Origin of the sequence: Sporosarcina koreensis (assembly GCF_042655825.1) — a bacterium.
Classification (GTDB): domain Bacteria; phylum Bacillota; class Bacilli; order Bacillales_A; family Planococcaceae; genus Sporosarcina; species Sporosarcina koreensis.
The window spans coordinates 57,672-115,342 of record NZ_JBHSNP010000029.1; the positions used below are offsets into that span (position 1 = coordinate 57,672).

Annotated in this window: 40 protein-coding genes (2 of these 40 cut by a window edge); 8 read left to right on the plus strand and 32 right to left on the minus strand. The window is 41.2% G+C overall.

Annotated features, from left to right (window positions below; translation table 11 throughout):
• From ACFPTP_RS16205 to ACFPTP_RS16250, 10 genes are all read right to left on the minus strand, one after another.
• Positions 1 to 265: the beginning of a competence protein ComK gene (locus ACFPTP_RS16205; RefSeq protein ID WP_381446947.1), read on the minus strand. It extends 287 nt beyond the left edge of the window; 265 of the gene's 552 nt are visible here — the first part of the coding sequence; its start codon is at positions 263 to 265; its stop codon lies off the left edge, out of view.
• Between the two features lie 443 nt (positions 266 to 708).
• Positions 709 to 1,218 (minus strand): sigma-70 family RNA polymerase sigma factor, encoded by a 510-nt coding sequence (locus ACFPTP_RS16210; protein WP_381446949.1) that lies wholly within the window; start codon positions 1,216 to 1,218, stop codon positions 709 to 711.
• A 318-nt stretch (positions 1,219 to 1,536) separates the two neighbouring features.
• Complete coding sequence (locus ACFPTP_RS16215; RefSeq protein ID WP_381446952.1) at positions 1,537 to 2,172, minus strand: S-layer homology domain-containing protein; 636 nt, start codon at positions 2,170 to 2,172, stop codon at positions 1,537 to 1,539.
• A gap of 789 nt (positions 2,173 to 2,961) precedes the next feature.
• Complete coding sequence (locus tag ACFPTP_RS16220; RefSeq protein ID WP_381446954.1) at positions 2,962 to 4,854, minus strand: N-acetylmuramoyl-L-alanine amidase; 1,893 nt, start codon at positions 4,852 to 4,854, stop codon at positions 2,962 to 2,964.
• A gap of 633 nt (positions 4,855 to 5,487) precedes the next feature.
• Positions 5,488 to 9,840, minus strand: a complete 4,353-nt coding sequence (locus tag ACFPTP_RS16225; protein WP_381446957.1) for a S8 family serine peptidase — start codon at positions 9,838 to 9,840, stop codon at positions 5,488 to 5,490.
• A 135-nt stretch (positions 9,841 to 9,975) separates the two neighbouring features.
• On the minus strand, positions 9,976 to 10,518 hold the full coding sequence (lepB, locus tag ACFPTP_RS16230) for a signal peptidase I (RefSeq protein WP_381446959.1): 543 nt from the start codon (positions 10,516 to 10,518) through the stop codon (positions 9,976 to 9,978).
• On the minus strand, positions 10,515 to 11,132 hold the full coding sequence (locus ACFPTP_RS16235; protein ID WP_381446961.1) for a hypothetical protein: 618 nt from the start codon (positions 11,130 to 11,132) through the stop codon (positions 10,515 to 10,517). Before ACFPTP_RS16235 ends, lepB begins: the two co-directional genes overlap by 4 nt.
• Positions 11,133 to 11,193: 61 nt before the next feature.
• Positions 11,194 to 11,967: a hypothetical protein gene (locus ACFPTP_RS16240; protein ID WP_381446963.1), complete on the minus strand. Its 774-nt coding sequence runs from the start codon at positions 11,965 to 11,967 to the stop codon at positions 11,194 to 11,196.
• Complete coding sequence (locus ACFPTP_RS16245) at positions 11,968 to 12,462, minus strand: hypothetical protein (protein WP_381446965.1); 495 nt, start codon at positions 12,460 to 12,462, stop codon at positions 11,968 to 11,970.
• Positions 12,463 to 12,761: 299 nt separating this feature from the next.
• Entirely contained in the window at positions 12,762 to 13,403 is a 642-nt protein-coding gene (locus tag ACFPTP_RS16250) for a LuxR C-terminal-related transcriptional regulator (RefSeq protein WP_381446966.1), read from the minus strand.
• Between the two features lie 715 nt (positions 13,404 to 14,118).
• Between ACFPTP_RS16250 and ACFPTP_RS16255 the strand changes: the two genes are divergently transcribed.
• The 6 genes from ACFPTP_RS16255 (at position 14,119) to ACFPTP_RS16280 (ending at position 17,264) form a co-directional block, all read left to right on the plus strand.
• Entirely contained in the window at positions 14,119 to 14,919 is an 801-nt protein-coding gene (locus ACFPTP_RS16255; RefSeq protein ID WP_381446967.1) for a hypothetical protein, read from the plus strand.
• A gap of 106 nt (positions 14,920 to 15,025) precedes the next feature.
• Positions 15,026 to 15,361: a helix-turn-helix domain-containing protein gene (locus ACFPTP_RS16260; RefSeq protein ID WP_381446968.1), complete on the plus strand. Its 336-nt coding sequence runs from the start codon at positions 15,026 to 15,028 to the stop codon at positions 15,359 to 15,361.
• A gap of 340 nt (positions 15,362 to 15,701) precedes the next feature.
• A complete protein-coding gene (locus ACFPTP_RS16265) occupies positions 15,702 to 16,229 on the plus strand; it encodes a hypothetical protein (RefSeq protein WP_381446970.1) in 528 nt (175 codons plus the stop codon).
• Positions 16,230 to 16,242: 13 nt separating this feature from the next.
• Positions 16,243 to 16,551, plus strand: coding sequence for a hypothetical protein (locus tag ACFPTP_RS16270; protein WP_381446972.1), 309 nt, complete (start codon positions 16,243 to 16,245; stop codon positions 16,549 to 16,551).
• A 3-nt stretch (positions 16,552 to 16,554) separates the two neighbouring features.
• Positions 16,555 to 16,989 carry a protein-export chaperone SecB gene (locus ACFPTP_RS16275; RefSeq protein ID WP_381446975.1) on the plus strand — a complete coding sequence of 145 codons (435 nt, stop codon included), beginning with the start codon at positions 16,555 to 16,557 and terminating at the stop codon, positions 16,987 to 16,989.
• A 134-nt stretch (positions 16,990 to 17,123) separates the two neighbouring features.
• Positions 17,124 to 17,264 carry a hypothetical protein gene (locus tag ACFPTP_RS16280; RefSeq protein WP_381446977.1) on the plus strand — a complete coding sequence of 47 codons (141 nt, stop codon included), beginning with the start codon at positions 17,124 to 17,126 and terminating at the stop codon, positions 17,262 to 17,264.
• A 398-nt stretch (positions 17,265 to 17,662) separates the two neighbouring features.
• Here the strand turns inward: ACFPTP_RS16280 and ACFPTP_RS16285 are convergent, their stop codons facing one another.
• From ACFPTP_RS16285 to ACFPTP_RS16355, 15 genes are all read right to left on the minus strand, one after another.
• Positions 17,663 to 18,850 carry a DegT/DnrJ/EryC1/StrS family aminotransferase gene (locus tag ACFPTP_RS16285; RefSeq protein ID WP_381446979.1) on the minus strand — a complete coding sequence of 396 codons (1,188 nt, stop codon included), beginning with the start codon at positions 18,848 to 18,850 and terminating at the stop codon, positions 17,663 to 17,665.
• Positions 18,851 to 18,869: 19 nt separating this feature from the next.
• Entirely contained in the window at positions 18,870 to 20,297 is a 1,428-nt protein-coding gene (locus tag ACFPTP_RS16290) for an APC family permease (RefSeq protein WP_381446981.1), read from the minus strand.
• A gap of 8 nt (positions 20,298 to 20,305) precedes the next feature.
• On the minus strand, positions 20,306 to 21,307 hold the full coding sequence (locus tag ACFPTP_RS16295) for a sugar-transfer associated ATP-grasp domain-containing protein (protein WP_381446983.1): 1,002 nt from the start codon (positions 21,305 to 21,307) through the stop codon (positions 20,306 to 20,308).
• Entirely contained in the window at positions 21,304 to 22,587 is a 1,284-nt protein-coding gene (locus tag ACFPTP_RS16300; protein WP_381446985.1) for a phenylacetate--CoA ligase family protein, read from the minus strand. Before ACFPTP_RS16300 ends, ACFPTP_RS16295 begins: the two co-directional genes overlap by 4 nt.
• A gap of 40 nt (positions 22,588 to 22,627) precedes the next feature.
• Positions 22,628 to 23,278: a NeuD/PglB/VioB family sugar acetyltransferase gene (locus tag ACFPTP_RS16305; protein ID WP_381446987.1), complete on the minus strand. Its 651-nt coding sequence runs from the start codon at positions 23,276 to 23,278 to the stop codon at positions 22,628 to 22,630.
• A gap of 3 nt (positions 23,279 to 23,281) precedes the next feature.
• Positions 23,282 to 23,878: a sugar transferase gene (locus ACFPTP_RS16310; RefSeq protein ID WP_381446989.1), complete on the minus strand. Its 597-nt coding sequence runs from the start codon at positions 23,876 to 23,878 to the stop codon at positions 23,282 to 23,284.
• Positions 23,879 to 23,926: 48 nt separating this feature from the next.
• Positions 23,927 to 24,940 carry a UDP-glucose 4-epimerase GalE gene (gene galE, locus ACFPTP_RS16315; RefSeq protein ID WP_381446991.1) on the minus strand — a complete coding sequence of 338 codons (1,014 nt, stop codon included), beginning with the start codon at positions 24,938 to 24,940 and terminating at the stop codon, positions 23,927 to 23,929.
• Between the two features lie 4 nt (positions 24,941 to 24,944).
• Positions 24,945 to 26,078, minus strand: coding sequence for a glycosyltransferase family 4 protein (locus tag ACFPTP_RS16320; protein WP_381446993.1), 1,134 nt, complete (start codon positions 26,076 to 26,078; stop codon positions 24,945 to 24,947).
• Between the two features lie 15 nt (positions 26,079 to 26,093).
• Positions 26,094 to 27,290, minus strand: a complete 1,197-nt coding sequence (locus tag ACFPTP_RS16325) for a glycosyltransferase (protein ID WP_381446995.1) — start codon at positions 27,288 to 27,290, stop codon at positions 26,094 to 26,096.
• A 5-nt stretch (positions 27,291 to 27,295) separates the two neighbouring features.
• Positions 27,296 to 28,540, minus strand: coding sequence for a lipopolysaccharide biosynthesis protein (locus ACFPTP_RS16330; RefSeq protein WP_381446998.1), 1,245 nt, complete (start codon positions 28,538 to 28,540; stop codon positions 27,296 to 27,298).
• Positions 28,537 to 29,940, minus strand: coding sequence for an O-antigen polymerase (locus ACFPTP_RS16335; RefSeq protein WP_381447000.1), 1,404 nt, complete (start codon positions 29,938 to 29,940; stop codon positions 28,537 to 28,539). Before ACFPTP_RS16335 ends, ACFPTP_RS16330 begins: the two co-directional genes overlap by 4 nt.
• A gap of 283 nt (positions 29,941 to 30,223) precedes the next feature.
• On the minus strand, positions 30,224 to 32,056 hold the full coding sequence (locus tag ACFPTP_RS16340; protein WP_381447002.1) for a polysaccharide biosynthesis protein: 1,833 nt from the start codon (positions 32,054 to 32,056) through the stop codon (positions 30,224 to 30,226).
• A 249-nt stretch (positions 32,057 to 32,305) separates the two neighbouring features.
• On the minus strand, positions 32,306 to 33,073 hold the full coding sequence (locus ACFPTP_RS16345) for a tyrosine-protein phosphatase (RefSeq protein ID WP_381447004.1): 768 nt from the start codon (positions 33,071 to 33,073) through the stop codon (positions 32,306 to 32,308).
• 52 nt (positions 33,074 to 33,125) lie between these two features.
• Positions 33,126 to 33,830 (minus strand): CpsD/CapB family tyrosine-protein kinase, encoded by a 705-nt coding sequence (locus ACFPTP_RS16350; RefSeq protein ID WP_381447006.1) that lies wholly within the window; start codon positions 33,828 to 33,830, stop codon positions 33,126 to 33,128.
• 5 nt (positions 33,831 to 33,835) lie between these two features.
• Complete coding sequence (locus ACFPTP_RS16355; protein ID WP_381447008.1) at positions 33,836 to 34,564, minus strand: YveK family protein; 729 nt, start codon at positions 34,562 to 34,564, stop codon at positions 33,836 to 33,838.
• A 268-nt stretch (positions 34,565 to 34,832) separates the two neighbouring features.
• Between ACFPTP_RS16355 and ACFPTP_RS16360 the strand changes: the two genes are divergently transcribed.
• Positions 34,833 to 35,900, plus strand: a complete 1,068-nt coding sequence (locus tag ACFPTP_RS16360; protein ID WP_381447010.1) for an S-layer homology domain-containing protein — start codon at positions 34,833 to 34,835, stop codon at positions 35,898 to 35,900.
• A gap of 379 nt (positions 35,901 to 36,279) precedes the next feature.
• Here the strand turns inward: ACFPTP_RS16360 and ACFPTP_RS16365 are convergent, their stop codons facing one another.
• The 3 genes from ACFPTP_RS16365 to ACFPTP_RS16375 all read right to left on the minus strand — a co-directional run bounded on the left by ACFPTP_RS16365 (position 36,280) and on the right by ACFPTP_RS16375 (position 45,551).
• Positions 36,280 to 37,230 (minus strand): nuclease-related domain-containing protein, encoded by a 951-nt coding sequence (locus ACFPTP_RS16365; RefSeq protein WP_381447012.1) that lies wholly within the window; start codon positions 37,228 to 37,230, stop codon positions 36,280 to 36,282.
• Positions 37,231 to 37,930: 700 nt separating this feature from the next.
• Entirely contained in the window at positions 37,931 to 38,686 is a 756-nt protein-coding gene (locus ACFPTP_RS16370; protein ID WP_381447014.1) for a hypothetical protein, read from the minus strand.
• A 322-nt stretch (positions 38,687 to 39,008) separates the two neighbouring features.
• Positions 39,009 to 45,551 (minus strand): S-layer homology domain-containing protein, encoded by a 6,543-nt coding sequence (locus tag ACFPTP_RS16375; RefSeq protein WP_381447016.1) that lies wholly within the window; start codon positions 45,549 to 45,551, stop codon positions 39,009 to 39,011.
• 241 nt (positions 45,552 to 45,792) lie between these two features.
• Between ACFPTP_RS16375 and ACFPTP_RS16380 the strand changes: the two genes are divergently transcribed.
• Positions 45,793 to 46,932, plus strand: a complete 1,140-nt coding sequence (locus ACFPTP_RS16380) for a HupE/UreJ family protein (RefSeq protein WP_381447018.1) — start codon at positions 45,793 to 45,795, stop codon at positions 46,930 to 46,932.
• Between the two features lie 128 nt (positions 46,933 to 47,060).
• On the opposite strand, the gene ACFPTP_RS16385 is transcribed toward ACFPTP_RS16380, so the two are convergent.
• From ACFPTP_RS16385 to ACFPTP_RS16400, 4 genes are all read right to left on the minus strand, one after another.
• Positions 47,061 to 51,614: a S8 family serine peptidase gene (locus ACFPTP_RS16385; RefSeq protein ID WP_381447021.1), complete on the minus strand. Its 4,554-nt coding sequence runs from the start codon at positions 51,612 to 51,614 to the stop codon at positions 47,061 to 47,063.
• A gap of 602 nt (positions 51,615 to 52,216) precedes the next feature.
• Positions 52,217 to 54,961, minus strand: coding sequence for a phosphodiester glycosidase family protein (locus ACFPTP_RS16390; RefSeq protein ID WP_381447023.1), 2,745 nt, complete (start codon positions 54,959 to 54,961; stop codon positions 52,217 to 52,219).
• Positions 54,962 to 55,282: 321 nt separating this feature from the next.
• Positions 55,283 to 56,734 (minus strand): O-antigen ligase family protein, encoded by a 1,452-nt coding sequence (locus ACFPTP_RS16395; protein ID WP_381447026.1) that lies wholly within the window; start codon positions 56,732 to 56,734, stop codon positions 55,283 to 55,285.
• A gap of 146 nt (positions 56,735 to 56,880) precedes the next feature.
• Positions 56,881 to 57,671 carry the final stretch of a DUF4855 domain-containing protein gene (locus ACFPTP_RS16400; RefSeq protein ID WP_381447028.1) on the minus strand. It continues 916 nt past the right edge of the window, so 791 of the gene's 1,707 nt are visible here — the last part of the coding sequence; its start codon lies beyond the right edge, outside the window — the gene reads right to left on this strand; the stop codon is at positions 56,881 to 56,883.

A 57,671-nucleotide genomic window follows, 5' to 3' on the forward strand; every position in this document is an offset into this window, starting at 1 on the left:
GAAACAAGTACAATCCATCTGCACCGCCGATGACTAAAGGTGGCATATCAATGTCACCTAGAATATATTTCGAGCCTTCTCTTGCCCCTTTGTAGCTGGAGCCATGATTCTTGAAGACTTTATCAATCAGTTTTACAGGTGCGATATCAACCCGGAAGACCCCATTGGTGGTGTAAACGTCTGTTACAAGCTCTCCCACCTCATTAAACACACTGACATATGCAATTGTATTTCGTTTCATGAACACCGAGTAATCTTTTCTCATCTGTAACTCCCCCTTGTAAATTAAAGTTTACGATTTATCGTAAGAAGGAGTATACTAACTATAGGTTGGTTAACTCCAACACGGTTCCTCAGGTGTCTGTCTTGCCGGACTTGTCGCACCTGGGGATTTCCATTGAATAATCGGATCACACTTCACTCACCTCCTTCAAAACCCTTGAACCATCCCGTAAACAGTCTGGTTGTAAGCGTTCCCATTCCGTGTGTGGAATTCCTCTAGTCTTTTTCACCTTGTTTATGACATAGTGAATATTCACTATTCACACTCTATTTAGTATATAATGAAATAAATTAATAGTCCACAAATTATGGCAATTAACTTGCTTTTTTGTAGATTTCTGGCGGAAATCCTCATCTTCTGTCATAACGGTCATCAAAAAGTGAACTACGTCAACAACCCGTAGTCCACTTCTCTTCCCACTCTCGTTATTGACCTGCTGCGATTATCATCTCCCTCAGCTTCTTCATCATCCTTTCCCTTCTTTTCTTCACGCCTGCAACTGAAATACCCGCCCGTTCTGCGCACTCTGCCAAGCTGCATTGTTCGACAAACGTCCATTGGATAAACGCTTTTTCGTGAAGGTCCAGTCGTTCAATCGCGTCATGGAGTAAATGATACACTCCCTTTTCCTCCGCACCCAAACGATCAATGATGACATCATTGATGGCAGGCATGATGCGTTCTTCGAAGCGAGCCTCCCGCTTCAATTCATCCAGCATCGCACCTCGGATACTGCGGTAGGCAAAAGGCGTAAAATCCCCCTTCTCCGTATCAAACCGTTCCCAAGCCTGCCATAACGCGATTCTCCCAACTTGCCTATACTGTTCATGGTCTCGGTAAATATTCAACGTTCGGATCGAGTGTGAAATCATCGGTTCATATTGCACTAAGACATCTTCAAATCCCTGCATGGTGAACTCTTTCTGATCATGCATGATTCCTTGTATTCCCGGGTGATTTCATCGTACCGATCCATAGAATTGTTCACCGAACGAGAAAATTCATTCTGCCCGACGATTCTTCAACTTTCAAGGCGAAAACCGTCGTTTTCCTCTAAAAATGTGTTAAAACTGCAGAAATGACCTTATTTTTGTTTCTTACTAAAACAACCACCCATTCTCACGACTTTACGTGGAATGGATGGTTGTGTTTTGAACTGATTAACTTGTGTTGCAGCGAGAATTGGTTGCGTTGCGTTCATGTTAGGTTGTCTTACGAGCGGGTGACGGCTTTTTGCAAGCTTATTCACCCTTTTAGTTATTCTTCCCTCTCGTCTGCTCTGCTCGATATAGGAAAATTGCCATTTGACCACGGTCAACGAATTTTCCTGGGGAGAATTCATCCGGACCTGTGCCAGTGGTAATGTTCTTTTCCATTAATCCTGTCAGATAAGGGGCATAGAATGCATTGGCATCTACATCTTTAAATTGCCCGGATTTCCATGGGTGCCTCTCAATGTTATAAGCATGGGCGATCAGTTTAGCCATCTGACCACGTTGAAGTTTGTCATTCATACCAAAACTGCCATCACCATAACCACCCATTAGACCATGATACGCTAGGACGGCAATATACGGATAAAATTCATGATCGGTCGGAACATCACTGAAGTTCGGATTTGGCACTTCTTGGCCAGGATCCAAGTTAATAGCACGTACGACCATTTTAGCAGCTTGTCCTCGTGTTACCGGATCATATGGACGGAACGTTCCATCGCTATACCCATGAATGATATCGGCTTCATTCAGCTCCATTACCGCCTGGTAAGACTTCATGTTGGGATGCATGTCACTGAAAACACCTTGAGCTGATATATTTGAACTGAATAATGCGCTAAACACCAATCCTAATACTGTCACCAAAGACAAAAGCCTCACAGACTTCCTCAATTTTTATTTCCTCCATTCTATTGAACTATTATTTCAATACTATAAATAGACAAGATGGAGTAAATTTAAACCGCTTTTTCGCCAAACTTTGACAAATTTATTGCTAAACTATTAAAAGGTTATCAAGTTTTTGTTACAGGCTTCGTGTTACGTGCTAGTTACCGATACAATTAGCAAATCTTATAATTAAATAGAAACTTAAAGAAGGCCTTGCAAGTTGTCTCTGCAGAGCCTTTTTACAATTTACGATGCAGTGATTTTTCCTCTACACAAGATCAGAAAGAAGCCAACCGGGTATCCGTGGTAATTTCAAAATCACTTTCCCACGGGCTTCCCGGCCGAATGAATTCCTTATGTCTACAGTTGTATAGCCAGTTACGACATGAGCGTTCGTCACAATAAAACTGCCCCAATTCTGCTATGCATATATCCAAGAGAGGTTGAAGAAGAGCTAATAAAAAACCAGATTCCCTTGATATCAGGAATCTGGTTTTTTGATTGAGCAATAGAAATAGTCACTATCCTACTCTAACATCTACATCTTTATAGTTACTGGCTGTCTTATGTTTAATAGGTTGCCTTACATACCAAGCGAGTACAGCTAACCAAATAACCATTCCTAGAGCCAGAGAAATACCATGGTCCAGGTTAAAGCCTTCCGGTGCATAGAAGAAATACGTACTGACCACCGCGCATGAATAAAGCCGCTGGTCCCGGTGCCGGTATATACTATCACTAATCCTATAAAACACAAAAAGACCAATGGTGGTCTTTTTGTGTTCCCTTTATTTATTCATTCACCAATTCCACTTCACTAGCCTTAACAAATCCTACGCGATGATTAAAGAAAATTTGATAATATTCATCTTCACCCAATACGACTTGATTGGTGTCTGGATCATTAAAATATTTTGCATGGTAGTATGATGACTGAAAAGGCCCCGTCGCCACATAGATTTGACCTTCGGGAATATGATACAGAGGGGCCGTGCTTCCTTTTGCCCAATCCTCAATTCCTGTTCCCTCATAAGCCTCATCTTCTGGATAAGCAGCACCATATACAGGAATTTTATCGAATCCTGCCTTCGGTGTCACTAATTTCCCACTACCAGGAACCGTATTCTTACCCTTTGGATTATGAAACCATGCCTTTTGTCCGCCATACCATATAGCCGTCCAATCTCCTTCTAAATCTACCTGATAGAAGCTTTGACCAATTGCTGCTTTGTTACCCCAATCATTGATTTGCAAGGAGCCACCATAACGGAGGTGTGGATCTTTAATAGGTTTTGCATCAAAACTCGGCTCCGTGTATAACTGTATTAAACTTGCGGGTTTCGGATCTAGAGTTTGAGAACCGTACGTAAATGTAGGCTTGTTTTGTTTATAATTTGGATTAATTGTTACAATGTTACTATCTTTATCCCCTTTACTTGGGTTAATCGGTTCACCTAATAAATTAAAAAAGTGTGACCAGTCCCAGTAAGCACCAGGATCCCAGTGCATGGCGGATTGTCTTGCCGGAGTTAATCCTGGAACCTCATCATGTCCTAGAATGTGCTGTCTATCGATCGGAATATCATATTTTTCCGCTAGGTATTTAATAAGTTTTGCTGAAGAACGATACATTTGCTCACTGTACCAATCATACCCTTCCACTGCTACTCCTTCATGTTCAAATCCGATAGAATGGGCATTGAAATACCAGTTACCCGCATGCCAACCAACATCTTCATTCCTTAACATTTGTGTAATGGCTCCTGTTTCAGAATCTAACACATAATGCGCACTTACATAAGATCTATTCCGAAAATGAGCAATTGCCGATTCTGCAGTTCCTTCGATATCGTGGATAATAATATAACGAATATCTAAACCATCGTTCGGTCTCTCCGCAATATCGTAGTTCCCGTAACTACCCGGATCACTTGAAAATTGCTCATAAAGTGCAGGTATAAACGTACATTCTACACCATTCGGACAATCTGCCCCCGTTTTCTTCGCATTTCGTAATGGAATATTTTTGGCAGTGTCTTTATTCGGTACGACATTTTCTGCCTGTAATATTACCTCTTGCTGATTCATTGTTGTTCTTTTCGCTCCATTTTGAATCGTCTTATATACTTCATCTGCGAAGGTCTCTGCTACACCTCTCACATCAGAACTACTATATTTCACTACTGCACCATACCAATCTGCAGGATTCGTTGATACTTCCCCAACTGTTTCTTCTGCATATTTGGCAAGTAACGCAGCACCACCCCGAATATTTTGCGCCGGGTCATTCTTTAATTCATTCGGATCAACATCGATTAATTTCGCCGCTTGGTTTAAAGTATTGACGGACGAATCTTCATCTATCTCCTCTGTTGTTGTATTATTCTTTCCACTTGCATCATGATTTCCTTCTATCTGTACGAGATTCATTACCCCGTGACCACCGACTTCACTTTGTCCTTCATGGTTATCCCATCGTGATTGGTGATAGCTAACCGCCATTAAGACACTTTGCGGCACATTAAATTCTTCTGCTGCTTCCGCAAATGCTTGTTGTAAGAAATCCGTATCTTTCTCTGAAGCATTTGCGGACTCTTCAATCGTCTTCATTGATAAAAGAATTAAACTAATTGAAATCAACGATATTATACTGAGTCTTGCCAGTTTTCCGACATTAACTCCCATACCTTTCCTACCCCCTTTAGTCTTGTTAGATAAGAATTTCGTTCTATCCAATCTATATTCCTGCATATTTCTTGAAAACAATTCTTTATAACCAATTCAGAAGGAAGATATACCTATCCCTATCGGGGGGTCTGCCCCAATGGCCATCAAGCTAATAAAAAATAAAGTGAAATTTTATTAAACATTATTTTTTATTAGCTATTTCTTTTTACGTTTTTCCAATCAAAATAAGCACATAAGGAAACCTTATTTTTAGATTATTATAAGGGAATAATTAATTAATGATTTTATAGATCTTTCTATATAAATCTACAAAACTATTTTGTTTTATATAACGTTTTGGGGAATAAATTTTTATTTTGTGGTGTAAGGTTCTGGAACAATTCGAGTTCTATGAGAACCTGGTTTCGATGAACAATATCCGTAAGAACTGGAACATGCAATAGCATCATCAATTGGACGTAAAAAACGGTAACAAGTTTCAGGGCAATTCAGAATTCAATAAGAACCCAGTACCCGAAGTTAATAGATACCTATATGTTTGATAATGCGGTCATCGAGAGTTTTTTCTCACATTCGAAAAGAAGCCGATCGGTCATTGACCTGATCGGCTTCCTTACTATAATTCATGCATCACTGCACATTAATATACAATTTACCATCCGCAAATGCTCGTGTTTCGTTACCGAAAATGTCTTTCACTTTTACTTCGATTCGAGCACCTTCTGCAGCTACACCGAATGGTACAGTCCAGTAGCCTACGTAGTGGCCTGGGCTTACTTCTCTGATTGGTAACTCATGAGCGTTACTGCTCAATCCTAGGTTTGTGAGTGGCATGTGGATTGAGAATGTGGCAGCTAATCCTGCTTCGCTATCAAACTCGATTTTCACAGTTTGGCCAACCCCTACTTGAAGATCCGATGCTGGAGTTAGGTTAGAGATTTCGAGTTCAGAGAACTTCGCGAAAACAGTTACAGATTTTGTTTCTTGGTTACCTGCAGCGTCTTTCGCAACTACAGTGATGACGTTCTCGCCTTCGTCAAGAAGAATACGAGTTGAGTAAGTTCCATTCGCAGCAACATTTGCCTTGTGTCCGTTGACAGTAACTGTGCTAAGGTTGGCGTCAGAAACTTTACCTGTAACGGTTGCTACTTCGCTCTTCGTTTTCGTACCAGTTTTCGGGCTTGTAATCGACAATACTGGTTTCATAGTGTCCAATACAAACGTAACCGGTGCAGATTCGCCTGTCACTCTACCATTTAGGGAAGAGACGGCTGTGAATACGTTTTCTCCCTCAGTAAGAACAAGCGGGAAGGAGAACGTGCCACCTTCACCGATTGTGACAGATTCAACATTTTTACCATTGTTCTTCAATGTGATTGTCGTAGTTGGAGATGCTTTACCTTCAATTACAACATTTGCATTGTTTGTCACCGTACCTGAAGTCGTGATTTGTGGTCCATCAACTTCATAGTTTACACGTGCACGGATCATATAGTTTCCTTCGGCAGCAGGTGATGGAGACCATGCACCGCCAACATACTGATAGCTTCTCTTCGCATTCGGGCTACTCTCGTCCGTCGCCAATCCTGGTGATGCTGTATTGATTTGCGTTTGGATGTAAACCATGTAGAAATCACCGTCAACAGCGATGTTATGTTCCATCAAGTCAACGATAGTCCAGCTGCCATCCCGTTTAGCATTCGCATCGATTGGACCTGCAAGTTTCTTGCCTGGAGCTCCATTTGCCCCTTTTGCATCCCAAACTTCGACGGCAAATTTCGTTCCGCCTGGTACTGGCCATTCTGAAGTCCAGAAACGGAAAATACCTTCAGAGACGATTGCGGAATTCTTGCCTTCCGGAAGTGACATTCTTACAGCCCATCCATTTCCGGCATCGTAGAATGCACGGGCATTGTCAGGCGTACCACTGTCATATCCGATTACTCCACCAGGATATGTGAAGAATGGATCAAGAAGAATGTTTTTCACAACCCCGTTAGCTCTGATTGTAATTGACTCCTCTTTGCTATGGAATCCATTTGCAATCACCTTCATTGTATACTCGCCGGAATACGCTGTAATTGAATAGCTTCCGTCAGCGTTAGATACGACAGGAGTAATATTCGCATCTTCAAGAAGCATTATCACTGCGCCTTCAACTGGAATTCCTGCTGCGTCAGTGACTTTACCACTTGCCGTTCCTTTCGGATTCTCTTCCATTGTGAAGTTGGCGGTTGTAGTTTGATTGTCATAGATTGTGACGGTTTGAGTCGCAGATTGGAATCCATACGCTTCTGCTTTCACAGTGTACGTTCCTGCGCCAATTGTCATTTGGTACGATCCGTCAGCCGGATTTGTAGTGGCTGTACGGTTGTTTTCAAGAACAGTCACTTTCGCACCTAATGGCAATGCGGAAAGGTTATTTCCGTTCATTTCCACAGACGGAGCAGTAACTTCCTCTTTCGTCAAATCAATCACAAGATCTTTTGGATCCATTGGTTTCTCAGTTGCTTCTTTTTCTTTCTCCATTTCAAGTTCAGCTTTCGTCAATTTCGCTGGTTTCGGCATGCCGATTGATGTTTTCGCTGGTTGTGCAACGTCAGTTAACGCAACGTCATCGAGATACCAACCTTGTTTTCCTACACTTCCATCGGAAAATGCATTGAAGCCGAGATAGACACGTTGGCCGCTATATGCAGATAAGTCGACTTGTACATCAACCCAACCATTTGAAGATCCATCAACTTTTAGTAGACGCGTCCAGTTTTGACGATCTGTGGAAATTACAACATGGCCATAATCCCAAGTCGTTCCAGCAGTGGACTTCTCAAACTCGTGCCAATGTTTAAACTGTAAATACGAATTCCCTTCAGGTAAATCAACCGGAGGCATAACAAGTGTTGCGTTCATATTATTCAGATACAAGCCCGATAGATTCGTAGCGTATACCTTTTCACCAGAAGCAGCATTGTTTGGCCCTGATGTAGGAATGCCCCACTCCCACTTATCATTTGCTCCAAATGATTCCCAAGCGATTGGTGTAGTTTCAAAGTCTTCGAAATAACCAACTGTGATACCTTGCTTTACATCAACAGTATATTCTTCAGTTGTTACTTCATTATTTCCGAAGTCATTTATTGTCCATTTGTACGTGAATGCGTTGCCAGCGATAGCATCACCGGAAACCGTTACACCATACACACCGGACTTATAGTCTCCGGATTTGCGCGTTGCGCCCTTCGTTTGCCAATCACCATTTGCATCTAGGTATTGGAAAGTAACAGAAGAAACACTGATGTTGTCGCTCACTTGGATTGATAAATCAAGATCCATGCCAGCATACGTCTCGACTGGTGCGGTATGCTCATACACTGGTGCTTCATCATCTTCACCATGTTGCGTGACCTGTCCGCTAAGTGTTCCAAGTCCACTAGCAATTGTAGAAACTGCTGCATACGCATCAACAAGACCGTGTCCATATCCATTGTTCGGAACTGTTGGATACTGACTATCCGTTAACGGAACTGCAGTACTCGTTAAAATCTGTTCCATTTCGTCAACAGTAATTGTAGCATTCGCTTGGCGAAGCAAAGCCGCAACCGCTGAGACAGCTGGACCAGACATCGAAGTTCCATTCCATCCACCTTCATAACCGCTTCCCGGTACCGAAGAGCGAATATTTACGCCTGGAGCAATGATATCAGGCTTAACTTCTCCATATGGCGAAGGGCCGCGTAACGAGAAGCTCGCTACTTTGTTGTTGATATCTGTTGCACCTGTTGCAAACGATTCAGGATAGTTTGCCGGAACTGCAATTGATCCAGGTCCACCCGGATTCGATAACGTTGTATTTCCTGCAGAGAACTCAGGGAAAATTTCCGCGTTTCTCCAGTTAATCACAACGTCGCGGTACCACTCGTCTAGACCACGTCCACCGCCCCATGAGTTATTGACAACATCCGGAGCAAGATCGACACGAACGTTTCCATTTCGATCATGCGGCGCTAAAATCCATTGTGCAGCAGCTAGTAAAATATCGTCTGTTGTATTGCCAGCCGCGTCGAATACTTTAACTGCAATCCACTTTGCCCCTGGAGCAACCCCAACTTGGTTGGAACCATCCGGCTCGCTTCCGACCATTGTTCCAGTGACATGCGTTCCATGGCCGTGGTCATCATAAGCTGCTTCACGACCTGCACGAGTTGCATCAAAGAAGTGGAATTTATGGCTGACTTGGCCAGTAGCCGCATCATAGCCACGATACTTCTGTTTCAATGCTGGGTGATCCCATTGAACGCCTGTGTCAATGCTTGCAACGACCGTTCCAGACCCATCGATGCCCATTGCCCATACGTCTGGTGCATTGACACGCGCTACGTTCCATTCAACGTTTGCAAGACCGGAAGCAGGTACAACTGCATTTTCCGTCTTCGTTGCTGCCACTAATTCGCGTGTTTCGTTCGGAAGGATCTTTTCAACTTCAGGGAAACTTGCGATCTTCTCGGCAATTTCCTTCGTTGCAGTAACAGCCATACCATTTACAATATAGTAGGAGGTAATGTCTTTTACTTCTCCCGTCGAAAGGAGACCTTCCAAGAAATCTTTAACGTTTGCTTGTGATTCCAGTGAAGTCGCTTTTAGCTCGGAAACGACTGCAGACCTTACCATCAACTCTGTTGTCGCTGCAGAAAGACTAGCTTTGTTTGCATCTTTTCTAGCCTGTTTTGCAACTTTCGTTGTATCTGCTTTCTCATTGAATTTAACTAAGAATGTAGCTGTTTCTTCGTCTTTAAAGATTTGATGTAAGTCATTGCTAACTTTTGATGTAACGTTAACAGCAGAGTCTTTGAACGACTGATGTAGTTTGTTCTGTTGCTCCGCCGTAACCATTCCCGGTGTTAAAATAGAAAACACCATGAGGAGTGCCGTTACAATACTAAAAACTCGCACCAGACTTCGACTACGTTTTTTCCCCAAATCCATTCCTCCTTTTTGTATAAAGAACGCATTTCTTTACTGCAAAAGGTTTATCCGTACCCCTCCTTCCAACATTCCAGTTTTATGGCATACATTTGATTTATCTTGTTGTTTCATTCACCATACAAATTTGGATAATAATTATTTAAAACCTAGTGGATAAAGCGAGAATACCAACTTCCCCTTTATCCGCTCTTTGGGAAGGAACCCGAATTCGCTGTTTCGACTATCCAAACTCTCACCAGGAGTCCGGTTGTCCCCCATGACAAAATAGGAGTTCTCGGTCACTTTAACTACTTCCATATCATTTGGAAAACCGGTGGAGTAAGCTTCCTTCACCTTGTCGCCATTCACATAAACGCTTCCCTCAACAATCTCAACAGTGTCATTTGGTAAAGCGATGATCCGTTTAATGGCATCAAAACCATGTATATCGCGAAATTGAACGATATCATCTCTATCAGGCGTAAAAAACATGTTATTCATCACAATAATATCCTTGTTTCCCAGTGTAGGAGCCATGGAGTTCCCGCTAATGACGGTAATGCCAATGGCATATCGGAATACAAGAAAAAGCCCAATGATGAGCAAAATGAATTTCACCCAGCTGAGTACACTATCCTGTGACTTCTTCTTATCCTTCGTCGCTTCGATTGGTTTTGCTGTCAATTCATTGACATTCATTTCGCATCACGTTTCCTTTTATCAAATTCCGGGGGTGGATTTGAGTCTGGTCCTATTTCCGGACTTGGCTGCTCCAAATCCGGATTTTGAACTGTATCTGCATCAGCATCCGGCTCTTCCCCCGGTTTCTCCACTTCCGGAGATTCAGGCTCCTCAATTGGCGTTTGACCTATATTCGCCTCATTCACTACATGGTTCATCTCATTTACCGCAGCTTGAAAAATGCTTTCCAGTTCAGCTCGTACACTATTTTCATTTTCCGAGTTATCGCTTACGAATCCATCGATCAGTCCATCAGCATAACGCCGTAATTCGCTTGTTCGTTTTTCCTTTTCCTCCATGGTGAAGGCTTGAAGTCGTTCATTTGCCATCTGAATTTCCGAATGCAGCTCTTCTTTTAAGCGTCCCGCCTGAATCTCTTGTTCCATATCCATAGCTTCCTTGATTTCAGCAAGCGCGTACCCTCTTTGTGCATCGAACCAATTCATCAACAGTGATTGGATATCCTGATTCGCAAACGTGACCGATACACTACTTCCAATGATTCCGATTAAAAGAACAGCTCCTATTAGGAACCTACACTTTGGCAGTCTACTCCTTCTTTTTTTATCCACAGCAGCAACCTCCAGATAAAATAGTAGGGCCGGCGTTATGCAGGCCCTATGCAACTACGAATTAGCCATTGATGCCCGAAACAAGCGCATCCATCTCGTCTTTAGCTTGATTTTCAAGTTCCAATGCTTTTGCTTCGATCAAAGCCTCTTGTGCCGCCACCAGTCCATCTAAAATATTGGAAACTTGATTAAAGACTTCATTGACTTTAAAATCGACTGCCGTTCTCAAATTCGCAACCGTAATTGTTTTCTCACTTTCCACTTCCGCCATAATTGCGGCCTTAGCAGCTGCAATTGCCTCTTCAAGTCCAGAAAGAGCTTCAGCTTTAACAGCATCCAATTGCGTTGTCAATTCTCCGATGGCAGCTGCCCCCGTTTCACCCGCGAATGCAGTCATATCAGCTGAAGCGATTCGGGAAGCCTCGTTCCCAGCAGCTTGGATTTGTAGCCATCCTTCCTGGTACACATTATTAAAAGCAAGATCCATACCCGCTAAAATTTCAGTTTCCGCCGCCCCTAACGATCTTAAATGGGAAGCTTTAGCGTTTTGAATCGTTGCTGTTGCACTGCCAATTTCACGATTCTTTGTAAAATCGATATCAAATTCAGCTCCAGCCTTCAATCCTTCAAACATGTCATCCAAACTTCCAAACTCTTCCGCAGAATACTGATCCGCTTCTTGGGTGACTGAAGCTTTTGCTTCATTAAAAACGCCGCTATACCAAGATTTCAACGCTCCACCCGCATCCGTGTTGGCAAAAGCAAAACCTACTCCCGATAACAATCCAACCGAAATTGTTCCTGCAACGATCTTCTTTTTAACTGTCATCTTCATTTACTTGTCCCCCTCGGTTTTGTTATGATTTTTTCCTTGCTTTACATTGTCAATGGCTCCGTCAAAACCATATTCGGATAGAACTTCTGATAAAATGTCAACTGTACGACGATCAATCTCCATATGCCTTTTTTCGATCTCTTTTTCAATTTCAATTAGATCCTTTTCGATAAGAGACTCTTTTGTCTCTTCCAACTGTTGAAGATGGACGTTTTTATACTTTTGGATATCCTCATTTGAATCCCTGGACGTATTCAGAACATAATCCATAAGATGACTTTCCATCCTTTTAAGCAATTGATCTTGATAGGTGTTTATGGATGTCTCAAATGTTGTAAGTGTAATTTTCATCTCTTCACTTAATTGATTGGAAAGTAAATGGAGCTGATGCCTATACCAGTCAGAAAAAGTCGTGCCTTGCGTGGATTGGGCATATATCGAAGTGCCCATTAAAAGAAGACAACACATTACCAGTAAAATCACAATCTTTCGCACAATCACCTACCCCCTACTAGTATCGGAGAAGCATCTTTCGTTTCGCTGAAGGCAAATGCCTTTAGAAAAGATACACATTCCCATCTATTCATAAGTATAAAAGCACTCGTTTTTCTTCTCGCCCCTATTACGGATACTTTTCTGACTATTCTTTCGACACTTCTTGTTAGACCTCGTTGTAAGACGAAACCACCTTTGTTCCCATCGGTATACAAAAGTATAATGAGGAACGGACACGTAAAGTGAAAAATGCCAGATCCTTTTAAAACAGGATCTGGCATATACGTCCAATTATTTAATTAGTTAACAGTGTAACGAACTAACCCTTTCGCATTTGCATATAAAGCTGCTTGGGTTCGATCCCCAAGATTCAATTTCGCTAAGACACGGCTAACATGTTTTTTCACAGTGTATTCTGTTACGGATAACACTTCGGAGATTTCTTTATTGGATAGACCTTTACCGAGTTCTATCAGCACTTCCGTTTCCTTAGGAGTCAGCGTTTCGAATTCCCTTCTTGTTATATAGGAGCTTGGGGATTTCAAAATAACCTCGACAATTCTTTGGTCATAGTAGTTCCTGCCATTACGAATCATCCGCAAGGCATGTACCAATTCTTCAAGCACTGATTCTCTCAATAAAAATCCGGAAACCCCTATCCTCTTCGCGAGCTTAATATTTTCTTCATCTGGAGAAGAGGATAATACGATAAATTTGCATACCAAACCCAAGCTTTTCGCCTCGGCAATCATGTCCAATGTACATTCGCCGCCTAAATAGAGATCCACAATAGCAATATCGGGTTTCTTGGATTGTAAGATGGCCAATGCCTCCTTGCGATTCGAAGCCTCCCCCACAATATTCAGCGACTCCTCATTTGTAAGGACTGAAAAAAGTCCTATTCGTATTAATGGATGATCATCGACAAGAATCACATTCATAGAACGCCCCTCTCTCTCTTATCATAGTTAAGGATGATTTCAATTGTTTGTCGTCGTTGAAAAACTATAAGAATAGCTTCCGACTCCCATGCGGGGCGGCTTTGAACGATTTAAATTGCTCGAGAGTGTTTGGTGAAAAAACTGTGTGGAGGTAAATGACTCAAACTTCTGTGGGGGTGAATAAATTCCGAGGTGTAGTGGTTTATTATGTGAAACCATATTCTTCCTCTATTGTAATGAAGTATAGGAATACTAGCAATAATAAATTCTAACTATTTAAATTATTCATTCTTTATGACTGTTTTATCAACTTACCACCGGTTCTTTTTTCCTCTTTCTATTAGAAAGAAATACTTATTTCGCCTTATCCCCCTTTCACATACTATAGTAGGTTATTACACATATATAAGAGGATTATGATGGGATGATTTTAAGGTACCTGTGCAAAACACAATTAAGTAGGATTGACCTATCATATTGCCGTCAAGCAACCGACTACGGACAACCTTTGGACAACGTTCCGAACCTGGACACCACCAGAATTGGGGCAGATAATATCGGCAGCTTTGGACATTAAGCAGCGGTATAATGAATGCTGTATAGTTATGTAACAACTCTGAATCCAAAGAGAATCTGGTATCCGAAATTTAATTTCTTCCCTCAGTATCCTTTCTGACCCCTCCCATCTATATAGAGAGTAAAGGGGGAATTAAAAATGACACACTACCTAAAAGATTACTCAAAATTCAACACAATCACAGAAATGGACACAGCAGCAGAGCAGCATCTATCCCTTCATTGGGACAACCTCACGAAATCCGACCGCCAAGTGCTCGACATCATCCGCCGCCACTCCGTAAAATACGGCGCAGCCCATTTGAAACACGGAACGATAGAAGAAGCTACTGGGAAGTCAAACGTAACGATCAGACGCGCCATCCGAAAACTCGTCAAACTAGCCATCATCGAGAAAGTTCACTTCATCCGCCCTGTCATGAGCGGACTAGGCGCCAACATTTACATCATTTTACCCTTCGATGACCAGGGGAAAATGAACAACCGGGATGATGACAATAAACCGCATGACAACGAAGAAAACGAGCAGTTTCCTGAAGACGAAGCTCTACTTTCTAAATCTCTTTTAAAAGATAAAGATCTTAACTACACGTCTACACAGGAATCGTCACAGTTATCCACAAGTTTATTCAGTCGGATGAAAGAGCTGCTCGCCAACACGATTCGAGATACTAAACTAGCCCGCGATTTCTACGGAATTCACCGGGCCATCTCAGGACGTATGTTGAAATATGAAATCTATATAGATGACAAGCATATCTTCGAAAACCTTGCTTATCGTGCACTGATGATCACTGTTATGGCGACGAAACGAAAGGCAATTCGTAACTTGCCGGGGTATTATAAAGGTGTGTTGGACAAGTTGGTCGATGAGACGTATTTCAAGGATATCTTTATGCTATTCGATGCCCCGGTTGAGGGGTTCTATTGTCCGGAATGAGTGGCTAGGAACCTTAGCTATTTATTAAGTTACGAAAAAATATTTATGCCCACCTGTATCCCTTTTGACCTCTCCCCTCTATATAAAGAGTAAAGGGGAATTACAAATGACAAAACACTTACAGGAATATTCAAAGTTAGACAATTTCCAAGAAGTTTACTCAGCCGTGAGAAAGCACATTGCACTCCATCATGACAAATTAACAAAAGCGGACCGCCGAGTATTGGATCTCATCCTGCAATATACGGTCATGAATGGAGCCGCGTATCTGACTTGCGAGGAGATTATGAAGGATACAGAGAGGTCGAAAGCAACGGTACAACGTGCTATCCGTAAACTCGTTACACTTCGTATTATTGAAAAAGTCCACACATTCGACCCAGAAGTTGGTGGGCTCGGGGCCAATAGATACACCATTTTTCCATCTGAAGAGCAGTCCTGAATAACTCTCTGGCTCTGCGTCGCTTGTTGTAGCTTCGGTAAAACAGCGTTTATATATGGTCTCAGGCATCAGCACAGCTTCTCAGGACCATCTTTCAATTGTTTACTAACATGCATCCCCTTATAAAGACCCATTCTATAAGAGGTAAAAAAATCCTTCTTTATTCGAACTTCAGTAATGAGAGTAAAAATGAAAGTCCGCTAGTATGAAGGAGATTTCCTAAGACGAATCAGTCCAAGCCTATATATTTTGTAGACAAACTACACTAAAATAATTTACTAGGAATATTCTTCCTACTGTAGTAATATATAATCAATAACTACTTTAAGGGTGTAAGGATATGGGAATGTATAATGGTTGGCATGCGAATGAAGAGGTAAAGGTTGAAAGATCATACAATCACCAAAAATATCATTACAGCCGTGGTGATGATCATTGGTTAGGGGATGGAACCTATTTTTTCGAGGATACCCCCGAGGGTAATGGATTGATACATGCGGAAGCGTGGAATCTTAAACAAAATCATATAAAACCCGCAGCCTTTAGAGCCGATATCTATGTTGATAACGATAGATTGTGCGATTTAGAGGATGATCAAACTTATAGGATTATTGAGAAGCTTAAAGAGAAACATATTGTTAGAATGATGCAGTTGAAAAAACGCCCCAAAAACGAATTTATTGATGGTTTTTTCTTTAATATGTGGGATACTGTAATTAAGTCAAAAAAGTTGGATGTAATAAGAAGAAAAGATTATTACCAAACAAAGACAGACCAATTATTGAGAATTAAATCTAGAACACCAAATGTATATGTCATATGCGTAAGAAATACTGATTGTATTGATAATCCACAAAGGTGCTATTAGAGGGGGTATTACTATGTGGAATGAGTTGGAGCTCTTGGCAGAGATTGACGCTTACTATGATAATATTTCAGAAGAACAATTTCAGAAAGATTTAATTGCTGCGGGTTGTGTTGAATTCGTTGAAGATATTACTAATATTCTCACCAACATTACATATTCAGAGAATATTGGAACAATTAAAATGTCTGCTTCTAATACGTTAAAGGTTGGCAAACAATATAAAGATATTGCTACCATATTTTATTCGGACAGAATAGTAAATAAAACACAATTTAATCATCCTTACACCGGGGACTTAAATAATCTATCAATTGGAGCTTAATAAATGGTTAACAAAAATGAAAAAAGCATAAGATCAGTTGCAAGCTCATTTTTATTTAATGAGTATGTTGTAAAAAATGTTGTCTTTGAGTTAAATGATAACTTTCAACAGAGTGACTCAATTGACTTAGACTTTAAACTAGATACAGACTTTTATTTGAATGAACAAGAAGATCAAGCCATGGTCTTATTACGTTGCGTAATATTCGATGATTATGAGCAAAAGAACTATCCCTTTTATATAAACATAGAGATAGTTGGGAGCTTCTCCCTAAATGGAGATTTTTCAAGCGAGGAAATTGTAGACTTATGCCGATTGAACGCTACAGCAGTATTATTCCCATACTTAAGAGCATTTGTTAGTAATTTAACTTCTCTTGCCGGTGTACCGAATTTAATTTTGCCCACCGTAAATATTTCAAAACTTTTAGAAGATTAACGCGAAGGCTTTTGATTACTTATGCATATCTTATAAAAGTAGTACTAATTGTAGGTCTAACAATGTTTAGTTTTTTTTTCCATGGGTAAACTAAGAAAGAACGTACCACAAGTCCAGTTAAGGGGCGATATTAAATGTGGGTTGAGAGCGAGTTACTTAAAGAAATTGATTTGTATTATGATGAAATTACATTGGAGCAATTCTTATTAGACTTGGCAAAAGTCAATTGTCTTGATTTAATTGAGGATACTGAACAAACAACAACAGATGTGTAAAATAATCTTATGCAATTGCAATTTGCAAAGGGCTGTTACAGGAATCTGTAACAGCCCTTTTTCGCATTTCAAATAAATACACTAAGTGTCATTACAAGAAAATATTTTTTGCTGGGCAAAATAATCTTAATCCACTGTCAAACAAATCCCAAGGATAAACCTTTCAACTAAAATTGTTGATGTCTCAACAGTTATAGCTGTATAAGAGAGTCGAAAATATTCCAGCATCAAAGGTTATTATGGGAAATCAAACTGAGATTATGAAAGATAAAGTTACTTGTATGCTCAACAAGCTGAAGAACAAGTAGTAAAGAAAGCGATCATTCTTTTAAATAGGAATGGTCGCCTTTTCTTGTCCTTATGTTCCATATTCCACTCTTGAGATTCCCTGTTTCCCATTAATTCCGCTGAAAAGCTCCATCACTTTTCAGGCTCTTATGCGCCAACAAATGCTTCATCAAAACCTCAATCACTCTCTCCTGCTCCTCCGCCGTCATATTTGACCCCGACGGCAAACAAAGCCCTTCAGCAAACAACCGTTCACTCACCATGTCACCCTCACCATGCGAATAAAACCTACACCCTTCAAACAACGGCTGCATATGAAGCGGCTTCCATACTGGACGCGCTTCAATATTCTCCTCTTCTAGCAAATCAATCAGCTCATAAGGGGTTACCTTGATCACTTCAGGATCCAGCGTCAATGCCGTCAGCCAACGGTTCGAATAAGTCCCTTCCAATTCGGGCATGAAATGGATACCTTCAATATCCCCTAACGCTTTTACGTATCGATCAAAAACATCTCGTCTTGCTTGCACACGCTCTTCCAACACTTCAAGCTGCGCACGGCCGACTCCTGCAAGGATATTGCTCATCCGGTAATTATAGCCCACCGTACTATGCTGATAATGCTTTGCTGTATCACGTGCCTGTGTTGCCAAAAAGCGCGACCGTGCCAATGCATCAAGGTCATTGGATACGAGCATGCCGCCACCTGACGTTGTAATGATCTTGTTACCGTTAAATGAATAAATACCAAAATGACCAAATGATCCGCTCTTCTTCCCTTTATAGAGAGAACCAAGCGATTCTGCTGCATCTTCAATAACTGGAACTTCATAACGCTCGCAGATTGCCATGAGTTCGTCCATTTGTGCACTTTGCCCGTACAAGTTGACAACAATTACCGCTTTGGGTAACTTCCGTTTTGCTTGAGCATCTTCAAACGCTTTCGCCAAAGCGACAGGGGACATATTCCACGTCTCTTCTTCAGAATCAATGAAAACCGGCTCCGCCCCTGCATACAAAATTGGGTTCGCACTTGCAACAAACGTCAAACTAGAACAGAATACTATATCCCCTTGGCCAACTATAAGAAGCTCAAGCGCCAAATGGATCGCAGCTGTACCGGATGAAGTTGCAGTAGCACCGGAAGTCCCAACATAAGCTGCGAGTTCTTTTTCAAATGCATCCACATTCGGTCCGAGTGGTGCAATCCAGTTTGTTTCGAACGCCTCGTTTATGTATTTCTGTTCGTTCCCGCTCATATGAGGGGAGGATAAAAAAATCCTCTTGTTTTCGATCATGTTCATCTCCCCATCAACTTTACTTTTTCTGTCCTAAAATATAGTACGACAATTCATCTCTACCAAGTACTCTAAAACTTTTATAGATGCTTGTGAAAAATGTGACGCCGAGTGCAACCCAAATTAGAAGAGCAATCATGGATGGCATGCCTAGTTGTGCCGGCGAGCCTGGCACTATCAATAACAGAACAAACATTATACTAAAAACGGCTCCCAAAAAAGCGATTGTCTTTTTAATAGGAGAAATCTCTAATCCCTCGTTATTCCTTGCCCAACTGAGGACGCGAAATGCCGTAAAGCATGTAAAGAAATATGCAATTGATACACCAATCGAAGACATGTCAACGATCCATATTAACGCCTCACGTCCAAACCATGCAGATGGAAGTGTGAAGAGTGCAATGAAAATGATCGACTTATAAGGTGTATTGTAGTTCGGATGCAAATCCGAGAAAAAGGCAGGTAGCGTTTTTCCGCGAGACATCGCAAATAACAGTCTGCTCGATGAATGAAAAAAACCATTTAAACCTGTAAAGATTCCCATGCTTATTGCAATCGCCAGGACTACGACTCCAACCGTCCCAAAGGAGGAGCTGATAATATCACCCGTCAGCCATAGATTTGAATTGTTCACATTTGCCCCCTGTGCGAACGTCCAAGATGTTACGCCGATCATTGTAGCGTACACTAATCCGGAGGCCATTAAGGACATGATGATGAGCCCAAATGCTTTACTTGGTGAAAAATTGAACTCCTCAGCAGCTTGAGGGACATTGTCAAAACCGACGTATGCCCAAGGAGCAATTGCAAGTATAAGTAATATGGAAATTAGCGGTGATTTCCCTTCAGGAAAAGCAGGTTTCATATTTTCAATTGGAAAATCTGCGAAAGCGAATGTGTAAATCCCCATTGTAGCAACGCCCAAGATCAATACAACTGAAAATATAAATTGAAGTTTGCCCGAAAACCCGTTTCCTCTGATGTTCATATATGCAAAAAACAAAATAACTAATGAAGAGATGATGATTTCAGGCAGATAGACTTCCCAGCCCGCTATTTCATAAAGAAAAAATTGCTTCATAAATGAAGGGAACAGATACTTCAACAATAACGATAAGGCCGATGCATTCAGTGCAACGATGCATGCATACCCTAATGCCAGGAACCAGCCTGTTATAAATGCCCATGTCTTTCCCGCACTCAGGAAGGCATACGCAAACTCCCCGCCGGATACAGGATGCTTTCTAATCAGTACACCGTAACTGACGGCAATGAACATCATGACGATGGCTCCAAGAAGCACACCGATCATAGCTCCCGCAGGACCGGCCTCCGCAATCCAATCACCGGGTAAAATGAAAGCCCCCCAACCAATGGAAGAGCCGAATGCTATCGCCCATACCCAACTTGGTTTAAGGTTCTTGTTTAGCTCTTTTCTTCTGTGCATTCAGCACCTCACAAATCCAATATATTTTCTACAAACAGGTTACTTTTCTTTAATCCACCAAAGGCTATATCTGCCATTCCAAGATGCGGATTATGATTCCCCTCAATAATCACTGGACCGTGTTCAGTTATAGCTACATCCCAACCAATAATTTTACTAGGAAATTCTTCCGCAGATTTTACTGCAAGACTTATCGCTTCCTGAAAGTAAGGTACTTTAAAATTGTTTAAACCTACTTTGGTATTCGGATGTTTCTCATAAGTATTTCCACCATATTCTAGGAAACTGTATGCAGGAGCTACTAAGTGGCCGTTGTTGTCAATGCTAATAAATGCACCTCCATTATCAACTTCTCGATTATTTACACCGAATCTCAATACTGAACACAAATGAACCGTTTTCACTCCGTTATGAATGGTGTTGATTCTAATTGTATTTATACTATTCGGGAATATTTTATTCAATTCTGGGTGCTGTTTAATTTTTTCTTGTATTACGTATATGTTATTTTTAATATCACTATAATTATCCAGTGATATTTCGCTAGAGGAAGTAAACGAGAAACAACCTCTTCCATTCATGCCATTAACCGGCTTCAAAAATAAATCACAATTATTCTCTAAGCATATTTTATTTAATATTTCTTCAATAGCTTCCCTTGTTTTCAATTTATATATGTTGTTTTCAGAGATATATTTATCATTGGCTATAAATCCGTGAAATTTAGGAACAGGTATTTCAAGTTTGGTCATTATATCATTAAAAATAATCTTATCTTCAAATAGATAGGCATAAGCATTTTGGTTAAAATGGTTGTTGGAAATTCCTTTAATATCGGACAACCATAAATAATTGTTTATGCTGGTCTGATTTTTGAGATAAAGTAGTCTAGAAAAATAATGCACAGGTAATTCTTTTTTAGCTATTGTTAACTTGAAGATATCAAATATTATACCGGGAATGCTCTTTCTATTTCTGGATTTCAAAACATTAATATACTTCCTATTCACTGTCTATTCACCGATAGCGAGCTACTTTTTTTCATTTTGTTAATTATATATGGTCTCTTCCCAGATTTTAATGGGGGAATTTCATCAGTATATTCGAATATTATTTTTGCATTCCTTCCTAAAAACTCTTGAAACCTTGCTTTTATTTTATTCTCACCATCGAAGTTGTTAATTTTAATTATAATCATTCTATATTCATTTTCCCCTTCCTGAACAAACTGATACTGTAAAACGTTTTCAATATCCTGCATAGCTCCATTCACAGCAAAACCAGAAACTGTATTGCCATTTACGTCAAATACTTCTTCTACTAATCTACCTGAAATCACTTCTAGATATGGCGTCTCCAGTCCACACTTACAAGTTCCTTGCCCCAATATGGCCAAATCCCCAGTATCGTATCTGATTAATGGCATTGCATGAGAAAACAAATCAGTTACTACCACACGCCCTAATTCACCTGGTTTTGCTGGAATATCTTTATCAATGTCTAAAATTTCTATAATGTAATTTACATTATTAAGATGGTGTTTGGTTTCTTGTGGACATTCATTAGCTAAAACCCCAAATTCTTGGGTTGAATATCTACTTAAAGGTGTGGCTCTAAAAGCCTTTTTTATTATTTCCCTATGTTCTTCGGAAAGGACTTCTGAAACAGTAATCACACCATCCAATATAAAATTGTCTTTCTTACTAATTATGTAATTCGCCAATGTAACAATAGCGGATGTATACCCGATCAATACTTTAGGCTTTTGCTTTCGAAGTATATTCCTTTGTTGTTCAAGCCATTGTAAATCAAGTGTATACGGTGCCATAATAATCTCATTTTGGAAAAACAATTTTAGCTTACTCTTTGATTTTGTCATAAGGTATGCATGCTTAGTACCAACGAAATAGTTAGACCACTCACCAAAATAAATGACTTCCGCCTGTTGTTTAAGCTTTTTTTCCTTACTTAAATAAAACGTAAAGGGAGTGCCATATGAACCACTTGTTGTCATCTTATATAGATTTTCTTTCAAAAATCCTCTAGACAAAAATTGATCATAATTCTCTTTAATAGTTTGTTTATCAATCACTGGGCATGACTGTAGAGTGAAGTATCCACCGTAACTACTATAAAATTCGGTCGTCTTTATTGCATGCTGAAGAATATTCGCAAATCTCCGTTCTTGCAAGTCAGTCTTTTTTCCATAACTATTTCTCAAATCTTCCACATTTTTCAGAACACGCCTTCCTGAGATAGATTCTTTTATTTTAAAAGCCAGTGCTCTCATTACTTCCACCCCAATCATTTAGAAATAATAGATCTACATCTCATTTATTACGGATGATTTCCCTAGCAGGGGCACCAACGACTATAGATTTTGAAATGACCTCACTTTTCACTAATGCCCCTGCTCCCACAATTGCTTCTTCTCTAACAACTTGGCTAGGCAATATACATGCATTACTTCCAATTTCACACTTTTCCATTAATTTAACATACCCAGAGATGTTAGCACCCGGGTACATCGTAGAGTAGTCACCAATTTCAACATCATGTCCAATTGTGCAGTTAAAATGAATTAAAGAAAAATCGCCTACAAAGACATTTGCGGAAAAAGCGACATTGTCCGAAATAATATTACCAATTCCCATCTTAATAGATGAATTCAGATGAACGGAAGGATGGATGATATTCGGATATAGTAGGTTCTTGTTTAATGACAACTTCTCAAAAATCTTTGCCTTAACTACCGGATTTGCAATCGCAATTATCACGTTTGCCATCGTATTCAGCCCAAGTAAATACTCTGTATCTCCAACAACTTTTACACCATTTATATATGTCCCAACTACACTGGCATCATCATCAATAAAGCCTAAAAATGTCCAATTACGATCTCTCTCTGAAATTACCTTCACTGTTTCAGCAACGCCTCTTCCAAGCCCCCCCGTTCCAATAATATACGTAGGAATACTCATCCTTTAATCATCCTCTCTTCCTGTAAAGCGTTTAACCATCTTATCGGAAGTTGTATTCACACCTTCCGATTTGAATACCTTTTTAACCGTCATAAAAAGTATTTTCATATCAAGAAGAAATGATTGGTTATCTACATACCATATATCGTGTTCAAATTTCTCCTGCCAACTTATCGCGTTCCTTCCATTCACTTGGGCCCACCCAGTAATTCCTGGTCGGACTTCATGCCTTCTCGCTTGTTCAGGCGTGTAAAGTTCCAAATAGTCGACTAATAAAGGTCTTGGACCAACTAAACTGATATCTCCTTTTAATACATTAATTAATTGTGGGAGTTCATCTAAACTAGTTTTTCTTATCAGCTTTCCGAATTCAGTAAGACGCATATCGTTAGGTAATAAATACCCGTTTTCATCAACATCATTTGTCATGGTTCTAAACTTATATATATAAAAAATTTTTTCGTTTAACCCAGGTCGTTGTTGCTTAAATATAATTGGTTTCCCTATTTTCCATTGAATGAAAAATGCTACTAAAACCAGGACAGGCGACAATAATAGAAGCCCCAAAAAACTTACAATAATATCAAAGGTTCTTTTCATGAAAACTCACATTCCTAATATATTTTTTCATTCTTACAGGTATATATCCTAATTCACACCCGCTTTCACCATATTCTGCTTCCATCTCCATACATCTGTAACTATTTCTTCTATGCCACGGACGGCACTCCAACCTAATTCTGAAATTGCCTTTGACGGATCTGCAAAACTCTCTGCAATATCCCCCGGTCTTCTGTCCACGACTCTATAAGGTATACTCACTTTATTAATCTCTTCAAATGCTTGAATTAATTCCCTTACGGAATAGCCTACCCCAGTCCCCAGATTAAAAACGTTACAACCCGTCCTAGAATTAATGTACTTTAATGCCCTTTCATGACCGCTTGCCAGGTCCATGACGTGAATAAAATCACGCACACCTGTCCCGTCTTTAGTGGGATAATCATCTCCAAATATATTTAAGTGTCTTTTTTCTCCACTCGCGACTTGAGCAATATACGGCATCAGATTATTAGGGAAGCCTTTCGGATTTTCTCCAATCATTCCAGAGCTATGGGCTCCCACAGGATTAAAATATCGCAAAATTGCAATACTCCATTCGGGATCTGATATAGTAAGATCGTGTAATATTTCCTCGATAATTAGTTTTGTACGACCGTATGGACTCATAGTTGATGTAGGCATTTCTTCACTAATAGGTGATTTAGATAAATCACCGTATACTGTTGCGGAAGAGCTAAATACTAACTTCTTTACGGATTCGGATTCCATTGCTTTTAGCAGATTGATGGTAGAAAATAAATTCTGCTCATAGTACTTTAATGGATTTTCTACTGATTCTCCAACTGACTTCATTCCAGCAAAATGTATGACAGAATCGAATCTGTATCGCTCGAAAACTTCGAATAAACTATTCCTATCTAATAAGTCGCATTTTTGAAAAGTTATATGTGTTTTTGTTATTTTTCGTATTCTATCTAACACTTTTACATCAGAATTTGATAGGTTATCAATTATAATACATTCAATTCCTTTATTAGACAGTTCCACGACCGTATGACTACCTATATATCCTAAACCGCCTGTTATAAGAACCTTCATCGACCTACCTGCTTTCTAATATTTCGTTATAAACAATTTCATATTCCTTCAAAACATTTTCAAGCTTATACGGTTCTACACTAAGTAATGAGGCCTTGCCTAATTTATGTCGTAAACTTTCGTCATTAAGTAACGTCACAAATGTTCTAATTAAAAGACTATCATCATTATGTGGAATAACATAACCATTATGACCATCTGTAATCAAGTCCCTCAATCCACGCGTATCTGAAACAACACATGGAAGACCCGCAGCCATAGCTTCCATAATACTTTTTGGTAACCCTTCTCGATAAGATAAAAGAGTAACAACATCTGTTATTTCCAGTATTTTATCTATGTCATTGCGGTATCCCAATAAATGGACATCTACAAGCTGCTCATCTAATATAAATTGTTCAACCCCTGTGCGTTTATTTCCATCTCCAACAATAAGGAGAACTGATTTAGGACAACTTTTCTTTATTTCTTTCCAATTTCTTAATAAAAAGTAATGATTTTTGTTCTTATTAATTTCAGCGATGTACGTAATAACAATTGAGTCGTCTGGGATACCAAGACCCTTTTTGAAAGTTATTTTCTCTTCTTTATCCCAGTTTTTAATGAAACTCTCCACTCCTACCCCTTGAACATAGCTAACTACCCTTGATTGTTTAAAAATCTTCTTTGCTCGTTTATAATCTTCCTTATTAATTGTAATAATTTTATTTGTCCATTTGGCGGCCATCCTCTCCAATGGAAAATAAATAAACCAGTTTCTTAAAGGAGCGCCTCGGAAGAAATGGAATCCATGAGCCGTATAAATTATAGGATTTTTTTTTACTCGACTATTAATAAATCTAGTTAATAAAGCTGCTGTTGGTGTATGTACATGAATCAAATTAAAATCATTATACTTTAACAAATGTCGTAATTGGCTCAATGCTTTTATTGTTTTTAGTGTGAAAGGAGATCTTGTAAAATCTATCGTTATACATTTAACGCCGAGGTTTTCCAAATCTCTCTCGGGCATACTATTGCTTTTACTTTTATTGCAAGCGACCCAAACTTCATAACCTTTACTCTTTAATAATTTAATAAAAGGAATATGGAACGCTGTGATATGGCCAAATATCGATGCAACAAATAAAACTCTCATTTTTTCAACCTCATTTTATTGTAAAATGTATAACTTAATCTGTTTTTTCACAAGAGAATAAAAAGATGTTCTTTTTGCGTCAAGAGTACTCTTTGAGTACTCAGTTGACTTCAAAAAATTCTCTTTTGAATAGTTCTCCATTTTTTCATCATCTGTTATAATCTCAATTATTTTATCTGCTAACATCACTGGGTTTCTAGGTTTAACTAGACATTTTGCATTTAGTATTTCTGGTATTCCTCCAACGTCAGAGGCTATACATGGTAAAGATACTGCCATTGCCTCAATTAGAACTCTCGGCATCCCTTCCACATATGAAGGTAAAATAAACAGATCATATTTATTAAACTCTCTTTGCAACTGATCACTGCCTGATATCATCCCTAAAAATACAACATTTTTTTCTAACGACATTTTTTTTACTTTTCTTTCAAAATGACCTCTAAGTTTACCATCACCAGCAAAAAACAGCTTTACATTGTATCCTTTTTTTATAAGATGTTTCAACGCTTCTAGTTGAGTTTCATGTCCTTTATAAAAAGTATTCATTGTACCGGCATTTATAATTTTCACAACACGTTCTTTACTGTACTTATATTTTCTATCTATATAGTTAATAGCAACGGACTCATTTAGCACCACATCAGAGATTGAAAATGTGGGTTTTAATGGATTAGGAGGGTAACGTTTTTGCAAAGCATAGTTTGTAACATAGGAAGTGGCTTCTGCATTAATACATTGACTCTTTAATCTCCAATATGATAAGACTCTTGCTATCGGCCTAACAATACTTTTGACATTTCCCCTTCGAAGTGATTCCCAGGGATCCCCGCATACTTCTAAAAAGTATGGAAGCTTTCTACGTCTTATTTCGAACCAGCATAACGAGGCTATTCTCCCTGGTACTCTTAAAATATAAGCATCTGCTTTAACTATATTTTCTTTTATTATATCTTTTATAATTTTATCTTTTTGCAAATATTGCCTAGGGCCTTGATAAAAAGGCAACTCAACAAAGGTAACATTTGGACCGGATGCTTTTATCCAATTATCATCTTTTTCTTCTACTGTTTTAACTCTAGATACCACTAGAATTTCATCAAAAAAATGTAAATATCTCTTCCAAAAAGTATAGTCGTTTTGTCCGGTTGTCCATATTTCTTGATCAGGTGTTTTGAAGAAGACTGTTTCTACGGCTATTAGAGTTCTCATAAATATTAATTCTCCTGCACTTGTTTTTTAAACTTTTTGAATCCAAAGGCGAATAAAATACCGCTTAATAATAGTTGGATAAACCTTGAAGCCACTAGTAAATAGGCAGCTCCGATAATTGAAAACTCTTTTATTAAGTAAATACCAACTCCAAATGTAATTATCGTATTTAGTAGATTGATATAGGGTTGAATCTGTATAACCTTTAAAATAATTATTGCCGTATTGAAAATAGAAATTAAGAAACTAAACAATACAGCAACTGTTAAAGGAAGTAATATAAAACTAAATCCAGCTATTTCTTCATTAAAAATCAAGCTAATAATTAATCTTCCAAAACAAAGGGCAAACACTCCGATAATAAGTGTTATCCCAATACTTATAAACGAAAATGTGAGTAAGTACTTTCTAAATAATTGTTGATTATTATTATGATATGATTTTGATAACAAAGGTGAAATATACAATGACAATGGTGCTGCTACTAAGTTTGCCAGTATAAAAATATATGACAAAGTATTAAAAATCCCAACTAGTTTTATGTCGGCAAATATATCCAATAAATACGAAGGTAAATTTGAGTTGAGTGAATTTATTAATGCTACTAAGCCTAAGGGTATTCCTAATAAATATATTTCTTTATCGAATTGTTTGTATTTTCTTTTTTGCTCACTAATTTCAATCGTTCTAATTTCAATAAGAACGAGCCTAATAATTAAGGTCAATATCTGTGCCGCTAATGAGAAAATCAAGTTATTTGTTATTAGAAATATCGAAATGAAAGATGCTGAATGAATTAGAGCTCTAATAATTCTAATTTTTGCTATGCGCACAATTGCAAGCTCTCTTTGTAAATAAGCTAAATATATATCACCAATTGAATCTAATGTTTTAATCAAACCAACTAATATAATAACTATAAATAAAGTAATATCAGTATTTTGGATGTATGTATATAAAAAAGAAATTATAATTAATAATAAAACACCAAATATTAATGAGTTAACTAGAACAGTTCTATATTGGTAAAAACTCTTCTCCTTACCATAGTCAGCAATCAATAGTTGACCGATTTGCAAATTGCTGAAGAGTGCTACAGGTGCACTCAGAGCCAAACTTAACGTATAAAAACCTAAATTCTCTAGCGAACCAAATTTTGTTATCACAATAATTATAAATAACTGTGATAACGCAAATCCTGCAGTCGCGGAAATAGTCCAAATTAAAGAGGAAGTTACCTTATTAGTCAAATCTTATTTCCTCCAATTTTTTTATCCAAGAAAATTAATACAAATATAATTAAAAGATTATAACTTAGTTCATTAATAAGAATTAGTGAATTATGCCCCATCATAAAACCTAATCTAATAAGGGAAATTGTTAAAAAATAATATGATATAATTGACATTTCCTTTTTCATGATCTTGTAAATTAGAAAACTTATGCATATAAATATAATGGATATTAAAGGTGAAAACACGAAACCAAAATAATAATATCCTTGCCCAATAATCGGTATTATTTGGGTGACGTTGTTTTCATAAAAAATTCGATAATTAAATATCTCCGAGCTGGTTATATAGTCACTATTCTTCAGTAATATATTGAGTCCAATGAACGGTCGAAAAAACTCATATAAAAAATTTGTCTCTGAAGAAGTAGCATAGTATTCTTTTGCCTCTATACTTATTGCAACGTTGTATGGTCCCCCAGCATAAACTTGTATGTTATTAGCTAACTTCTCTCCTTCTTCCTGAGTACTACTAAATCCATTATAGTTACGATACTCAGTTAAAGAAGAAAATAGTAATGGAAACATAATTAAGAAAAGAATAATCAGGTACTTACCATAGCGCTTAAACAAGACCCCGAATAGTAACAAGCTACTAATAGCTGTTATTAAAAGATCAGCCCTATTTTCACCATAAAATACCATAATATTAGTAGTTGTTATAAGTACCGCTAAAATAACATATCTCTTTGAATTGGATATGAGGTATTTTCGATGGAAGAATCCAATAATTAAAACAAATAAGAGGTTTTTCGCAGTAACTAAAATCATGGTCACGGCAAGATATATCAAAGAGCTTTGATCATGCACTGTTCCCTGTTTTTTAACAACGAATGAGAAAAAGTTTCGTGCTTCAGGGAAAAGTACAAGTAAAATAAGTGAAAACCCAATAAATAGATAATAAATATAATTGTTTCTTGTTGTTATAATAACTTTACCTTTCGCAGGAGCGCTCTTATTAATGATCACTTTAACAATAAAAATAATTACTAAACTAGTTATTACCAATTCGTACGACATTAACTTGATTGCTAGCTCTACTGAAACTTGTTTTGGCGAAACGCTCGAAAACCCCGAATAAATATTATACTTTGCAATTAAGTATGGTAATAGTGAATACCTAAAAAACGAGACAATAAAATAAATAGTCAGGAAAATATTTTCGAGAATTCCAATATACAAGTAAAAGAATGTCGGAATCATAATGATAATTAGTGATAAAGGTAACAAGTATAGTGATTTATATCCTTCTTCAATGTTGTGAACATTTATAACTAAGTAAGCAAATGAATAAAACGAAAAGATTAACATAGCTAAAAACGTTAAATTGAAAGCATTTTTTTTCATACTTCGCTCCATAATCCAACATCCTAAAGAAATATTTAGGTATCTAAGTTTTTTCTTATATATTTTATATAAAGTCTGGATGTTCTAACACTAGAGTTAGACTAACTCCCCAAGTAAATCCCTGCACTCTCTTGTTATGTCTCCATATGCTGTATGTAGTTCTAAATCAGCTTTACGTAACGACAATCGGCTTGTTAGAACCGAGTTTGTGTCCATTCTTGTTCTACGATAAGATTTTCACCGATTTAGAAAAGCGCATTTATCAAATGAGTCAGCATAGTTGTGAACTATCGCATTATTGTACAGCCGAGAGTTCACTCTGAGTTTTAACAACCTTCCGATTCGCAAGTCCGATAAGAGTATACTTCAACTCACCATTCTCCATACCAAGCAGCTTGTCCAACACATACTCCATCTCGAGCTCACTAATCGGAGTGGCCTTTCCAACATAAATCTTAGGAAATACATAATCGCTCTGTCGCTCACTCTCATTCAACAGCTCTTCATACAGCTTTTCGCCTGGTCGGATACCGGAATAAGTAATTTCAATTTCATCTTCCCTATATCCGGAAAGCCTGATCAAGTTTTTCGCCAAATCGACAATCTTCACTGGTTCGCCCATATCAAGAACGAACACTTCACCACCGCGCGCAAGTGTCCCTGCTTGAATGACTAGTCGGGATGCTTCCGGAATTGTCATGAAGTACCGGGTCATTTCCGGATCGGTGACCGTTACCGGACCACCTGCCACAATTTGCTTCTTGAATAGCGGAACGACGCTGCCACGGGAGCCGAGCACGTTCCCGAAACGGACCGCTGCAAATTTAGTATTGCTGTTCTTAGCAAGATTCTGAACTATCATTTCAGCAAAGCGCTTTGTTGCACCCATGATGTTCGGCGGGTTGACGGCTTTGTCTGTTGAGACGAGTACGAAGTGTGGGACGCCGTATGCGTCTGCGGCTTCTGCTACGTTTTTCGTGCCGAATATGTTGTTTTTGACGGCTTCCATCGGGTTTGCTTCCATAAGCGGGACATGTTTGTGTGCCGCTGCATGGTAGATGACGTCCGGCGAATATTCCGAAATTATGTCGAAGATGCGGATTCGGTCTTGGACGTCTGCAATTACCGGAATTAGTTCGATTTCTTTTGAAACCTTTTGGCGCAGTTCCATGTCTATATTGTAGATGGAGCTTTCACCGTGACCGAGCAGGATGAGGCTTTTCGGTTTGAATGCCGCCACTTGCCGGCATATTTCGGAACCGATTGAACCGCCTGCACCTGTCACTAAGATTGTTCTGTCAGTCAATTTCTCCTTGATCGCTTTCATGTTGAGCTGGACCTCGTCGCGGCCAAGGAGATCTTCTATTTTCACGTCGCGTATATCGTTAACTGAAACTTTTCCCGTCATCAGATCTTCGATGCGCGGGATCATTTGCGTGCGGACGCCTGTAGCGACGCATCGCTTCATGAGTTCAGTCATGTCGCATTTTGCCATTGAGGGAATCGCAATGACGATTTTTTCGATTTTGTTGTCTTTTACTTTGTCTTCGAGATAGTTTGTACTGCCCAGTATTTTGATGCCGTACAGTTCTAGCCCTTTTTTCGCCCTATCATCGTCGAGGAAGAGGACAGGCTTCATACCCGACTCCGGGTTGTTCAACAGCTGCCGCGCTACCATCGTTCCGGCTTGTCCGGCTCCGATGATCATTGTGCGGGTCATCCCCTGTTCATCCGTTTTGCGGAAGGTGTCCCGTGTAATGCGCCAGCTGAGCCGCGATCCCCCAATCAAAAGAATGTGAAGCATCCATGTGAGGAATAACGCACGTACATTGACGTCTTTCGTGAAAACGAGCTGCGCGATGGCGACGACAGCAATCGTCAAGGTGACCGATTTGAAGATTGCCTTCAATTCCCCTACGGAGGCGTATGACCACACTTTCCGGTATAGTCCGTAGTGCCACGCGAATAGATGGTGCGCGATTTGGATTGTGAGTGCACTCATCAGGATGATGTCGTCTTTGAAGATGACGACATCGGGCCGCAGCATAAAATAGCCTAGAAAGATTGATAGTAATACGATGATTGAATCTAAGAGGAAAAGCATTGTCATACGCTTTTTAATTGTCATACATGAGACTCCTCCTTCTTCTTTGTAAATCAGAACTACTACTCTTCCATAATACGGAATAAGTTATAGTCTAATAGTATCATCTTCCGCCGTACTGTTCTAGTCTAATTGTTGAATTCTGACCTTTTTAACTACTTTTTGTCGATAAATAGAAATCCGGAATCCTTCTTATCCCTTTGTCCTATTGCCTTGAGAGCAGTTTTTGTCGTCTTATAAAAATTGACTTACGCTATTGGGCGTTAAAACCTATCAACCAATGAAGCCGAACAGCTTTCGCGGTTTCACAAGTTCCGGTTCCAAAAGGAATAATGGTTCATTGCTCAAAATGCGCTCATTATTTGCAAGCAATAGGTCCGCGATATCATACAGCTTCTTCCTTTCGAGGAAGTCGAGCCCTTTTTCAAAATGGAAGGGTCTCGTTTTCAAGTTATGGACATCTGAGCCGTATGTATGGACAAGATTCGCTTCGATAAGCTGTAGTGACAGCTTTTGTATATTTTTGCCGAAATGACCGGACAGGCTGCCCGCTGTGATTTGGGCGGTTGCACCGTGGCGGACGAGTCGCTCGAGCCGCTCGGGTTTTTCGGCGATGGCGCGGTTCCGTTCCGGATGCGCAATGATCGGGATGATTTCCCTTTCGAGCATCGATTGGATGACGCTCACTGTGTAGGCGGGAATCGTCTGCGACGGCAATTCCAATAGAAGGTATCTGGAATTTGCGAGTGTCAACAGCTCATTGTTGTCCAATCTTTCGATGATGTCTTCCGTCAGCCGGATTTCTTGCCCCGGATATAGCTGTACATTCAGCCCCGCCTCCTTCATGACGTCTTTCAGTAACGTTATTTGGCTTATCACTTCGCTGCCAGGTACATGATAGTGGGGATTGCAGGCATGCGACGTGGAGATCATATCGGTAATCCCTTCTCCCTCCGCCTTTTTTACCAAATCAAGTGTTTCTTCAATCGTTCGGGGCCCGTCGTCTACGCCGAACAGGAAGTGTGTGTGCATATCAATCATTCGATTCGTGCTCCTTTAATAGAGAAAAGAGCAAAAGGACGCAAGGGCCCCTTCACTCTCCAGTTCCATAATATTGATAGTAATAATGGTCCTTCTCAAGCACGAAATTGTTCATGAGAGTACCTAGGATATTTGCTTTTGCGGATGCAAGTGATTCTTTCGCCTTAATGGCGCTTTCTTTTTCCGTGACGCCGGAATTGACGACAAGGATTGTACCGTCGCACTTATTCGACAAGATTTGGGCGTCAGCGACCGAAAGAAGCGGTGGCGCATCGAAAATGACAAGGTCGTATTGCGATGCCAGCTCGTGAATGAGCGAATCCATCGAGTTCGAGCCGATCAGTTCGGCAGGATTCGGCGGAATCGGGCCACAAGTGATCAGGAATAGGCCTTCAATATCCGTGACTTTAGTAACCTCTTCAAGCGACCATTGTTTCGTGAGCAAGTTGGACAGACCTGTCGTATTCGTCGTGTTGAATGTGTAATGCATCGTCGGTTTGCGCATATCGGCATCGACCAAGAGCACTTTTTTCCCTTCCTGGGCAAAGACGATCGCAACGTTCGCAGCGCTCGTCGATTTGCCTTCCCCTGGGGAGGAAGAGGTGAACAACAATGTTTTCAATTCCTTATCTGGCATTGAGAAATTGATGTTTGTGCGGACCGTGCGGAATTGTTCCGAAACGATCGATTTCGGATTGACATTCGTCACAAGCTTACGTGCAACGTTTTGCAACGGCTGCTTTCTTCTTTTCAGCATAGTCGTCACCTCTTCCTTCTTCTCCGTTGTAATGAATCCTTCGCGCTAGGCATGTCGCCTTCTGAAATTGGACTGACGAGACCTAAAATCGGCAAGTTCAATAATTCCTCGATATCCTGTTCCGTCTTCACCGTCGTATCCAAATATTCGAGGAGGAATGCGATCCCGACACCTAACATGAGTCCGATGACCGCTGCGATCGCCATATTGAGGAGCGGATCGGGCTTGATGGGCTTCGGATCTTCCGCTAGCACTGCCGGCGATAAAATGTTGACGTTATCGACATTCATCAGCTTCTGGATCTCTTCCTGGAAAACTTCCGCCGTCGTGTTGGCGATATCGACCGCCATATATGGCTCCGGATCTTGCACACTCACGTTGACGACTTGTGAGTTTTGTGCGCTGTTCACAGTGATTTTGCCATTCAATTGCGCCGGCGTCGTGTTGAGATCCAAATTTTCAATCACCTTCGACAGAATGGCCGGGCTTTTAATGATGACATTGTATGTATTGATCAGCTGAAGATTTGCCTGGATGTCCTGCGTGTTGAACTGGTTCTGCTCCATCTTCTGCTGATTAACGAGGATTTGCGTCGATGCCTGGTAGATCGGTGTCAATAGCAGGAAACTGATAACCCCCGCCGCTGTGACCGCGAGCAACATCGTCAGCAAAATGAGGATAGCCCTCTTCTTCAGCGTCTTGAACAGATCCTGAAGACTGATTGTTTCTTCCATATGGTATATCCCCTTTATAGCAATCTATCTAAACGTGTCTTATTATAGCATACTGTGTAGAAAATATTCTCGTAATTTGATGCTATTTTGCCAATTTTATATTATAGGTCTTTTTATTTTGTTAGAAATCGTGGGTTTTTCTAACTATTTCGACAATAAAGTACATAAATAGACAGTTATCATTGGAAGTGTGGGAATCTATTATGCTATGGTAAGTGCGAATATTCATTTTTATCACAATTCAATTCAAACAATTGGAGGGAAACAAATGAACAATTCAGCAAGAAAGTCTTTTTTAACGGCATTATCTTTATCGGTGGCGGCAGGAGCGATTGTTGTAGCTGCGCCCGCTCCGGCTGACGCGGCAGTCACTTCTTTCAAGGATGTTGGAAAAGAATCCGAACACCACGATGCAATTATCAACTTGGCAGAACGGGGCATCATCCAAGGATTTGGAGATGGCACTTTCCGACCGGGCGCGGAGTTGACGCGTGCACAAGCATCAAAAATCCTTGCCTTATCCCTTGGTTTGAATACGACAAATGTGAAAAATCCCGGCTTCAAAGATGTCAATGAAAAACAATGGCACTACGGCTATGTTGTAGCACTTGCAAATGCTGGCTACATCAACGGATTTGATGATGGCACTTTCCGGCCTGATGCGAAAATGACACGAGCGGAAATCTCGAAGATCCTTGACTTAAGCTATAAACTACCATTGGAGGCAAAACTGGATAATCCGTTCGTGGACGTTAGTAATTCTGCATGGTATGCCGACCATATCCGCTCACTCGTCGAAAACAAAGTGACGAAAGGCAGAACGGCAAATACGTATGAGCCGAATGCAAACGTTACCCGCGCACAAATCGCTTCATTCGTTGTGCGCTCAGAAAACTTTGAGAAAGTCGCACAGATTGTGGACGAAACAAAAGCGAAAATCCGCTCCGTCGTTCTTGAAAATGGCATCGTTGAAAAAGACGGCAAAAAAGTTGCGGAAGCATCCTTCGATCCAGAATCCGGCACATTGACAATGACAGCTTATGATCTCGGAGAAGGCATTAAAGCAATCCAAGAGCTCGGATTCTTCTCTGACAAACTCCCTGCACTTGGTGTAACAGATATCCGCATCGTGGATAATGACCTCATTAATGTTGTCGATAACCGCGCTGCAGCCAAGCAAAAAGTTCAAGACGAAATGGTTTGGCTGCTCAAAGAACCTAGCGACAAATCAAATGGCGACCTGGTAGCGAACAACATCAAAGTCACGCTCTTCGGCTATAGCGAAGGCATCGAATTCTGGGAGTATTTCAATGTGAATCTTCGTGTGTTTAAGTGATGGAGTGGGGATCCCCCGGCAGCTGTAGCTGCCGGGGGATTTTTTTGGTGGTATGTGGTTGGGTTTATGGGCGTGAGAGTGGAGTTAATGAGCTCTTGGGGGAATTTACGAGCGTTGATGTAATTTTACGAGCGCGCGGGCGGATTTACGAGCGTGGATGTAATTTTACGAGCGCAAGGCGGAATTTATGAGAGCAGTGGCAATTTTACGAGCGCGGCACTAGATTTACGAGCGCTTGACCCGGTTTTATGAGCGCGTAGCCGAATGTCGTAATCGCGGAATAGCCATAATACACATAGTAGTCCCTCTCGCGCCAAATGCTTTTGACATTTTAATAGTCTTATCAAAAAGAATCCCCCTTAGAACGCTTTCTTGCATTCTAAGGAGATTCCCTAAAATATACAGCAGCCTTTCCATTCCCCTTCATTCGAAGACCCGATTTCCGCAAAATCCTTTTTGAAATATGACGGTTTTTGATCCCGGCAAACCTACGGAAATTGCCGTTTGTCATTTTATCGTCAATCAGGTAGAACCATTCATTGATCAACTGATGATGGCAATCTATTGCATTGAGGCCGCAAGCTATACAAATCCACTTTTTCTCAAGCCATTCCATACCACGCCGATTGCAATTCGGACAGATAACACCTGTTAAAATATCACTCTTCGGTATATCCATCGCCCGAATCATCGGAAATGGATTGTACTCCTGATGTCCCCTCGTCATCTCATTTGCAATTTTACCGATTTCCCGCCTCCCAAGTTTTTCACCATCGAGAGCCATTCCATAAAGGAGTATCGGGATTTCATGCGTGAACACAATCGGAGTACTAGTCTGTTCCTCTATGAACAGCTCGTTAGTGAACGCTAAGCCCACCAGCCCTCTTATAGGAATGTTGAATCCCCTATCCTCCAGCCACCTATTGAGGAAGATTATTTTGCGGTCAAGCTCTGTAATCGGACTTTGGATCACCTTGCGCTCTCCATTGTTTTCTTGAATGAACTGAGTGGGATTCGCTTTGACTACAATCTTGCCTCCCAGGTTTTTGATTTCAAAAATGACAATACTTGCGGGTGTAATCAGCAGGGAGTCCATTTGAAAGAAGACACCATCATGATTAAGGCAAACATCATGCAGTAGACCATAAGGATAAGATGGTCGAAACTCTTTGATATGCTTGTCGAAGTTTACCTCACCCGAAAATCCAGCATCCCTTTTTCGAAAATCCTCTAAGATCCTGATGTATTGTTGATGGTTTTTAGGCAAACGCCTCAACAGTGCCTGCAAACCGAGCATTGCCAACGGCTTCTTCCGTTTTTTATACAGCATTCTATCACCTCGGATAGATTATAACATGTATGTATAATTTTTCCAAAACGACAATAACTTGAATTCTCGGGGAAAAGCGCGGTAAAAATTTGATTTTAGAGGCTTTTTGGGGTTTTAAATTTGATTTTTAGTTTTTTTTATGTTTTTTCAGGAAGATTAATATGCACGCAGGCGGTTGTTTTAATCTGGAGTTACCCCACTTGCGCAGATTGTTTTTGTCAAATTGGGGTTTGCTTGCAGGAAGATATCATGCCAAGCTTTTATATGCATGGCAGGAGGAGTTATGGGCTGGGAGCTCGAACTTACGAGCGCATGGAGAGTTTTACGAGCGTGCAACTAAATTTACGAGCGCGGGGGAAGATATACGAGCGCATGAGTCAATTTACGAGCGCTAAATGAAATTTACGAGCGTCGGAGCCAATTTACGAGCGCAAAACAGATTTTATGAGCGCCAGAGCCAATTTATGAGCGCAAAACAGATTTTACGAGCGTCGGAGCCAATTTACGAGCGCTAAACAGATTTTATGAGCGCCAGCACATGGCAGCCACTCTCTTCCAAAGACGTACTATTGGACATGTCCGGATCATTTACATTTTTAATCAGCTACCATCTCACCCAGATCAACCTTGCCAAACGTAGATCCCCAAAAAGCAAACCGCGCAAGTCCACATCATGAGGACTCACGCGGTTTTCAACTGTTTAGCTTCCGATAGCTTTCTTCAAAATGCCATCGCGGCGGACTTTTTTCGTTGCTTCATATTCATCGATAAAACTTTGAGCGTACGATTTATTGTAGCCATTCGCCGCCAATTCAGATTCCAATGCCTTAATTACACCGTAAAACGCCGCATCTGTATTTGCTTCCAAGCTGTTCGCGGCACTCATGTATTTATTATAGAAGTAGCCGTAGTTGATGCTTTCGCCATTCGTCTTCTTATCGGAGTACTCATTTTTCGCCCGGCCGATCAATGCATTGATTTTACTGTCGGCTTGCCCTTCAAGCTGCCTGAATACAGGCTCGTACTTCCCTTTCACCTCGGCAACAGTAACTTTCTTCTTCGTTTCCGTCGTACTTACTGGCTGCTTGTTTTGTTTCGAGGACGTTCCTTTCGAATCGCTTTTCGGCGGTGTCACGCCAGCTTTATTATTGCCAGTTGAAGTCGTTTGACCCGAATCTTTGGCATTTTTACTTGCTTCGCTAATAGAGTCTCCTTCAGAATCGCCTTCTTGTCCATCGCTCTTTTCCTCATCCAAACCGGAAACGGTTCCATCTTCACCAATGACTAGCTTTGTTCCATCCGGAAGTTCGATTTCATATGGATTTGCGATGATCTCTTCCACCTCTTCATCCGCCACATCGTATTCTTTGAACTTCAATATGTACGCTAAATAAGCCCCTGCACCTAAAACGAGTGCCAACACAACAGCTATTGTAATTTTCCATTTTTTCTTCATACAAACACCCGCCCTTATATGATACTAGCAGTTTATCATGAAATAGTAGAACAGGGTAGCGAAAGATGATGAATATTGTCGCTTTTCGGTGAGGTCAGTGATAGAACGGGCCTTTAGGTAAGTTAATTATGAGCACATTTTCGGTTGCAGGAGCACGGTTTCAGATTTATTAGCGTATATAACGTTAGACACCTTTATTGAAATTGCTATTTCAATGTGTAAGTGCTAATTACCATGTGAATTTGAAATTTTACGTGGACTTCGATACAAAATACCCCAGCTGCATCTAATCAGTAGATGCGGCTGAGGTGGGTTGGCCAACTTACTTTAGAAGTTCTGCAAAATTGACGAAAATCTTCGCAGCTTCTGCACGTGTTGTCGGGTTTTGCGGCATGAATTTTCCATTAGATCCTTCTACGATTCTTAGCTCATACAACATTGAAATAGCATTTACTGTTTCCTCATTGTAATTGCCGATGTCGGAGAACGGTGCAATTGCCATCGGTTTGTATTTTGTGCCTGTTTTGAGTTCATGTGCACGTGCAATCATTAATGCGATTTGAGCACGTGTCACATTTTCCGAAGACCTGAATTCGCCATTAACCCCTTTGACAATCCCGTATTTGTAGGCGGCCGCAATTTCAGCTTGTGTTTCTTTACTCAAGTTTTTAATGTCTTTGAATGGTGCTGCTTCATCTGTTTGCAGTCCCAATGCACGGGTAATCAAGGCAGCTGCCTGCGAACGTGTCAACTGATCATGCGGCTTGAATGAACCGTCCTTGTAGCCTTTGAAGACTCCCATTTGTACAGCTTTTTGAATATATAGTTCTGCCCAGTAACCTGCTGATACGTCCGTAAAGGTTACAGGCGTTACTGGCGCAGGGTCGATTGGGTCAGGTTTAACCGGATCTGGCTCTGTCGGTTTTGGATCTACTGGTGTTGGCGGGATATATCCGCCGCCTCCATTTCCTGGGCTTTTGACAGTGACGGTCAGTGTTGCAGTATTTCCTTTATAAGTGATGGTAATTGTTGTTGTACCAGCCGCTTTTGCTGTGATGATGCCTTTATCGACAGTTACGATCGAATCATCCGCCACTTCATATTCTGCTTCTGTCGTCACTTCATTGACTGTTGACTCCCCTTCGACAGTTGTCGTTTCTGTCACTTTGACAGTTACCGTTTTTCCTTTTTCGATTATGAGATCTGTTTCATCTACCGAAAGTGTAACGATAGCTTCAGGTTGAGGATCTGGATCTGGATCTGGATCTGGATCTGGATCTGGGTCTGGATCTGGGTCTGGGTCTGGGTCTGGATCTGGATCCGGATCTACAATTCCTTCCGTTACCACTACTGTTACTGTTGCTGTTTGCTCTTCGTACGAAACGGTGATTGTTGCAGTTCCTACTCCAACTGCCATTACCATTCCTTCGGATACCGTGACAATATTTTCATCAGAAATTGTGTAGGTAGCTAGATTCGTAACCGGTACTTTTGTCACTTCACCGTCAACATTAGTAACCTGTGTCACAGTAAGCTGAGCAGTGTCGCCTTTTGTCAATTCTAGCAATTCTTTATCAACTTCTAATGTGATAACTGGTTCGACTTCGCCAGTGCCTTCTGTCACTTTCAATTCTTTCGTATCACGCACACGAATACGTGAACCGCCGGCGAAATTGCCTGATAAGCCGACTGCTTCAAGTGTATCGCCGACCTTCATACTTGGAATAGGTCCCGACTGATTTACGATGTACCCATCGACGAAGACAATTAACTCGCCAGACCCATCATTGATAGAGTAAGAACTTCTATCCTCAGAAATGGAAACCACTTTACCGGTCGTCTTCACTAACAGCCCTTGATTTTCATCATTTGTTGCTTCTCCGGTTGGAACTTCTTTTGGTTGAATTTCAGTGCCATGTCCTAGTTTAATAACATCCAAATCGAACTTGGAGAATGCAATCTCTTTGTTATTTTCAAATGTGATGATTTGACCATAAATACGTACTTTATCGCCTAACTTCAAAGATCCTGCTGGCACTTCATTAAATGCCATGATTCCACCTGTTTCATCTTGCAAGTAGAATGCGTCGAAGAATACACCAGCAGCCGTAGTCACTGTTCCTTCTATGACCACATCCGTATCCTCCGCAAGTCCCCGAGCATCACCAATAGCTGTAATTTTAGTTTCCTGATGCGCTAACCAGTTGACTGCATTTACTGCAAATTGTACGTTACCTTTTGGTTCATATGATTCATCCATCTGTTTGTCATTGAAGATATTCATCCCAGAGACGATAATTCGCCCTTTATCTCCAATTTCATCTGAGGCGATTAACGGAATTGCTGAACCACCATGATCATCCGATACGTCGTCATATACGTAACTTCCATTTTTTATATTCCCTTGATATGTTGTTTCATTTCCTTTAACAAGGAATTTTACTGTACCAGTTTCCTTAAGGGCTGTGTTATTCGTTCCTTGAAGACTGGATCCACTGTAATAATCTATAAACGGTACGCGGTCCGTTATATAATTGTCTACTGGATCCGGGTAAGCACGCACAGCAAATGGACTAACTGTCGGGTCACTCCAAAAGTTACCTTTTTTGCTAAGGTCGAATACACCGTCGTGACTCGTTCGGATATCTGTTCCAATTTCAGCAAAAAGTGCATTGCTAATCGTAGAATCCGTCGAGCCATTATTGCTCTTGCCAGTGTAAAGTAATGAACCTCCAGCTTTTACAAAATCACCAACTGCCTTTTGTTCATTTGCAGTAAGAGCTGTTCTCGGATGTGTGATTACCAGCACTTGAACGTTTTTCAACGTATCGGCAGTAATTTCCACTTTATTTTCAACCACTTTATAGCCTTCTTTTTGAAGAAGAAGCGTGAAGTCTTTTAAATTATCTTTATATGTCCCCGAGTCTCCGCTGGAGTTTTCATTACCGTGCTTCGCATCAATTAAAATCGTCATCCCATTTGGTTGTTTCACATGGACAGGTAAGGTGAATCGAATGTCACCTAAATCGGCCCCCTCATTGGATGTTACGACTGCGATAATGTTATAATCCCCACCCGTCGGTGTATCCCACTTAATGGTTGCAACTCCTGCACCTTTCGCCACAATGGATGGTATATGACTCGTTCCGATACGCTTTGCCTCAATCACTTCATCAAGATATAGATCTACTTTAAGATTATTGATCATTTGTGTTCCGAAGTTTCCAACCGTCGTTTTGAATGTAGCGGGATTGCCTGCGATGATGACACCGCCATCAATGTCGATACTATTCACTTTTACGTCAACTGTTTCTTCTTTTGACCAAATTGGCGCAGAGTAAGCACGTTCTCCGTCCATTTGCGTTACACGAACGACAAACCATTGCTGGCCACTTTCTACTGTGTATGTTGGTTTCCAGTTGAAATCCGTTGTCAGTGGAGCATACGTACCAACCACTTTACCTCCGTTAGTAACTAGCTCTACTAATTTCACACGGTCATCGGACGTATACGTATTTGATAAATAGTCATAGCCATTCGTTCTTGACTCAGCCACTTCGTCTGTACCCGAAATATTGAATTCAAGCGTTTTACTATCAACTGTAGATCCCATATAATAGCCATTCGCTAAAACATCCATTTCAAAGTTCGGATCTTCGGACATATAAACGCGCATATTGCGCATTGACTGTAACAGCGATTCTTGAGTCAATTCATCCGAAACGATAACTGTACGTTTGTTCGTTTTTCCCCATGTCCCGTCGTGGTTATCTTCCCCATAAGTCGGTGCGACGTGCCAGCCAAGATCCAACGCTGAGAAGAATTTCTTTTCCGCATTGGCATAGCCATAGTTTCCTGAACCGTTCCCTACTTCTAGCATCGTAAATAATTTATCCAATTCTTTGTCATATGGTTTGAAGTTATTGAATGCATCTTTCCCCATATCCGGGTGATTGAATTGTGCAACAACGTCATCATATGTCAATACCCATGCATAATATTGGCTTAAGTCTTGGTACAACTTGCCGTTCACATTTCGGTCAATGAAATTTTCTGTGCCGAATACGTTTGAGTGACCCCAAGTTGTTGCAGTCATTTCAAACGCCGGGAAAACTACATATTCCCCGTCTTTTGTATATTGATTTGCTAAGTCTTTCGTTGTTTTCCAATCTACACCGCCCGCGCCTGTACGCTCGGGAAGCCCTTTATGATCTACTGTATCCTGTCCAAGTAAATCGGGATCGATATCGTGTGAGTGATCAGAGAAAGCAAAGAAATCATAACCGTATTTTTTGCCGGCTTTTAATGCATCTTCCGGTGTACCTGTTGCATCATGAGAAATGTTCGTATGGTTATGTGTTGTGCCCCGATAGTGGTTTCCACCCGTAAAACGAGGGACGACTTCAAACGTCCATTGTTTTTCGCTGCCATTACCCTTCATATCTTCAGCGGATACCTTCACTGTATGAACAGCTACTTCCAAATCCTTATCCGGCGTGAACTTTACTTGGGTTTTAGATATGGAGGCACCTGTAACTTTTTCACCGTCAAGATAAACTTCAACTGTAGCTTCATTCACACCACTCGGATCTTCCATTAATACTGAAATTTCCGGACGTGGCGTTTCAACTTTAACACCTTCGGAAGGCGTTTCTGCATAGATGTTGGGGCCTTCTTCATCTTCCACGAATGTTACTTTAAAAGGTACATCGCTAGACCCAGCATATTTGCTCTTTTCACCTGCTTTTGCTTCGATATAGTATTCGAATCCATCGCCAGTGATTTTTGTGTAATCCAAGATGGCTGTGTAACGACCTTGCGAATCGCCTGACATTGGCAGCTCACTGTATGTGTATCCGCCAAGATTCCGATAAAAAACAGTGACGGACTGTGCTCCATCTGCAAAAGCTTCGAACGAAATGTTTGTATCTTTGTATGCAGTTGTTAGTTTCTGGTGTGATAAGCCTAGGATTGATGCAATATCATCTTTGTCACGCAAGTTCAATTGGTAGCCATCATTTGCTGTCGCTTTGGTCGTATATTGACCGATGACACCTGTGAATGTGTAGCTTTTATTCACAACAATATCTGTTTCCATATTAATATTTGTTGCCGTCATAACACGCAGTAATGTTGTTTTTCCATTGTCATCTGCAATTGTTACGTTATAACCGGCACCAGAAAGTGATGATGCTGTCACTTTCCCGCTAACAGTCGCTAAACTTCCTTCAAGAGGTTCAACGATGTTAAACGTTGTCATATCTAGAATCGTTAACTCATGAGGGGCTGGTAATGCCTGCCCTTCATCAAGGCGTTCCAAAGCCGTCACTTCAAACTCAGTAAGACCGTTGTAGAAAATCACTTTACCTGAAACCTTTAAACGGTCTCCGCGGTTAATTTTTAGTTTGTGATCAAAGTTACCGAATATATTGATCCCAGCTGTTTCATCTTGTAAAAAGAAGTTACTTTTTTGCGTACCTAGAATTCCGTTTTCAAACGTCACGACTCCTGTAATCGTGAAAAACTTGTTCAAGTTTACAGGTTTCCCTTGTGTGTCGGATTTCCGGACATCTTCAATCGCTGTTATTTCGTCATTTGATGCTTTTGAGATTGCTACGGAAGTACTTTCTAACATAATTCCTTTAGCAGTATAGTTTTGTTGAGTTACATAGATTGTATTTGGCGCATTTTTAAATGTAGCTGTAAATCCGCCTGTTGTATCTGCAAAGACAGCTTGGTTATCTGTCGCAGTTAATCGATCTTCCACTTTTGCATCAGCGTTTGTATATACATTTATACGAGCTTTAGCAAGTGCGGCTTTCGTTCCGATTAATGTACCATTGCCTTGATTATCAACCATATAGCTTAAATCTGCAATTTTAAGTGAAGCTGTCGCTTTCGCCACATCAACAATTGTTGTTTTACTTTCGGGCTTGTCCGAAGATGTTGCTGTAATGTAAAGATTTGATAATGCTTTATTCGAAGTGAATGAAGCGCTGAATGATCCATCCTCTTCAGCTTGTCCAGTTGATAACGATTCTTCTTTGGAAGCAGTTGCATAGAAATTTACGGTTGCCGCTTCTGGAACTGTCCCTGCCTCTGCAGTTACAGTGATTTGTGTACCTTCTTGTTTAAATTGAATTCGGTCAGCAATCGGCTGTACCGTTTCGTTCAATTCGAATTTTTCTGTAGGGCTTTTTGTATTACGTGGTTTGGGAGAGCCGGTTATAAAATCACTTGCATTGTCATCCGTATCCCATCCATTTCCAAGACCAGGGACAACTCCCATTCCGGCATATGACTGACGCTGTGCACTCAATGTTGTACTTAAATTCTTAGTTGGACCCGAACCTTCAAATCCATTAGCCGCCGTTCCAAAACCAACAAAGTCGACGACTCCTTTCGAGTTTGTCGGTAGAGTGCCAGCGAGCGGCGCGGTGGAGTCTTTTACTAACGCCACTTTTCCAGAAGCGGCAGCCATCGCAATCCCACCGGTAACATCAGCTGTTGGAATTGGAGTTCCATTAGCACCTCCAGCTTCGCTAATTAAGAAGTATCCATTTGCTTTAACCGTACCTTTGAGCTCCGTTACTGCCCAAGTGGATCCAGTTGAACTAGCATATTGAACTGACCAGCCGTCTAACGAGACCTCCTCATTCGTTGGGTTATACAGCTCAATAAAGTCATGGGTAAATAGCGCACCACTGTTGCCACCTGCTCCATATACTTGACTAATGACAATTTGTTCGGCAATTTGGGCATGTACTTGTTGTGTTCCTATAAGCGGTAAAAATGTACCTAATAGGAGAACAATCGAAAGCATTATGCCTTGAAAACGCTTACTTCCCGTCCTTCGTCTTCTCATTCCCTTTCCCCCTACTTTAGTTTGGTTTTGTCACTGCAATTCAAGACTTCATCTTAAAAAATGTGTTTCCATCATTCATTTTACCTAAGATTGGAGAAGAAAGGAATATTCAAAACTGCATTTACATTAATTTAATAGTGGTTTAGCAGTAGTGCTAACGTTTTAGGTATTTTCATTTTCAATATCTATTGGTAAGATAGTAGGAAATATTGTGCCAACGGTGCTCTACTGGAGGAAGATCGTGAAAAATCTAATCTTACAACTAATTAAGTCTATGTTTATTTTCATAGTAATGGTCGTGTTGATAGTTCCTGATAAAGCTTTTGCTCATCCCTACAGCGCGAGTTTCACAAATATTACGATAGACAGAGATAAAACAGAAGTCGTATTTATGATTGATAGCCTGTCCCTAATTGAAAATATCGAATCACTTGATCCGGATGGTGATAATCAGTTAGAGCCATCCGAATTAGTTGAAGAAGAGCATGAAATTGAAGAATTGGTAACCGAAACAATTGCAGTTGACTTCGGAAGCCAAGAATTGACGCCAGAGCTATTGAAAATGGAGCTCATCGAGAAAGATAGTAAACAATATGTGCAATTGTATTTAACTTACGATGGATTTTCGCCTGGCGATACATTTACATTTCTTGACGGATTCTTTGTAGGCGATCGGAATACAAATTACATTAATTTAGTAACAGCTACATATGAAGGTCAGACGAGCACCACCGTCCTTCAAGGAAACGAGCGTAACTGGACAATCTTAATTTCTGAAGTGCAACAAGAACAAGGTATGGATGACTTGGGAGATGTTAGCACACCAACAAAAAGTGGTTCTGCCTGGTTCTCCTTTTTCAAATTAGGGATGATTCATATTTTAGAAGGTTATGATCATCTATTGTTTTTAATTGCATTACTTTTAAGGAAGCAAACTTTGAAACAATATATCGGAATCGTTACTGCATTCACAATTGCTCATAGCATCACGTTAAGTTTGTCTGTTTTAGATATCGTGAACCTTCCATCGCTATTTGTAGAGTCTGTAATTGCTCTAAGTATTATTTACGTGGCCCTGGAAAATATATTCCGTAAGAAAATCCAATACCGTTGGGGACTCACTTTCGCGTTCGGACTTATTCACGGATTAGGATTTGCGGATTTATTAAAGGAAATGGCGTTACCAAAAAGCCAACTGGCAGTTGCATTAGTCAGTTTCAATATTGGTATTGAAGTCATACAAGTCGGTATTGTCCTATTATGTTTGCCCATCCTGTTTTATTTGCATAAGATGAATAATTCATTAAAAGTTATTCAAATCATTTCTGGGTTTATCGTAATAAGCGGTGCATACTTCTTAGTTCAACAATTATTCTTCTAATCGCATATATTGCTATGAAAACCTAATCGAACCCCCAACTGCATCTGTAAGGATGCAGTTGGGGGTTCGTGTTTTGTTATCATGTTGTTGTTTTCATTTTCCGGACTCATATCCATCCGACTCAATACTTACTGAAGTTTCTCCATTAAGTTAACGAAGATCTTTGCAGCTTCTGCACGTGTTGTCGGGTCTTGCGGCATGAATTTTCCATTAGATCCAGTAATGATTTTCAGCTCATACAACATTGAAATAGCGTTTACTGTTTCCGCATTGTAGTTGCCGATGTCGGAAAACGGTGCTTTTGCCGCCGGCTTGTATGATTCACCTGTTTTGGTTTCATATGCACGGGCAATCATCAACGCGATTTGTGCACGAGTCATATTTTCCGAAGGTTTGAATTTGCCATTCTGACCTTTTATGATCCCGTATTTGTAAGCAGCCGCAATTTCCGCTTGTGTTTCTTTGCTCAAGTTTTTGATGTCATTGAAAGGTGCTGCTTCATCTGCTTGAAGTCCCAATACACGGGTAATCAATGCCGCGGCTTGCGAACGTGTCAACTGATCATGCGGTTTGAATGAACCGTCCTTGTAGCCTTTGAAGACTCCCATTTGTACAGCTTTTTGAATATATTGTTCCGCCCAGTAGCCTGCATGTACATCCGTATACTTTACAGGTGTTACCGGTTCAGGTTTGACTGGATCCGGTTTGACTGGTTCTGGCTCTGTCGGTTTTGGATCTACCGGCGTTGGTGGGATGTATCCACCGCCACCATTTCCAGGGTTTACAACTACAGGATTTGTAACTGTGACGTTAACTGTCGCAGTGTTTTCTCCATAAGTGACTGTGATTGTAGTCTTACCTGCCGCTTTTGCTGTTATTACGCCTTTTTCGACAGTTATGACCGAATCATCCGCCGCTTTATATGTCGCTTCTGCTGTTACATCTTTGTCTGAAGACTCGTCTTCTGACGTAGTTGTTTCTGTCACTTTGACTGTTGCGGTTTTGCCTTTTTCAATTGAAATGTCTTTCTTATCTACCGACAGTGTGATGCTTGGTGCCGGCTTTGTTACAGTAACGTTTACCGTTACAGAGTTATCACCGTGAGTAATTGTAATTGTCGTTTCACCCGTTGCGACCGCTGTGATAACGCCCGCTTCAACAGATACGATTGTATCGTCTTCAACAACGTATTCTGCATCTGCTGTTACATCTTTGTCTTCAGACTCGTCTTCCGACGTAGTTGTTTCTGTCACTACGACTGTTGCGGTTTTGCCTTTTTCAATCGAAATATCTGTCTTATCTACTGACAGTGTAATGCCTGGTGCCGGCTTTGTTACAGTAACGTTTACCGTTACAGAGTTATCGCCGTGAGTAATTGTAATTGTCGTTTCACCTGTTGCTTTCGCTGTGATGACGCCTTTTTCAACAGATACAATTGCATCTTCTCCAACAATGTATTCTGCTTCAGTTGTCACATCTGTGTCTGTTGAAACCCCTTCCAGCGTTGACGTTTCTGTCACATTGATAGTTGCAGTTTTTCCTTTTTCTATTGAAATTTCAGATTGATCAACTGATAGTGTAATAACAGGAACAGGTGCTTCTTCAGCTTCCACTGTATATTCATATTCAGTCTTATTTCCTGCCGCATCGTCTACATAAACCTTAACTGTATTTTCACCTGGTGTTAAGTTAGTAAGGTTGAGTGAGAATGTACCGTCTTTCTTGAAGTTTACAGTACCTTCTGTGACTTTTTCTCCGTCAGCATTCGTTAATTCATACGTAACGAATAGCTTTTTATACAGGTCGAAACCGAATCCGACCTCATCTAGAGGTTCTTGATAATCGATATATTTATCAACGATTGTTCCGTTGAACGTGTAGTTCGATCCGACTGTAGTATGCGATTCAGCAGTTTCAACTGTCGCAGGACTGTTTACTACGAAAAGTGGTTCAAAATCAATATCACCGTACCATGCCCTTGTCCCAGTAGACAATTGTGCATAAAACGCAGTAAGATAAACGCCTTCCGGAATTGGCACTAACCCTGCTGCCTGATTATCCCAATTCGTGTACGTGCCTGTAATTGGGAGCGTATAGGTACCAGCTCGGCGAGTTGTAGAATAGCTTATATAGCCCATGTCATCTTCGAAATCGTCGCTCAACAAATCATGTAACCCAATGTAGTTGTTACCATAATTCCCTACCAACTGGAACGAGACAGATGTTGAATTCTTCGCATCCTTTCCAGTAAATGATACATCATGACCAGCAAGCTTGACGTAATGTACACCCGTAGGTAACACTAACGGCGAGAAGTCAGCGGCAAATGGCAATGAAATTTGTGTGCCATTCCCCTCTATATAAATATAACCTAATAATTCATCGCCAGCTTTTACTGTTGGTGTTTTTGGCATAGTCAATGTCAATTCAAGCATTTCAGTACCATTCAATGTAAATGCTGATTTGTCGACAGTAATCTTTGCATTGTTAAATGCTTTCGTCGTTTCAACTCGAACTGTGTAGTCTCCGCCTTTGCCGGCAAAATCTTCAACGCGAATTTGTTTCTTTACTGTAATGTCGACGTCTCTCACTTGACCTACTCTACCAAACGTCACTGTACCTTTTTCGTTATTCACTTCTTTACCGCTAAAGGTTGTTTTACCAAGTGCATAAGCAAGGATTGTCGGATATGCCGCTTCGTAAGCCTGGACGCGTCCAGGACCTTGTGCGAATACATCAAACTTTTTATCCAATACTTTTGCGGTATTCGAAAGGGCCACTTTCACATCGAATGGAGTCCATGTAGGATTTGCCTGACGAATTAAAGCAGCGATTGCTGCAATGTGCGGAGTCGCCATTGAAGTACCTGTATACCTATCATAAGACTCGCTATAATCAGCATCCGGATAATCTTTTCCATAGGCAGGTACTGAAGACATGATGTTTGTCCCTGGTGCAACTACGTCCGGTTTAATGTCGAAGTCAGGATTTGCTGGTCCGCGCGAGCTGGAGGAGTTTATCTCATCACCAGTCGTTTTCGTAGATGTAACGTTGCTGAATGACACTTTTCCTGTTCCAGCTGCTGTTAATGCATCGCGAAGTGCTTTTCCTTCAGTATAAGACATATCAAACGCAGGAATGAAGTCGAATGAGTCACCAAGGAATACATTTGCCGGTCCCGGTGAACCCGTCCCAGTTTGTGAGTTATGAATTAGCACGATTTTCGCTCCTGCAGCTTTTGCGTTAGCAATCTTATCAACAAACGCAATGTCCCCACGGGAAATGAGCGCTACTTTGCCTTTTACATCAATACCCGTGAAATCTTTAGGATTACCTACGCCAGGAATTGAGACGACGTCAAATTCACCTTCCAACGCTTTTGTTACATCTTGACCAAATTTAACACCCATCAATTTAATGATTGATGTATTGTCGTAAGATCCAGCCTTAACAGTAACACTTGCTTCATACATACTCTCAGGATTCGTGGAGTTCCCGACAGCAATGCCAAGCGCTGCTGTTGAAGGATTTCCGATTGTTCCACGGTTCGGTCCAGAGTTACCTGTAGCAACAACAGCAACCGTTCCACCTAGCATCGCATTGTTAATCGCAATTGCATCAGATGCAGTTGAACTGTTTGAAGATCCCCCAAGTGATAAGTTAATGACGTCCATGCCGTCTTTAACGGAATCGTCAATCGCTTTAATGATGCCCGCCGTAGCACCACTGCCATAGCCGCCGAGTACACGGTATGCGTACAGTTCCACTTTAGGTGCAATTCCTTTAATGTTGTATTCATTTGCACCGATTGCTGCAATTGTACCCGCAACGTGCGTACCGTGAGATGTGTAGAATGAGCTACCTTGTGTATTGAATTCAGGTGTTGTTGAAGCACGATCCAATGGAGATGTTTCATATGGATCGTCATCAGCACGCGGCCGTGAATATTGGCTATTGTGAACAATATAGTTCTTACCACCCTTGTATACATCTTTAAATTCAGGGTGATTGTAGTCGATACCCGTGTCTAGGACACCGACTTTAATACCTTTCCCCTCAATCCCATTTTTCCAAAGATTTTCTATTCCGAGGAAAGGTACACTTGTCGACATCGCTGCATCGACTTGTCCATCGTTTTTAGATGGATTACCAAGTGCGTATCTCATTTCATCCGGTTCAATGAGAACGACGCCATTGATTTTAAGAAGTTTCGCCAAATCGTTGGCTTTGACAGTAGCAGCAAATCCATTTAGGACTGTATCGAAGGAGTAACCTTCTTTGAACTTAATGTTATTTGCTGTCATTGATTTTTTTACTTGACTATGTTGTGCATTTACCTTCTTTTCAACTGAAGCACCTTCAGCTTTAGTGAATTTTTTGCCTGTCAATTCTTTAATCCCTTTTTCAAGGGCAACAGGTTTTTCAGATAGATGTACAATTACGTCTACTTCTTGTTCACCCGATAAACCTTGCAAATCTTCATGTAGCGTGGCTGGTCCTGCTAATATAGCTAATTGTTCAGCAATCGCAGCTTCTGCTTGCGAATCACTTTCAATTATGCCATTTTGTTTTACTGGTTTTGCATCCGCATTGGCGGACGCATTCATCGGAGCCAGCATCGTAAAGACCATGGCTAACGCCATGATCGCGCTGAAGAACCTATGAAACTGTTTTCTCTTCAATATATTTCCCCCTTACGACATATTATTTACACTCGTTGAACTAGAGTGATAATTGGAATATAACATATATTAACAGACTTGAATACATATATTTCCTCAAAAATAAAACTTTTATTCTATGTTGGTAATTAGTCCGAAATACTCAACAAGTTTCCTCTTTTTTAGTCCCAAAATGACTTTTTTCTACTTCACATTACAAAATACTGCATAATTAATCTATCAAGTTCTGTACAGTGGCATATGATTAAAGGCAGATAAGTTGTCGACAATTTACGACAACTTATCTGCCTTTACACTAATTATGAAAAGATCTATTACTTATTTTAAGGTTTCTACTAAATGAACAAACATTTTCGCTGCTTGTGCACATGTCTTCGTGTCTTGCGGCAGGAATTCACCTTTGAAAAAAACACTTACCGCATAGTGGGGTAAGTGCTTTCGGGCAGCAGGATGACATAAAAAATCCGCGGAGAAAATTCTCCGCGGTTTTTTCCCGCTCATCAACCAAAGCCACTCTGAAAAAATTCTATAAGAGGTTAAAGGAAAAACTCTACACAGACAGTGTACCATAATTTTCTGCAATCTCAAACACTAATTTTCTACTATTTTAATGATATTGTACGGTATAAAAAGACCGAGAAATCAGCTCTGCTAATATTTTGGGCCGGGCCGAATTTTCCTCCGCCAATCCCTTGGGTAATATTGTTAAATGCTAGAGAATTAATGGCATCTTTTGCGAAGCTTCCATTGCTATCCGTGAAGTGATTTTGGTCACTGAGCGGAAGCTTGAATCCCCGTTGAAGGATGGCAGCCATTTCAGCGCGGGTCAATTTGCCGTTCGGGTCGAACTTCTTCCCTTTTTCCTTCCCTTGGATGATGCCCATATTTGCGACTGCCGCCACTTCTTTGTAGAACGTCATCGATGGCGACATATCTTCGAAGCCTGGATCCGTCACGTTATCGAGCGGCAGTTTCAGCGCTCTTGACAGAAGGATTGCCGCTTGCTGTCTCGTCAACTCTTGATAAGGGCCGAAATTGCCGTCAGCGTAGCCTGCAATGACCCCTTCGTTCACGAGTGACGCGATTTCATTTTCTGCACGGAATGTGAGTCCCGTATCTTTGAAGAGACCTTCTTTGTAGCCTGCGTTGAAGACCGCCTTCAGATCATCGATCATGATGCTGCCTTTCGTTTTCAGGCTATCCGTCGGTTGTGCAATATAGATCTGTTTAAGTGTAATGTTGCCTGTCGCGGCGGCAGGGATATCGGCCATCACATAGTTCCAGCCGAGCCATTTCAGTCCGTTTTCAGGTGTGAAGTCGATTGTATATTCTTTGCCTTGCCCGTCTTGGATGCGACCGCGCAGCCATGTTTTACCTGCATCGCCATAGACACGGGCCGATAGCTTCACTGGTGTTCCTGCTAGACTCATAGGCGTTTTTGCGTCCACATATGCAGCGGACGTGCCTGTCGTGCCTGTAAAGTCATATGTCAGCTTTAATGCGCCTTTACCTTCGAACGCCGGCTCCTTCGCGCTATTCATGGATAGGGACGCTTTTCCGTTTGTTGCTGAAGACGTCCAATTGTCTAGGGATTCCATATTATCCACGCGGTAGTATGCACCTGTGATGGTCACCGGGATGGTTACCGTTTTGCCACCTAATGTAGCAGTCACTGTCCCCTTGCCTTCTTTGGATGTTGCTGTTAGGACGCCTGAAGCGGTGATGGTTCCGATATTCGCGGAAGCGCTCCACTTCACTAATGATGGATCGAAGATGACTTCCCTGTTTTTGCTGTCAAACGCTTTTACAGTCAACGTCTTCTTTTCGCCTGTCCGCACTTCGATGGATTCGCTTGACGGCTTCACTGCATGGATGGATTCGACGACTTCAAACGGGATGTTTGCTGTCGCACCGCTGTATTGTGCAGTGATGGAGCCTGTCCCCGCTTTTTGGGCTGTGAATTCCAGACCATTCACTGTTGCCAACCCTTGCGGAGAGCTTAGTTTGACGTCCGCTTTATTGAACGTAACCGGGTTGTAATAGTTGTCCATCACGTAATCTACTAAAACGGATCCTTTCGTGCCTTTCAAATAGACGCCCGGTTTCGATAAATAGGCTCCGACAGTAGCCGGAGTGCCTACAGGTGCAGTTGATACTGCGAAAAGCGAAGTCGAGACGGAGCGTTCTCTGCCGTCCGATGGTCTATTGAATAGGGAGACATTGAAGTCGCCCGGTTTGCGGACTGCCATCGTCGTGGAGCCGCCACCGTCAAGGTTAAGTGCCTGGTAAGCGCCGATCGACACAAGGTATTCAGCGAATTCCTTCAAGCTTTGTCCTTGGCTATAGCCGGATTGACGTCCGTCCACTGTCACCATGAATACCTTCGTGCCTGTCCTGTCGATTGCGATCGCCGTACGCGGCGCGCGTTCTCTTGCGCGGTCGCTATTCGGGTCGATGCCGAGGTTCACTTTGCCATCCTTGACGAGTTCAGGTCCGGACGTCAGCATGAATGAGGCGCCTTTCCATTTTTCGTCGATATTGGCGTTGATTAAAATAGTTTCGCCGATCCCGATGTTTTCGATGAGCGATACCGCTTCACCATGAGCCGACAGGACAAATCCGTTTTTCGGAATCGTTGCAGCGTCGGTGCGTACCAGTTTATTCGTCACTTTAGCTGTTACTGTTTCACCGAAGTTGAGTGCCGTCCCGCCTGTGACTACCTCGACGACAAGCTCGACGCCGAGTCCATTCGTTTCAGTTGTCGGTTTCGGATAAAGCGGCGTGTATAGAATCAGATTGTTCGTCGAGCGGTGCTTGTCCGTCGACGTGATCGGGTAATCCTGTCCGTTATGGTTAAACGATAGACTTAAATTGTATGTATCTATCTTCCCTTTGCCAGTGCTATCGATGCCGAAAGCGATCGGCCGACTGACGTATTGGTCATTACCGGTCGCGATGATGCCGGCATTCATGAGCCTGTCGCGGTAGGCGATCAGGTACATCGGCAAATAGCCTTGGTCGGATCCCCAGAAGAAGGAGCCGTTAATGGCGCCTGCAACCTGCTGGCCGAGTGCTGTATAGGCGTTTGCCTGGCTCGTCGTCGGTGCCAGTTTGTTAAGCGGCGTCGGGATGCCGACGTCGACGGTCGTGAATGGATCATTCAGGTCGATGACCAACTGGCGGAATGCTTGCGGGTTGTTTGCTACTGTTTTGTTCGTATATTCATATTGGACGCCTCCGGAGACTTTCGTCTTTCCTGGCGTTTCACCAAAGGCTAGAGTCGGTATTGATAAAAAAATCACAAGAAATAGGATGCTGATTTTCGACAGGTATGTACGATTACGCAATTATTCATTCCCCTTTGTAATTATTTGGTGTATGTCCATTATAATCTCAAACTCTTCTATTTCCATAGCTGAAAGAGATTTCAGTACTATTAGACTAGTTAAAGGAGAGAATCGGATGCGAGCAGGTGGATATGCGCGTTTGGGGGCGTTTATGCGTAATTTCGGCGAGTTATGCGTGTTTCCGGAGATTTATGCGCGTCTGGAGGGATTTATGGACTTTTAAGAGGAGTTATGCGTGTTTTGATGGATTTATGCGTATTTCGTGCAATTAAATAGAAATGCCCCGGTTCTGGGATGATCCAGAAACGGGGCTTGCTGTTTTTATTGCAAATCTGCTTTTTTCTTTGAAGTAACTGCCAGGAAGACGGCTGTCAAGATGTAGAAGTACAGAGTGAACGTCTTGTCCTCCCAGATGTTATAGATGAAGCCGCACCAGTAGACGCTGATAAGCATCGCTAGCATCGGTATGGCTTTGTCGGATAGTTTGCGGCGCTTCCAGAATAGGACGAGCATGCCTAATAGGAAGACGGCGAACAAGAGGACGCCCACTACCCCGTTTTGGGTGATGACCTGGATGTATTGGTTGTCCGAGTAGATATTGAACTGGACATCATAATGGCTATAGTATGGCGACGAATACACTTTTGAAGCAGAATCGCCGAATGTACCGAAGCCCGTTCCAATGATCGGATGCCTTTTGAAGATTTCAAGCCCTTTATAGACGATGAACAGACGTCCCGTCGTCTTGCTCTTTTCGAATGTGTCCGACTTGAATGTCCCCGTGATGCGAGACGTTTCGATTGCGAAGGCTTGATCGGTTTCAGGCGTGCCTGTCCGTTCTATTTCACCGACTTCCGTGTTTGCACTGATCCATTGCGCCGCTTTTGTTACCGGCATCGTGATGAGGACGAATCCCAATGCAACGGCAAGGCCCGATTTCAGGACAAACTTCCAATTCCTTGTGAACAGGAAGTAGATGACAAGCCCGATGATGAAGGCGATCCATGTGCCGCGGCTATACGTAAGAATCCATGTCCCAGCAAGGACGACGAGGATGAGATTGAACACCCATTGGATTTTCGTCTTCGGAAGCAGCGTTTTCAGGTAGTAAATAAGAATGCCGGAAATCGTCAAATAGACGGCAAGCACATTCGGATTGTTGACAAGTCCGTAAATACGGCTGGCGTTATTTTTAGATAGCTGGCGATTCACCCATGGCTCCGGCATGAGAAGGGAACGGGCGGATAGCTTTTCGACAAGACCTTGGATGATCAGGACAACCGTGACGAATAACGTGACCGTCAGGAAGTTCACAATATCCCGTTTCGTAATGTCCAGTCTTTTCACGATATAGAGTAGAAGGAACATGATTACGAATGCGCGGATTTGGAAAATGATCGCCGACAGGATGACACCGGATAGGAATGCCGAAACGGTCCCCATGATCATGAATGCGATAAATGCCCATTCAAAGATTTCGAAACGGAAGATCGACTTCCAATCTTTCCTGGCATCCCAAAGTACGCGGAGGAAAGCGAAGACGATGACAAGATCGCCGACCAGTTTCAGTCCCGGGCTTACTTCAATCAGAGATGAACGCAAAGGGAAGTAGATCAGTAAAAAGAGAATTGCCTGCTTTGGCCGGAACAATGCCGCGATTGCCAGAAGGAGCGAAATGCCGTAAGCAATCATTGTATTTGGAATGACGAGCGCCACTGCGAGCAGCAGTACTCCTAGAATCGGCACTGTCAGTTCTTTGATGTTGAGATTCATGGTATGACCCTTTCTATAGTTGTTTCACGTTTCGATTATAACACAGCCCTAGGGCGTGTCGTCAGTTTATTTTCCCAATATGAAGACGTTATGGATTGAGAAAGGATGCATGAATATGAAAAAGGAGCGGGAAACCCGCCCGCTCCTCATTCTATTGCTGCTTTATTGAAAAAAGTCCCTGTCAGCTGCTCATACCAACGTTTGTATACCGGGTGGTCGAATGTCGCCATCCGTTCCACCATATTGGTCCCTTGATAGAACATCATGCCTTTTTCGTCAAGTCCGTACCGTTTCGACATATCCATATAGAGGTCGAATGCTTCGACGCCTTGTTCGGCTTTGTCGGTATGGTAGGAGTCGATCTCAATTGTGATGCCCGTACCGTAAATTTGCGCATTCAGGAATGCGCGGTGAAGCCGCTCTTCCTTATCAACAATGGATGCACGGAAAGCATTCGGTTGGAGGAATGCGGCATCAAATCCATAATTCTTCCATTTGTAGAAGTTCGTTGACGTTGCGTGCGGTGAGTAAATGAAGAATTTATCGTTCTTCTTCAAAATGCTTGAAATGGATGAAATGATGACTTCATCGTCGACGGTCCGCACCGTTTCGCTAAGCCAGTAGAATCCTTTGAAATTCAAATTATCGTACTTGCCGCTTTCGAAGCGTTGCATCACTTCTTTTACATACCAGCTCGCAAGGTCGTAACGGGCATACACATCACGTCCGACTTCGTTACCGTTCAAATTGATGATCGGTTCATTCCGTTTCGGATAGGGAATCGCGACATAGACATCGACTTTCCGGTTTGCTTGACCAGCTGCCGTGTTCAGGTTTTTGATCGCCCCATCGGAATTGAATGTCCTTTCTATGTACGTTTTCCAATCCTCGTAATTGGCACGGTTCGTCGGCCCATCTACGAATTGGTCGCTGTTTT

What these genes read in the sequence shown, in the direction of transcription:
- ACFPTP_RS16210 (WP_381446949.1), bottom strand. Translation starts at nt 1,218, where the DNA reads ATGCATGATCAGAAAGAGTTCACCATGCAGGGATTTGAAGATGTCTTA.
- ACFPTP_RS16370 (WP_381447014.1), bottom strand. Translation starts at nt 38,686, where the DNA reads ATGAAGAAAAAATGGAAAATTACAATAGCTGTTGTGTTGGCACTCGTT.
- ACFPTP_RS16255 (WP_381446967.1), top strand. Translation starts at nt 14,119, where the DNA reads ATGACACACTACCTAAAAGATTACTCAAAATTCAACACAATCACAGAA.
- ACFPTP_RS16310 (WP_381446989.1), bottom strand. Translation starts at nt 23,878, where the DNA reads ATGAAAAGAACCTTTGATATTATTGTAAGTTTTTTGGGGCTTCTATTA.
- ACFPTP_RS16280 (WP_381446977.1), top strand. Translation starts at nt 17,124, where the DNA reads ATGTGGGTTGAGAGCGAGTTACTTAAAGAAATTGATTTGTATTATGAT.
- ACFPTP_RS16350 (WP_381447006.1), bottom strand. Translation starts at nt 33,830, where the DNA reads ATGCTGAAAAGAAGAAAGCAGCCGTTGCAAAACGTTGCACGTAAGCTT.
- ACFPTP_RS16375 (WP_381447016.1), bottom strand. Translation starts at nt 45,551, where the DNA reads ATGAGAAGACGAAGGACGGGAAGTAAGCGTTTTCAAGGCATAATGCTT.
- ACFPTP_RS16225 (WP_381446957.1), bottom strand. Translation starts at nt 9,840, where the DNA reads ATGGATTTGGGGAAAAAACGTAGTCGAAGTCTGGTGCGAGTTTTTAGT.
- ACFPTP_RS16395 (WP_381447026.1), bottom strand. Translation starts at nt 56,734, where the DNA reads ATGAATCTCAACATCAAAGAACTGACAGTGCCGATTCTAGGAGTACTG.
- ACFPTP_RS16265 (WP_381446970.1), top strand. Translation starts at nt 15,702, where the DNA reads ATGGGAATGTATAATGGTTGGCATGCGAATGAAGAGGTAAAGGTTGAA.
- lepB (WP_381446959.1), bottom strand. Translation starts at nt 10,518, where the DNA reads ATGAATGTCAATGAATTGACAGCAAAACCAATCGAAGCGACGAAGGAT.
- ACFPTP_RS16270 (WP_381446972.1), top strand. Translation starts at nt 16,243, where the DNA reads ATGTGGAATGAGTTGGAGCTCTTGGCAGAGATTGACGCTTACTATGAT.
- galE (WP_381446991.1), bottom strand. Translation starts at nt 24,940, where the DNA reads ATGAAGGTTCTTATAACAGGCGGTTTAGGATATATAGGTAGTCATACG.
- ACFPTP_RS16250 (WP_381446966.1), bottom strand. Translation starts at nt 13,403, where the DNA reads ATGAATGTGATTCTTGTCGATGATCATCCATTAATACGAATAGGACTT.
- ACFPTP_RS16300 (WP_381446985.1), bottom strand. Translation starts at nt 22,587, where the DNA reads ATGAGAGCACTGGCTTTTAAAATAAAAGAATCTATCTCAGGAAGGCGT.
- ACFPTP_RS16340 (WP_381447002.1), bottom strand. Translation starts at nt 32,056, where the DNA reads ATGACAATTAAAAAGCGTATGACAATGCTTTTCCTCTTAGATTCAATC.
- ACFPTP_RS16240 (WP_381446963.1), bottom strand. Translation starts at nt 11,967, where the DNA reads ATGAAGATGACAGTTAAAAAGAAGATCGTTGCAGGAACAATTTCGGTT.
- ACFPTP_RS16325 (WP_381446995.1), bottom strand. Translation starts at nt 27,290, where the DNA reads ATGAGAACTCTAATAGCCGTAGAAACAGTCTTCTTCAAAACACCTGAT.
- ACFPTP_RS16360 (WP_381447010.1), top strand. Translation starts at nt 34,833, where the DNA reads ATGAACAATTCAGCAAGAAAGTCTTTTTTAACGGCATTATCTTTATCG.
- ACFPTP_RS16220 (WP_381446954.1), bottom strand. Translation starts at nt 4,854, where the DNA reads ATGGGAGTTAATGTCGGAAAACTGGCAAGACTCAGTATAATATCGTTG.
- ACFPTP_RS16290 (WP_381446981.1), bottom strand. Translation starts at nt 20,297, where the DNA reads ATGCACAGAAGAAAAGAGCTAAACAAGAACCTTAAACCAAGTTGGGTA.
- ACFPTP_RS16305 (WP_381446987.1), bottom strand. Translation starts at nt 23,278, where the DNA reads ATGAGTATTCCTACGTATATTATTGGAACGGGGGGGCTTGGAAGAGGC.
- ACFPTP_RS16275 (WP_381446975.1), top strand. Translation starts at nt 16,555, where the DNA reads ATGGTTAACAAAAATGAAAAAAGCATAAGATCAGTTGCAAGCTCATTT.
- ACFPTP_RS16260 (WP_381446968.1), top strand. Translation starts at nt 15,026, where the DNA reads ATGACAAAACACTTACAGGAATATTCAAAGTTAGACAATTTCCAAGAA.
- ACFPTP_RS16285 (WP_381446979.1), bottom strand. Translation starts at nt 18,850, where the DNA reads ATGATCGAAAACAAGAGGATTTTTTTATCCTCCCCTCATATGAGCGGG.
- ACFPTP_RS16365 (WP_381447012.1), bottom strand. Translation starts at nt 37,230, where the DNA reads ATGCTGTATAAAAAACGGAAGAAGCCGTTGGCAATGCTCGGTTTGCAG.
- ACFPTP_RS16355 (WP_381447008.1), bottom strand. Translation starts at nt 34,564, where the DNA reads ATGGAAGAAACAATCAGTCTTCAGGATCTGTTCAAGACGCTGAAGAAG.
- ACFPTP_RS16345 (WP_381447004.1), bottom strand. Translation starts at nt 33,073, where the DNA reads ATGATTGATATGCACACACACTTCCTGTTCGGCGTAGACGACGGGCCC.
- ACFPTP_RS16335 (WP_381447000.1), bottom strand. Translation starts at nt 29,940, where the DNA reads ATGGAGCGAAGTATGAAAAAAAATGCTTTCAATTTAACGTTTTTAGCT.
- ACFPTP_RS16320 (WP_381446993.1), bottom strand. Translation starts at nt 26,078, where the DNA reads ATGAGAGTTTTATTTGTTGCATCGATATTTGGCCATATCACAGCGTTC.